At 49.0% G+C, this 57,671-nt stretch carries 55 protein-coding genes and 2 pseudogenes (2 of these 57 running past the window's edge); 34 read left to right on the forward strand and 23 right to left on the reverse strand.

What is annotated here, in order from left to right; translation table 11 throughout:
- Positions 1-492: the 5' portion of a bifunctional 3,4-dihydroxy-2-butanone-4-phosphate synthase/GTP cyclohydrolase II gene (gene ribBA, locus ACTHSN_RS01295; RefSeq protein ID WP_107792507.1), read on the reverse strand. 849 nt of this gene lie to the left of the window's left edge; the window shows 492 of its 1,341 coding nt (coding positions 1-492); its start codon is at positions 490-492; its stop codon lies beyond the left edge, outside the window.
- A 189-nt stretch (positions 493-681) separates the two neighbouring features.
- On the opposite strand from ribBA, the gene ACTHSN_RS01300 reads away from it, so the two are divergent.
- Positions 682-1,293, forward strand: a complete 612-nt coding sequence (locus tag ACTHSN_RS01300; protein ID WP_083290066.1) for a DUF4230 domain-containing protein — start codon at positions 682-684, stop codon at positions 1,291-1,293.
- 65 nt (positions 1,294-1,358) lie between these two features.
- Here the strand turns inward: ACTHSN_RS01300 and ACTHSN_RS01305 are convergent, their stop codons facing one another.
- Together ACTHSN_RS01305 and tsaE are read right to left on the reverse strand one after the other, a co-directional pair.
- A complete protein-coding gene (locus tag ACTHSN_RS01305) occupies positions 1,359-2,606 on the reverse strand; it encodes an N-acetylmuramoyl-L-alanine amidase (RefSeq protein WP_070461460.1) in 1,248 nt (415 codons plus the stop codon).
- A complete protein-coding gene (gene tsaE / locus ACTHSN_RS01310; protein WP_063068225.1) occupies positions 2,594-3,064 on the reverse strand; it encodes a tRNA (adenosine(37)-N6)-threonylcarbamoyltransferase complex ATPase subunit type 1 TsaE in 471 nt (156 codons plus the stop codon). The genes ACTHSN_RS01305 and tsaE overlap by 13 nt, the downstream gene beginning before the upstream one ends.
- 171 nt (positions 3,065-3,235) lie before the next feature.
- Between tsaE and pheA the strand changes: the two genes are divergently transcribed.
- The 3 genes from pheA (at position 3,236) to prfH (ending at position 6,496) form a co-directional block, all read left to right on the forward strand.
- Positions 3,236-4,324, forward strand: a complete 1,089-nt coding sequence (gene pheA, locus ACTHSN_RS01315; protein ID WP_070461461.1) for a prephenate dehydratase — start codon at positions 3,236-3,238, stop codon at positions 4,322-4,324.
- Positions 4,325-4,721: 397 nt separating this feature from the next.
- Complete coding sequence (locus ACTHSN_RS01320; RefSeq protein WP_440365018.1) at positions 4,722-5,855, forward strand: RNA ligase RtcB family protein; 1,134 nt, start codon at positions 4,722-4,724, stop codon at positions 5,853-5,855.
- A 2-nt stretch (positions 5,856-5,857) separates the two neighbouring features.
- A complete protein-coding gene (prfH, locus tag ACTHSN_RS01325; protein WP_070461463.1) occupies positions 5,858-6,496 on the forward strand; it encodes a peptide chain release factor H in 639 nt (212 codons plus the stop codon).
- An 86-nt stretch (positions 6,497-6,582) separates the two neighbouring features.
- On the opposite strand, the gene ACTHSN_RS01330 is transcribed toward prfH, so the two are convergent.
- The 6 genes from ACTHSN_RS01330 to ACTHSN_RS01355 all read right to left on the reverse strand — a co-directional run bounded on the left by ACTHSN_RS01330 (position 6,583) and on the right by ACTHSN_RS01355 (position 14,684).
- Entirely contained in the window at positions 6,583-7,812 is a 1,230-nt protein-coding gene (locus ACTHSN_RS01330) for an HlyD family type I secretion periplasmic adaptor subunit (protein ID WP_070461464.1), read from the reverse strand.
- Between the two features lie 88 nt (positions 7,813-7,900).
- Positions 7,901-10,084: a type I secretion system permease/ATPase gene (locus ACTHSN_RS01335; RefSeq protein ID WP_070461465.1), complete on the reverse strand. Its 2,184-nt coding sequence runs from the start codon at positions 10,082-10,084 to the stop codon at positions 7,901-7,903.
- 43 nt (positions 10,085-10,127) lie between these two features.
- Positions 10,128-11,357, reverse strand: a complete 1,230-nt coding sequence (locus tag ACTHSN_RS01340) for a TolC family protein (protein WP_440365019.1) — start codon at positions 11,355-11,357, stop codon at positions 10,128-10,130.
- 304 nt (positions 11,358-11,661) lie between these two features.
- Entirely contained in the window at positions 11,662-12,924 is a 1,263-nt protein-coding gene (locus ACTHSN_RS01345) for an RsmB/NOP family class I SAM-dependent RNA methyltransferase (protein WP_107810294.1), read from the reverse strand.
- A gap of 35 nt (positions 12,925-12,959) precedes the next feature.
- Positions 12,960-13,829: a DUF1853 family protein gene (locus tag ACTHSN_RS01350; RefSeq protein ID WP_440365020.1), complete on the reverse strand. Its 870-nt coding sequence runs from the start codon at positions 13,827-13,829 to the stop codon at positions 12,960-12,962.
- A gap of 39 nt (positions 13,830-13,868) precedes the next feature.
- Positions 13,869-14,684: an RNA methyltransferase gene (locus ACTHSN_RS01355; RefSeq protein ID WP_188211279.1), complete on the reverse strand. Its 816-nt coding sequence runs from the start codon at positions 14,682-14,684 to the stop codon at positions 13,869-13,871.
- Between the two features lie 175 nt (positions 14,685-14,859).
- Between ACTHSN_RS01355 and ACTHSN_RS01360 the strand changes: the two genes are divergently transcribed.
- The 6 genes from ACTHSN_RS01360 (at position 14,860) to ACTHSN_RS01385 (ending at position 19,562) form a co-directional block, all read left to right on the forward strand.
- Positions 14,860-15,645 carry an inositol monophosphatase family protein gene (locus ACTHSN_RS01360; protein ID WP_188211280.1) on the forward strand — a complete coding sequence of 262 codons (786 nt, stop codon included), beginning with the start codon at positions 14,860-14,862 and terminating at the stop codon, positions 15,643-15,645.
- A 264-nt stretch (positions 15,646-15,909) separates the two neighbouring features.
- Positions 15,910-16,713, forward strand: coding sequence for a glutamate 5-kinase (proB, locus tag ACTHSN_RS01365; protein WP_222570419.1), 804 nt, complete (start codon positions 15,910-15,912; stop codon positions 16,711-16,713).
- A gap of 9 nt (positions 16,714-16,722) precedes the next feature.
- Complete coding sequence (locus ACTHSN_RS01370) at positions 16,723-17,973, forward strand: glutamate-5-semialdehyde dehydrogenase (RefSeq protein WP_188211281.1); 1,251 nt, start codon at positions 16,723-16,725, stop codon at positions 17,971-17,973.
- Between the two features lie 88 nt (positions 17,974-18,061).
- Positions 18,062-18,373, forward strand: a complete 312-nt coding sequence (gene grxD / locus ACTHSN_RS01375; protein WP_003681608.1) for a Grx4 family monothiol glutaredoxin — start codon at positions 18,062-18,064, stop codon at positions 18,371-18,373.
- A 147-nt stretch (positions 18,374-18,520) separates the two neighbouring features.
- Entirely contained in the window at positions 18,521-19,147 is a 627-nt protein-coding gene (upp, locus tag ACTHSN_RS01380; protein ID WP_003746048.1) for a uracil phosphoribosyltransferase, read from the forward strand.
- Between the two features lie 97 nt (positions 19,148-19,244).
- On the forward strand, positions 19,245-19,562 hold the full coding sequence (locus tag ACTHSN_RS01385) for a DUF2322 family protein (RefSeq protein ID WP_049335566.1): 318 nt from the start codon (positions 19,245-19,247) through the stop codon (positions 19,560-19,562).
- Positions 19,563-19,623: 61 nt separating this feature from the next.
- On the opposite strand, the gene trxA is transcribed toward ACTHSN_RS01385, so the two are convergent.
- The 9 genes from trxA to ACTHSN_RS01430 form a co-directional block, all read right to left on the reverse strand.
- Positions 19,624-19,956 (reverse strand): thioredoxin TrxA, encoded by a 333-nt coding sequence (gene trxA, locus ACTHSN_RS01390; protein WP_003681479.1) that lies wholly within the window; start codon positions 19,954-19,956, stop codon positions 19,624-19,626.
- A 126-nt stretch (positions 19,957-20,082) separates the two neighbouring features.
- The gene (locus tag ACTHSN_RS01395; protein WP_188211282.1) at positions 20,083-21,648 is read right to left on the reverse strand and encodes an ABC transporter ATP-binding protein; all 1,566 of its coding nucleotides are present in this window, start codon (positions 21,646-21,648) and stop codon (positions 20,083-20,085) included.
- 85 nt (positions 21,649-21,733) lie between these two features.
- On the reverse strand, positions 21,734-23,287 hold the full coding sequence (locus ACTHSN_RS01400; protein WP_188211283.1) for a fatty acid--CoA ligase: 1,554 nt from the start codon (positions 23,285-23,287) through the stop codon (positions 21,734-21,736).
- A 321-nt stretch (positions 23,288-23,608) separates the two neighbouring features.
- Complete coding sequence (locus ACTHSN_RS01405; protein ID WP_070461475.1) at positions 23,609-24,394, reverse strand: TatD family hydrolase; 786 nt, start codon at positions 24,392-24,394, stop codon at positions 23,609-23,611.
- Between the two features lie 8 nt (positions 24,395-24,402).
- Entirely contained in the window at positions 24,403-24,756 is a 354-nt protein-coding gene (locus tag ACTHSN_RS01410) for a PilZ domain-containing protein (RefSeq protein WP_003682949.1), read from the reverse strand.
- A gap of 10 nt (positions 24,757-24,766) precedes the next feature.
- Positions 24,767-25,747 carry a DNA polymerase III subunit delta' gene (locus tag ACTHSN_RS01415; RefSeq protein WP_070461476.1) on the reverse strand — a complete coding sequence of 327 codons (981 nt, stop codon included), beginning with the start codon at positions 25,745-25,747 and terminating at the stop codon, positions 24,767-24,769.
- 322 nt (positions 25,748-26,069) lie between these two features.
- A complete protein-coding gene (locus ACTHSN_RS01420) occupies positions 26,070-27,386 on the reverse strand; it encodes an MFS transporter (RefSeq protein ID WP_107810827.1) in 1,317 nt (438 codons plus the stop codon).
- Positions 27,386-27,571, reverse strand: a complete 186-nt coding sequence (gene ccoS, locus ACTHSN_RS01425) for a cbb3-type cytochrome oxidase assembly protein CcoS (RefSeq protein WP_070461478.1) — start codon at positions 27,569-27,571, stop codon at positions 27,386-27,388. The genes ACTHSN_RS01420 and ccoS overlap by 1 nt, the downstream gene beginning before the upstream one ends.
- On the reverse strand, positions 27,571-27,876 hold the full coding sequence (locus ACTHSN_RS01430) for an HLGFF motif protein (RefSeq protein WP_070461479.1): 306 nt from the start codon (positions 27,874-27,876) through the stop codon (positions 27,571-27,573). The genes ccoS and ACTHSN_RS01430 overlap by 1 nt, the downstream gene beginning before the upstream one ends.
- Positions 27,877-28,110: 234 nt before the next feature.
- Between ACTHSN_RS01430 and ACTHSN_RS01435 the strand changes: the two genes are divergently transcribed.
- Positions 28,111-29,307, forward strand: a complete 1,197-nt coding sequence (locus ACTHSN_RS01435) for an acetate kinase (RefSeq protein ID WP_070461480.1) — start codon at positions 28,111-28,113, stop codon at positions 29,305-29,307.
- A gap of 151 nt (positions 29,308-29,458) precedes the next feature.
- On the opposite strand, the gene ACTHSN_RS01440 is transcribed toward ACTHSN_RS01435, so the two are convergent.
- Together ACTHSN_RS01440 and ACTHSN_RS01445 are read right to left on the reverse strand one after the other, a co-directional pair.
- Complete coding sequence (locus ACTHSN_RS01440; RefSeq protein WP_070461481.1) at positions 29,459-32,221, reverse strand: TonB-dependent receptor domain-containing protein; 2,763 nt, start codon at positions 32,219-32,221, stop codon at positions 29,459-29,461.
- Positions 32,222-32,606: 385 nt separating this feature from the next.
- Complete coding sequence (locus ACTHSN_RS01445; RefSeq protein WP_070461482.1) at positions 32,607-33,068, reverse strand: c-type cytochrome; 462 nt, start codon at positions 33,066-33,068, stop codon at positions 32,607-32,609.
- Between the two features lie 132 nt (positions 33,069-33,200).
- Between ACTHSN_RS01445 and ACTHSN_RS01450 the strand changes: the two genes are divergently transcribed.
- The 6 genes from ACTHSN_RS01450 to ACTHSN_RS01475 all read left to right on the forward strand — a co-directional run bounded on the left by ACTHSN_RS01450 (position 33,201) and on the right by ACTHSN_RS01475 (position 38,550).
- Positions 33,201-34,025, forward strand: a complete 825-nt coding sequence (locus ACTHSN_RS01450) for an SDR family oxidoreductase (RefSeq protein ID WP_070461483.1) — start codon at positions 33,201-33,203, stop codon at positions 34,023-34,025.
- 113 nt (positions 34,026-34,138) lie between these two features.
- Positions 34,139-34,612 (forward strand): Fur family transcriptional regulator, encoded by a 474-nt coding sequence (locus ACTHSN_RS01455; protein ID WP_049351198.1) that lies wholly within the window; start codon positions 34,139-34,141, stop codon positions 34,610-34,612.
- A complete protein-coding gene (locus tag ACTHSN_RS01460; RefSeq protein ID WP_070461484.1) occupies positions 34,600-35,529 on the forward strand; it encodes a CobW family GTP-binding protein in 930 nt (309 codons plus the stop codon). The genes ACTHSN_RS01455 and ACTHSN_RS01460 overlap by 13 nt, the downstream gene beginning before the upstream one ends.
- Positions 35,530-35,626: 97 nt before the next feature.
- Entirely contained in the window at positions 35,627-36,682 is a 1,056-nt protein-coding gene (locus ACTHSN_RS01465) for an ABC transporter permease subunit (RefSeq protein ID WP_070461485.1), read from the forward strand.
- Positions 36,683-36,718: 36 nt separating this feature from the next.
- Positions 36,719-37,759, forward strand: a complete 1,041-nt coding sequence (locus ACTHSN_RS01470) for an ABC transporter permease (protein WP_070461486.1) — start codon at positions 36,719-36,721, stop codon at positions 37,757-37,759.
- A 110-nt stretch (positions 37,760-37,869) separates the two neighbouring features.
- Positions 37,870-38,550, forward strand: a complete 681-nt coding sequence (locus ACTHSN_RS01475) for a sulfite exporter TauE/SafE family protein (protein WP_003680951.1) — start codon at positions 37,870-37,872, stop codon at positions 38,548-38,550.
- Between the two features lie 85 nt (positions 38,551-38,635).
- Here the strand turns inward: ACTHSN_RS01475 and ACTHSN_RS01480 are convergent, their stop codons facing one another.
- The 3 genes from ACTHSN_RS01480 to xseA form a co-directional block, all read right to left on the reverse strand.
- Positions 38,636-39,445, reverse strand: coding sequence for a sulfite exporter TauE/SafE family protein (locus ACTHSN_RS01480; protein ID WP_070461487.1), 810 nt, complete (start codon positions 39,443-39,445; stop codon positions 38,636-38,638).
- Between the two features lies 1 nt (position 39,446).
- Positions 39,447-40,226, reverse strand: a complete 780-nt coding sequence (gene pssA / locus ACTHSN_RS01485; RefSeq protein ID WP_070461488.1) for a CDP-diacylglycerol--serine O-phosphatidyltransferase — start codon at positions 40,224-40,226, stop codon at positions 39,447-39,449.
- Between the two features lie 123 nt (positions 40,227-40,349).
- Positions 40,350-41,699, reverse strand: a complete 1,350-nt coding sequence (xseA, locus tag ACTHSN_RS01490; protein ID WP_070461489.1) for an exodeoxyribonuclease VII large subunit — start codon at positions 41,697-41,699, stop codon at positions 40,350-40,352.
- A gap of 181 nt (positions 41,700-41,880) precedes the next feature.
- On the opposite strand from xseA, the gene lpxK reads away from it, so the two are divergent.
- From lpxK to ACTHSN_RS01575, 17 genes and pseudogenes are all read left to right on the forward strand, one after another.
- Positions 41,881-42,891, forward strand: coding sequence for a tetraacyldisaccharide 4'-kinase (gene lpxK, locus ACTHSN_RS01495; RefSeq protein ID WP_070461490.1), 1,011 nt, complete (start codon positions 41,881-41,883; stop codon positions 42,889-42,891).
- Between the two features lie 64 nt (positions 42,892-42,955).
- Entirely contained in the window at positions 42,956-43,621 is a 666-nt protein-coding gene (locus ACTHSN_RS01500) for a DUF2059 domain-containing protein (RefSeq protein WP_070461491.1), read from the forward strand.
- Between the two features lie 46 nt (positions 43,622-43,667).
- Positions 43,668-44,216 (forward strand): DUF2059 domain-containing protein, encoded by a 549-nt coding sequence (locus ACTHSN_RS01505; protein WP_070461492.1) that lies wholly within the window; start codon positions 43,668-43,670, stop codon positions 44,214-44,216.
- Between the two features lie 93 nt (positions 44,217-44,309).
- Positions 44,310-44,492, forward strand: a complete 183-nt coding sequence (locus tag ACTHSN_RS01510; protein ID WP_003679524.1) for a Trm112 family protein — start codon at positions 44,310-44,312, stop codon at positions 44,490-44,492.
- A complete protein-coding gene (kdsB, locus tag ACTHSN_RS01515) occupies positions 44,489-45,247 on the forward strand; it encodes a 3-deoxy-manno-octulosonate cytidylyltransferase (protein WP_070461493.1) in 759 nt (252 codons plus the stop codon). Before ACTHSN_RS01510 ends, kdsB begins: the two co-directional genes overlap by 4 nt.
- 21 nt (positions 45,248-45,268) lie before the next feature.
- Positions 45,269-45,787, forward strand: coding sequence for a 3-deoxy-manno-octulosonate cytidylyltransferase (locus ACTHSN_RS01520; protein WP_070461494.1), 519 nt, complete (start codon positions 45,269-45,271; stop codon positions 45,785-45,787).
- A 71-nt stretch (positions 45,788-45,858) separates the two neighbouring features.
- Entirely contained in the window at positions 45,859-46,506 is a 648-nt protein-coding gene (gene adk / locus ACTHSN_RS01525; RefSeq protein ID WP_003746105.1) for an adenylate kinase, read from the forward strand.
- Positions 46,507-46,616: 110 nt separating this feature from the next.
- Positions 46,617-47,348 (forward strand): orotidine-5'-phosphate decarboxylase, encoded by a 732-nt coding sequence (gene pyrF / locus ACTHSN_RS01530; RefSeq protein ID WP_070461495.1) that lies wholly within the window; start codon positions 46,617-46,619, stop codon positions 47,346-47,348.
- Positions 47,349-47,361: 13 nt separating this feature from the next.
- Positions 47,362-48,033 carry an NAD(P)H-binding protein gene (locus ACTHSN_RS01535; protein ID WP_070461496.1) on the forward strand — a complete coding sequence of 224 codons (672 nt, stop codon included), beginning with the start codon at positions 47,362-47,364 and terminating at the stop codon, positions 48,031-48,033.
- A 41-nt stretch (positions 48,034-48,074) separates the two neighbouring features.
- A complete protein-coding gene (gene rfaE1 / locus ACTHSN_RS01540; protein WP_070461497.1) occupies positions 48,075-49,037 on the forward strand; it encodes a D-glycero-beta-D-manno-heptose-7-phosphate kinase in 963 nt (320 codons plus the stop codon).
- Positions 49,038-49,176: 139 nt separating this feature from the next.
- Positions 49,177-50,181, forward strand: a complete 1,005-nt coding sequence (gene rfaD, locus ACTHSN_RS01545) for an ADP-glyceromanno-heptose 6-epimerase (RefSeq protein ID WP_070461498.1) — start codon at positions 49,177-49,179, stop codon at positions 50,179-50,181.
- 467 nt (positions 50,182-50,648) lie between these two features.
- Entirely contained in the window at positions 50,649-50,993 is a 345-nt protein-coding gene (locus ACTHSN_RS01550) for a hypothetical protein (RefSeq protein WP_070461500.1), read from the forward strand.
- Between the two features lie 408 nt (positions 50,994-51,401).
- On the forward strand, positions 51,402-51,689 hold the full coding sequence (locus ACTHSN_RS01555; RefSeq protein ID WP_070644911.1) for a barstar family protein: 288 nt from the start codon (positions 51,402-51,404) through the stop codon (positions 51,687-51,689).
- A 211-nt stretch (positions 51,690-51,900) separates the two neighbouring features.
- Positions 51,901-53,361, forward strand: a pseudogene (locus ACTHSN_RS01560) (hemagglutinin repeat-containing protein); the annotation flags it as partial.
- A gap of 876 nt (positions 53,362-54,237) precedes the next feature.
- The gene (locus tag ACTHSN_RS01565; protein WP_070460937.1) at positions 54,238-54,762 is read left to right on the forward strand and encodes a hypothetical protein; all 525 of its coding nucleotides are present in this window, start codon (positions 54,238-54,240) and stop codon (positions 54,760-54,762) included.
- 58 nt (positions 54,763-54,820) lie between these two features.
- A pseudogene (locus tag ACTHSN_RS01570) lies at positions 54,821-57,200 on the forward strand (hemagglutinin repeat-containing protein); the annotation flags it as partial.
- Positions 57,201-57,280: 80 nt separating this feature from the next.
- On the forward strand, positions 57,281-57,671 hold the 5' portion of the coding sequence (locus tag ACTHSN_RS01575; RefSeq protein WP_070460939.1) for a hypothetical protein. The gene runs 320 nt beyond the window's last position; only the first 391 of its 711 coding nucleotides appear in the window; its start codon is at positions 57,281-57,283; its stop codon lies off the right edge, out of view.

Here is a 57,671-nt window from a genome sequence, read left to right on the forward strand (position 1 = left end):
TTGCGCGCCGTTTTTCTGGGTCATCATGGGCAGGCCGAGTTTTTCGACCATTTCGCCGTCCATCGGCAGGCAGACCAGGCCGCGTGCGTGTTTAATCATGAAGTTGATGGCTTCGGGGGTAACGAATTGGGCGGCCATCAGCAAGTCGCCTTCGTTTTCGCGGTCTTCGGCATCGGTGATGATGACCATTTTGCCGGCTTTGATGTCTGCTAGGATTTCTGGGATGGTGGAGATGTGGGACATGGTATTTCTTTCTTGGCTGATGGTGGGGGCGTGGCGGTCTTGGTGGTCTTGATCCAGCCACATGTCAGGCATATTGGCTGCCTGCTCGATTTTTCGGGCTTTTTTCTCGCCGAAAGATTTGTTTTTCAACAGGGCGGACAGCTCGCCTTGGTTGATGGCGATGGCTTGTGCAAACTTGGTCTGCTGGCCGTTGTGGTGTTGTGTTATCCATTGCCGCAGGTTGTGGCGGCGCAGGTCGGTGGTGTTCATGATGAGATGGAATTGAATTGTGTGTAATGGATTGTAGTCTTGTCTTTACCAAAAGGCAAACTTTGTTTATTGAGTTTTTTTATTACTTTTTAGTAATAAGTTTTAATATTTCAGACGGCCTGGGTATGGCTTGAAATTGACGGTTTTGGGAGAATATGGGGAATGTTTTGATGATTATTTTAACGGGGGATGTTTGAAATGAAAATGCTTGGGCGCGGATTGGTCGTGCTGGTGTTGTGTGCGCTGACGGCTGCAGGCGGCTGGTTTTATGCCCTGCATGGTCAGAACGAAGAACATCAGGTTTTGTCCCGTGAGGGGGTTTTGATGCAGATTAAGCAGATGAACCGCTTGGAAAGTACGGCATTTTATATCGATACGATTATCCGTACGGAGAAAAAAGGGGATTGGCGCAGGCTTTGGCAGGATTCTCAAAGCGGTATTTTTATTGTGCGCGGTAAGGTGTTGGCCGGTTTGGATTTGGACAAGTTAGGCGCGGACAATGTCAATATTGTGGACGACAAGGTCTTAATCAGCCTGCCGGCGGTGGAAATTTTGAGCGTGGATTTGGAAAATATCGAAGTGTACGATATTCAGACCGGCTCGTTTAATTTGCTGCCTATGGATAAGTCGGTATTTAAGACGGTGCAGGAAGAAGCGAAAAGGCAGGTATTGCAAAGCGCGTGTAAGGCTGAGATTTTGGAGCATGCCAACCGTCAGGCGCAAATCCAGTTGGAAAACTTATTTGCATTGACGCAGACGAAGGTGTCCGTCTATCCGGCTGCGGTAGGGAAGTGCGGTTAAATAGATTGCTTGAAAAGATAAGGCCGTCTGAAAAATTTTCAGACGGCCTTTGTTTCATCAAGCCATTATCCGCGTCGTAAAACGGCGGTATTGATGTATTTTTGAATACCGGTGGCAATGGCTTGGGCGCATTGTTGGCGGAAGGATTCGCTGCCGAGTAGCCGCTCTTCGGTAGGGTTGGAGAGGAAGGCGGTTTCCACCAAAATGGACGGAACATCCGGCGCGCGGAGGACAGCGAAGTTGGCTTCGTCAACGCGGCCTTTGTGTAATTGGTTGAGTTTGCCCAATTCGGTCAAGACGGAATGGCCGAGTTTGCGGCTGTCACGCAGGGTCGCGGTTTGGGTCATGTCCAAAATCGTGTTGTCGACATTGGGGTTGCCGCTGGTTTGTACGCCGCCGATGGCGTCGGCGTTGTTTTGGGTTTGGGCAAGGAATTTTGCCGCCGAGCTGGTCGCTCCTTTGGTATTGAGCATATATACGCCGGTACCGCGAGCGGACGGGCTGGTAAAGGCATCGGCGTGGATGGACACGAATACGTCGGCATTGCGTGCACGGCCTTTGGCAACGCGTACGCCCAATGGGATAAAGATGTCTTCGTTGCGCGTCATGAATACGTTGTAACCCAAGGCTTCGAGGCGTTTTTTGGTTTCGCGTGCAATGGAGAGTACAACGTTTTTTTCTTTGAGGCCGCTCGGGCCGATTGCGCCGGGGTCTTCGCCACCGTGACCGGGGTCAATCATAATCACGGGACGGCGGTTGCCGCCGCTGCCGCGATTGTTTTTAGGGGCAGGGGTGTCGTATGCGATATTGGTATTCGGACGTTGTTTGGGGACATTGCCGTTGAGCAAGGCCATCATCGGGTCGTTGGCATCTGCGCCGTGCGGATAGAGGTCGATAACCAAGCGGTTTCTGAAGTTGCCGACGGGGGCGAGCGCAAAGACTTGCGGATGGGAGCTTTGTTTGAGGTCGATGACGATACGCACGGTATTGGGCGTATTTTGACCAGCACGAATGCTGCGGATAAAAGGGTCGTTAGACAGCACTTTGCTGGAAATGCCTTGCAGGACGCTGTTGATTTCCGCTCCTTGAATATCTACAACCAACCGGCTGGGGTTGTCCAACATAAAATGTTGGTATTTCATCGAATGGTTGCTCTCAAGGGTAACGCGTGTGTAGGCGTTCGCCGGCCAAATGCGGACGGCAAGGAATTGCGCAGGAGAGGCCGGTTTGGCCAATGCGGCACCAACGGGCGTGAGGGTGAGAAATAGTCCTGTGCCTTGACGGAGAATGTGTCTTCTAGTTAATTTGACCATGATTCTAAACTTTTTCGGCCTTGGTTTGTGTGGGCGGAAAAGGTGCAGGTTCTGCCCTTATCGGTGTACGTCAATGTAATGGTAATGTCTGCCGGAGGCGTGAATTCCCCACCTTGCTGCGGCCATTCGATGAGGCAGATGCTGTCGGGCGCAAACAATTCGTCCAAACCGGCATCTTCCCATTCCTCGGGCATGGTAAAGCGGTAGAGGTCGAAATGGTGGAGGGTGAATGCATCCAGCGGATAAGATTCGACAATGGTGTAAGTCGGGCTTTTGACTGCGCCCGTATGTCCCAGTCCGCGCAAAATCCCGCGTGTCAGCGTGGTTTTGCCTGCACCCAGCCCGCCTTCAAGATAGATGGTCAGCGGAGCGGAAAGCTGCTTGCTCCATTCTTCACCCAGTTGCAGGGTTGCTTCTTCATCGGGCAGAAAACGGGTGTACAGTCCGTTTGAGTGCATGGAATAGGCCTTGTCGTTCAAAAGGCTTAATTATGATGGAATTGGCGGCGTTTGCAAACCTGATAGACGATAAAGTTAGATAAAGATAGTGTTGAGGCCGTCTGAAAACGGAATTCAGACGGCCTTTAATGTTAAAATGAAAATATCCCTCACAAAATTGCGAGACAGCTTATGCCTTTATCCATAGACGAACAATTATTGCCGCACCGCAATGCCATCGACAGCATTGATGCGGAAATCCTCCGTTTGCTCAACGAGCGCGCCGGTCATGCGCATGCTATCGGCGAATTGAAAGGGACAGGCGCGGTGTACCGTCCTGAACGGGAAGTGGCCGTTTTACGCCGGATTCAGGATTTGAACCGCGGCCCCTTGCCGGATGAATCGGTTACCCGGCTGTTTCGCGAGATTATGAGCGAATGTTTGGCGGTAGAGCGTCCGCTGACGATTGCCTATTTGGGCCCGAAGGGGACATTTACCCAGCAAGCCGCCATCAAACATTTCGGCCACGCCGCACACACCATGGCGTGTACCACCATCGACAACTGCTTCAAACAAGTCGAAACGCGCCAAGCCGATTATTTGGTGGCGCCGGTGGAAAACTCGACCGAAGGCTCGGTGGGCCGTACTTTGGACTTGCTGGCTGTAACCGCGTTGAAAGCCTGCGGCGAAGTGGTTGTCCGCATTCATCACAACCTGCTGCGTAAAGACAACCACGAAATCGGCGGCATTACCAAAGTTTTTGCCCATGCCCAAGCCTTGGCGCAATGCAACGACTGGCTCGGCCGCAACCTGCCCAATGCCGAGCGTATCGCCGTAGCCAGCAATGCCGAAGCGGCGCGTTTGGTTACCGAATCTGACAGCCCGAATGTGGCCGCCATTGCCGGACGTATCGCGGCGGAAATTTATCAGTTGAGCTTTGCCGCTGAGTGTATCGAAGACGAGCCGAACAACACCACGCGCTTCTTGGTGATGGGCCATCAAGACACAGGCCGCAGCGGCAACGACAAAACTTCTTTGGTCGTCTCCGCGCCCAACCGTGCCGGTGCCGTTACTGCTTTGCTGCAACCTTTCACCGAGTTAGGCATTTCCATGACCAAATTTGAAAGCCGCCCAAGCAAATCGGTTTTGTGGGAATACCTGTTCTTCATCGACATCGAAGGCCATCAAAGCGATGAAAATGTCCAAAAAGCCTTGCAGCTTTTGGGCGAACGCGCTTCCTTCGTGAAAGTTGTCGGCTCTTATCCGACCGTTGTTTTGTAAGGATTATTGGGTATCAAAGGCCGTCTGAAAAGTTTTCAGACGGCCTAAATTATGTTCTCAATATTTGCTATTTATGCAACATTATTGGCAGATTGATGTCAGTAAGTTTGCATAATTGGAAATAAACCCTCTATAATCCGAACGTTTTTAATATTTTCATGCAAAGAAAGGAGCAAGCCATGACACGCAATATTTCAATCCGCTCAATCACATTCTTTGCAGCTCAAGCGTCGGTCTGACTTTCGGATAACGCTTTTCGCATTCCATGTCGCCCGTTTCGGGCTGCTTTCCTTACGATTATCGGCTAGAAACCAGGCCGTCTGAACATTTCTCAGACGGTGGCTATTTATTGTCATCTGCTGACGATTTCTATCCGTTTTAAAGAAAGCATAAACACATGGGCAATTATCCCCATCATATTCAAATTATTGCCGATTCAAATACATGGATTGAAGGCAACGCTGTCGCACAGCTCGAAACCACCGCCCGATTACCGCATATGTTGCGCGTTGCCGGAATGCCGGATTTACACGCTGGGCGCGGTTATCCGGTTGACGCGGCATTTTTCAGCGACCGTCATTTTTATCCTGCCCTGATTGGAAACGACATCGGTTGCGGCATGGCGTTTTGGCAGACCGATTTACGCGCGGCCAAACTCAAACCTGCCAAACTCGCCAAACAGCTTGGCAATATCGATACGCCGCTAGATAAAGACGAACAGGTCGATTTATTAGGTGACGCTGTCGATATGCACCAATTTTCAGACGGCCTTGCTGTAGGTACGATTGGCGGCGGCAACCATTTTGCCGAGTTGCAAACCGTTGACACCGTTTATCGCACCGATTTGCTTCCGCCCGATTTTGATGAAAACCATCTGCAACTGTTGGTGCATAGCGGTTCGCGCGGATTGGGCCAGCAGATTTTGCAATACCATATTGCCGCCTTCGGGCATCAAGGTTTGGCGGAAGAGGGCGAAGCGGCGGCGGCCTATCTTGCCGAACACCAAACAGCCCTTGAATTTGCCAGCCTTAACCGCCGTTTGATTGTGGCCAGAATGCTTGACCGTTGGCGCGCAGAAGGAACATGCCTGCTCGATGTCCACCATAATTTTTTGGAACAAACCGAGATTGACGGCACAATCGGTTGGCTGCACCGAAAAGGCGCAACGCCCACCGATAAAGGCTTGGTCATGATACCCGGCTCGCGCGGCGATTACAGCTATCTGGTCCAACCTGCCGAAGATTGTCAAATTTCGTTGAATACCTTGGCTCACGGCGCAGGTCGGAAATGGCAGCGCGGCGAATGCAAAGGCAGGTTGTCGCACAAATACACTGCCGACAGCCTGCGCCAGACCGAATTCGGCAGCGTAGTCGTTTGTCAGGATAAGGCCTTGATTTTTGAAGAAGCGCCGCAGGCTTATAAAAGCATCGACAGCGTTATTGCCGCCATGAAAAACGCAGGTTTGATTGAATTGGTCGCGCGGTTTAAACCTGTTTTGACTTATAAAACCGGCGGCGAGTGTGGAGCGTAAAGATGAAACAGAATACACCAGCGGTTCATCTGCAAATTTCCACCGCGCAAGGGCCGGCAGAGTGCCGAATATTTGCCCGTTTCGTCTTGGGCAAGCTGCTTGCCGAAGCCCAATCAAAAGGCATTGATGCCGAACTCGTTAACGAAACCGCCGATAAGTACGGCATTTTGTCGGCGACGCTCAAATTGGCAGGGCAAAAAGCCGAAAGTTTGGCGCAAACTTGGCAGGGGACGCTCCAATGGATATGCCCCAGCCCCGTCCGCCCGAAACATCCGCGCAAAAATTGGTATATAGGCGTTTTTCGTTTGCCCGATATGCCGCAGACGTATGAAATGCCGTCTGAAAACGGAATCGAGTTTCAAACCTGCCGTTCGGGCGGTAAAGGCGGGCAACACGTCAATAAAATCGAAAGCGCCGTCCGCGCTACCCATAAAGAAAGCGGCATTTCCGTGTGGGTCGAGAGCGAACGCAGCCAGCATGCCAATAAAAAATTGGCGGTAATGTTATTGGCGCAAAAGCTGGCAGAGCATCATGCCGGACAGGCAGGAAATTTTGCGCAGGAGCAGCACACGCAACTCTATCAAGTTGAGCGCGGCAATCCGAAAAGGACGTTTGTCGGAGCGACGTTTAAGGAGAAGTAATTTGCCTGTCGGATAAACAGGCATAGTGAAAACATAAACCAAAGGCCGTCTGAAAACTTTCAGACGGCCTTTTATCAGTTTATCGATTAGCGTTCGCTCAACGCTTGTTTCATACGCGTAATCGGTTTGATCAGGTATTGGAAGATGGTTTTTTCACCGGTTTTGATGTCTACCGTTGCAACCATACCCGGAATAATCGGCATCGGTTTGCCGTTTTTGTCTTTCAGGGAGTTGTTTTCGGTTTGGACGAGAACGCGGTAATAAACTTGGTTCGGGTCAAGTTTTAAGTCGTTGGCACGGTTTTGCATAGAGTTGCTGACGGTATCGGCGCCGACGAGGGTAACTTTGCCTTCTAAACCGCCGTAGATGGAGTAGTCGTATGCGCTGACTTTAACCAATGCAGGTTGGCCTGCGCGGATAAAGGCGATGTCTTGCGGACGGATATAGGCTTCGACCAGCAGTTTGTCATCAACCGGGACGATTTGCATGATGTCTTCGCCTGCGTTCACAACGCCGCCGATGGTGGTGACTTTTATGCCTTTGACGATGCCGCGCATAGGGGCGCGGATTTGCGAGCGTTCAACCGGGTCGGCACGCATGGCAACGTTTTCTTTGGATTGCGCCAGTTCGGATTCGGCTTGCAAGAGTTCGTTGTTGGCATCGGCTTTGTAGCGGTTGCGGCGTTCAGAGATTTGGGTGGCCAAGTCTGCGGAATCGCGGCGCATTCTTAAAAGTTCGACTTCGGAAACATAACCTTCGGAAACAAGAGGAGCAGTAATGGCAATCTCTCGATCAAGTGCGGCCTTGCTTTGGGATAGGCCGTTGATGGCATCCACCATGACTTGGCGGCGTGCTTTGTAGGCGGCGATTTCGCGACGGCGAAGCTCGGGACCCACGCTGTCAGGGAAGGAGAGCTTGGTTCCGTAGGCTTCAGCTTTAAGGCGGGCAATAGTGGCTTCGAGGTTTGCGACTTTGGCTTCGCTTTCGCGCAAAACGGCGGAGCTGCGTGTGTCGTCGAGTTTCATCAGAATCTGATCTTTCTCGACCATATCTCCTTCTTTAACCATGATTTCGGTTACGATGCCGGGATCCAGGCTTTGGATTACTTGCTCACGGCTGCTGGGAATGATATTGCCGTTGCCACGGGTAACTTCTTCGACAGGGCTGTTGTAAGCCCAAATAACGAAGACAATCATCAGAATAAAAAACAGGATGATGACAATAAACTGGCCACTGTGTTTTTCTTTTTGCAGGGCGGCGTTGAGGTCGTTGATAAGGTCGAGATCTTTGGATTTGACGTTGTTTTCGCGGCTCATAATCGTGTGTCTTTATTGTGTTTGGTGGATTTTAACCATTAGGGCAGGCTGTTTGAAAGGGCAAGTAGGTTTCAGACGGCCTTTTGCTTTATCGTGCTGCTGATTGAGAGGCAGCAGCAGCTTGTTGCTGTTGTTTGGCGTTGGCTGCTTTGGCCTGTTCGTTTTGCATGAGTTTTTGCAATACGAGGTCACGCGGGCCGTCCATCACGACTTTACCATTATCCATCACAATGATGCGGTTGACGATTTGCAGCACTTGCGGACGGTGGGTCACCAAAAGCATGGTGCGGTTGCGACCCCATTGGGCAATAGCATTGAGCGCCATGCGTTCGGTAGCCTGGTCCAGGCTGGTGGTCGGCTCGTCCAGCAAGACGACTTTCGGGTTGCGCAAGGTCATGCGTGCCAGGGCGATGATTTGTTTTTGACCGCCGGACAAGCCTAAGCCGTCTTCACCCAGAGGCATATCCAAACCACGTGGATGGTTGCGGATGATTTTGTCGAGGCCGAAGCGGTTGAGCGCAGTCAGTAAGTCTTGGTCGGTAGAGTAGCTGCCGGTACGCGCCAAGTCCATATTTTCACGCAATGTGCCGAGGAACAGGCGTGGCGATTGGCTCAACAGCAGGACTTGATCGCGCAGGAAGTTGGGGTCAAGCTGGCGCATATCGACGCCGTCAAGGGTAACGTTGCCTTTTTCAGTGTCGTACAGACCGCTGGCCAGTTTGAGCATGGTGCTTTTACCGCTGCCGATACGGCCCAAAATACCGACTTTTTCACCCGGTTTGATGGTCAGGCGCAAATCTTCGACGGCGCTGTTGTTGTCGGCTTGATATTTGAACGATACATTTTCAAAGGTAATGTTGCCTTGTACGTTGTCCAAAGTAATGTATTTGCGTTCCGGATTGCGCTCGATAGGGCGGGTAACGATGTCGTTTACACCTTTGAGGGCAAGTTTGGCCTGTTGGAAGCGGGTGGCCAAACCAGCGATTTGTGCCAACGGCGCCAAGGCGCGGCCGGACAGAATCACAGAGGCAATCAATGCACCCATGGTGATACGTTCCGCATGGTTGTCGGCATGAATCAAATAGGTACCGACGACGACCAAGAAGACGGTATTGAGCTGCTGCATGGCAACGGCGAAGTTGACCATGAAGTTGCTGGTGTCTTTGACTTTGATGGAAGAAGCGGAAGTTTTGGCGGTGTATTCGTCCCAACGTTGTTGCGCCCAAGATGTGGCGTTGTTGGTTTTCAGGGTTTCGATGCCTTCGATGGCTTCAACGGCAAGGCCGGAGCGTTGCGAACCTTCTTTCATCGATTCGTTGATGTGGCGAGAGAGCGGGCGTTGTACGACAAAACCGACAATCACGACAATCGGAATGATGGTTAGGGGAACGAGTGCCAGTTTGCCGCCGACCATGGAAATTACGAAGATAAACAGCAACAGGAAAGGCAAGTCGACAATAGTCAACAAGCTGGCACTGGTCATGAACTCTCGCACGGCTTCAAATTCGCGCAGGTTGCTGGCGTATGAACCGGAAGAAGCTGGACGGTCTGCCAGACGTAATGCCATCACGCGGCGGAACAGGGCGGAGCTGATGATCAAGTCGGCTTTTTTGCCGGCAATATCGGTCAAATGACCACGAATCATCTTGGCGGCAAATTCAAACAAAATCGCCAAGACCACGCCGATGCTCAATACCCACAAGGTTTCATAGGCCTGATTGGGAATCACGCGGTCGTACACGTTCATCACATACAGGGAGCTGACGAGCGCAAGGAAGTTGATAATGATGGTGGCCAAAATGACTTGGTAGTAGTAGCTGCGGAAACGCCAAATGACTTTCCAAAACCATGCTTTGGGCAGATGGTATTCAGGCAGCTCCGAGCGCATATCGGTCGCCATTTTGGGTTTGATAAACCAGCAGTAGCCCAAATACAGGCCGGAAAGCTGCTCGTGGCTGAGTTCCTGTTCCAAACCGTCTACTTGGCGGATATGGTATTTGCGCTCTTGGCCGGAGCCTTCGATTTGGGTGATGACCGCTGCCTCTTCGTTGTGCAGGATAATCATGACCGGCACGGCGAGCGAGGGGATGTCTTCCAGATTGCGCTTGGATAAGGTGTTTTCAAAGCCGTGGCTGCGCAGGACTTCGACCAGTGAGTGATAGTTGACCTTGAGCTTTTTGTCGCGCACGACTTCGGCGGACAAAGCGGCTTCGGATACGGGCGCACCCAAAAGGCGGGTCACTAAAACGATGTGTTCAATGATGGCTTTCATATTTTTTCGCGTAATGTTTTTGGTTTAACCGGCGGATATGGCTTTATTTTTGTGCCAAACCGACCCAAGCGGAGATCTTGGCCTGGGTATTTAAATAGTCGAGCGCTGCATCGCGGAAATCGTTGCGGGCGGCAACGTAATCCTGTTCGATGGAGGATAACTCGCTGTATGCGCTCAAAACGTCGGTCAGCGTACGTCTTGCAACTCTAAATTGCATTTCATAGGCTTTGATAACATCTTTTTGAGCAAGAATATGTTGAGCTGTTAATGCGGTGCGCTGTTCACTTTCCTGCATATCGATGGCCGACGTTTGAACGCGTTCGTTCATGTCGCGCAGGATTTGTTCGGACTTGGCCTCTGCGGCAATCAATGATTTGGCATTGCGCTCTACATTGTGTCGTGCGGCAATATCCAGCACATTCCATGCAACGTTTAAATAAAGCTGTCTGGTGTTGCGCGTTGCACTGCCTTCCAAATTGAGGGCAGGCAGGCGTTCGGCTTTGGACGCATCCAAATCTGCACGGACGCTGTCGCGTTCGGCTAATTGTGCCTGATAGGACGGATTATTGTTGCGGTTGGGGTTGTTGTAGCGTTCGCTGATGGATTTTGCCGTGTCGTTTTTAAACGGATCTTCCAAATCGTTGGCAGTCAGCTGGCGTGAGGTATAGCGGGACAGGCGGCTCAGCGCCAAATCCATGGTGCGGCGTTGTTGGGCAATGATGTTTGCCACTTGTAGTTGGCGTGCGCGCGCTTCAATCAGTTCAAAGTTGCGACCGGCATCCTGTTTGACGATTGTGGTCAGGGTTTTTATGAGGGCGTTATGGCGCGCCAAAGTCTGTTCGTTGAGGATCAGGGTTTCTTTTGCACGCAATGCGCTCAGGTAGAGGCGGCCGATATCGCTGCCCAGCTGCTCTTGGCTTTCGGTGTATTTGTGTTGATAGTATTCTTCGCGGCTGCGGTCGCGGCGGACGGCGGCTTCAATTGCACCCCATGAGTAGATGTTTACGCTGCCGCGCACGCCGATACCGTCATCCATGTTGTTGCTGTTGTATTTATTGTGTTGCGCCAGCACTTTCGTGCCGGTCAGGGTAACGACAGGATAATGGCGTGCACGCGTGGCTTTGGTCGTGCTTTGCGCTGCTTCTTGAGTGGCTTTGGCTTCACGCACAATCGGGTCGCTGATTAAAGCGTCCCTTAGGATGTCTTGCAGGCTGTATGCAGAGGCCGTCTGAAACGGCAGCAGACAGCAGGCGACGGCAACGGCCGATGACAATAAACGGGGCTTTGTGGGTGAAGAATAAATATGCGACATGATTTTTAACCAAATGATTTATATATTATCGTTGTCTGTATCGGGTATCGCCTGAGGCATGACCGGGCGAATTTTGAACGAGAACACATACATTTACAAAGCATAAAGCATTTTTTCCAGCTTTTCACAATATTCTGATGAAAGGTCGAGATACAGGCCTCAAAGTATATTATTGCAAAGCGCGACTATCGTATCTAATAATTTTAATGTAAAAAATCTATCAAAAAGGCCATCTGAAAGGATTTCAGACGGCCTTTTTTCAACCTTAATCCTTACGTTGCAATACAGCGGAAAAGAAGCCGTCGGTTTGGTGTTCTCCGGAGTTGAGGCGCAGGTATTTTCCGGTATCCAAATCGACCTTTAGGCTTTGCAGAAGTTCGGCGCAGTTGACGAGTTCAAATTCGGGATGTTCGGACAGGAAACGTTCGACTTGCAGCTCGTTTTCTTCCGGCAACACGCTGCAGGTGGCGTACACCAAGCGGCCTTGCGGTTTGACCAATTTGGAGGCGGCATCGAGGATGCTGTGTTGCTGTTCCAAAAGGTTGGCCACGGTCTCGGCGGATTGGCGGTATTTGAGGTCGGGATTACGACGCAGCGTGCCTAAGCCGGAGCAAGGGGCATCGACCAACACACGGTCGGCTTTGCCTGTCAGTCGGGCGATGCGGGTATCGTGTTCGCTGCTGATGCGTTCGGGGTGGATGTTGGTCAGTCCGGCGCGGGTCATGCGCGGTTTGAGGTTGGCAAGGCGTTTTTCGGCGATGTCGAAGGCGTAGATTCTGCCTTTGTTGGCCATTTGCGCACCGACAGCCAAGGTTTTACCGCCGGCACCGGCACAGAAATCGACAATGATTTCGCCGCGTTTTGCGCCCACCAATAAGGCAAGCAGCTGGCTGCCTTCGTCTTGGACTTCCAACGTGCCGTCTAAAAACAGTTCGTGTTTGTTAAGCGCGATTTTGTTTTTCAGGCGGATGCCCCAGGGCGAATAAGGCGTGGCCTCTGCATCGGCACTTTCGGCTTGCAACAATGGCAGCACTTTATCGCGTTTGCCTTTCAAGGTATTGACGCGGATGTCGAGCGGGGCAGGTTGGTTGATGCTGCGGCCGAAAGCGAGGATTTCTTCTTCGCTCCAATGCTGTTGAAGCTGTTCCACCAGCCATTGCGGCAATTCTGCGGCGGTATTCAGGCCGTCTGAAAACTCGGTTTTACGAGCTTTCAAATTGCCGAGAAACTCTGTTTCTTCTTCTTCATCAAGCAGGTCTTTGATTTGGCTGATGTTGGTACTTCTGCCAAGAACCAGCGCGGCGAGAGCGGCTTTGCGCGGCTGCGCGTGCGGACGGCGCAGGGCGGTACTGATTTTTTGATAGTGGCGCAGCGCGGCAAAGGCAGTTTCGGCGATTTCGTGGCGGTCTTGGCGGCCGAGTTTTTTGTGTTCGCGGAAATAGGCAGAGAGGACGGCATCGGAAGGCTGTTTGAAAGTCAGCATTTCAGCCAAAACTTTGGTGGTATGGTCGAGTTGTGCGGCGTTCATAATGTAATGGGTTCTCTTAAAGTTAGTAAATGGTTTCAGACGGCCTTCATGATGCGTTCGATTTCGTGCCAAAAGCCGTCCGGCCGTAATTCCAAAACGGCAATCAAGCCTTGGTCGATACGGCGGATTTCGGTTTCGTTTAATGTTTCGGTTTCGGCGACACGCGCAGGTGCAAGATAGGCCATGCGGTCGAGCAAGTGATAACGCGCTTCTTGGCGTTCAAACCCGTATTCCGCCCAATCTTGAATATAGATGCCGCGCCAGCCGTATGGATTAAGCGGCGGCTCAAAAGCATGGAAACCTTGTGGAAAAAATCCAATGCCGCGCACGATGGAAGCAGGGAGCGGATTTTCCGGCAGGCCTTGTGCGGTTAAGGCTGCTTTGCCTTGCAGTGTATGTAGCAGCTGGGATTGCTGCACCAATTTGGCGGCCTTGTCCGTCAGCGTGTCTTTAGGGTTGAGACCGCGCAGGTTTTGCACTTGGTCTCCGCCGTAGTATTTACACGCCAGCTCGATATGGTAGGGCTGTTGGTTGAGGGAAACGACAAAATCCGCGGCGCCTAAAGTTTGGCCGTCTGAAAAAACGGGCAGATTGTATGCGTGCAGTTTGGCGTGCAGCGCGTTGGCAAACCAAAATGCCAGCAACTCTTCGGCATAAATGCCGAGACGGTGGCCGAACGGGGCGCGTTGGTCAAGATAATCCGTCAACGGCGCGGGATCGGCGTCCAATGCTAAAAGGTAACGGAAACCGTGTTCCCCCAATAGTTCGCGCACGCTCAATTCGCAACCGCTTTGCCACAAAGGCGGCGCAGTCAGCAGCGAGGCTAGGTCGCGGACGGGTTGGCTGGTGAGTTTCCACCATAATGCGTCTAGGGCGTAATTCATGCTTATCCGAATATCAGTCATGCCGTCTGAAAAGCTGTAAATGTTTTCAGACGGCCTTAATCAGTCTTTTTTATGGATACGGTGGCTGACGGTATTGAAAAAACCGCGCAGGATGTCGATGTCTTCGGTTTGTGTATTGGCGCGGCCGAACAGGCTCTGCATACGGCGCATCAGGCGTTCGCCGTTGCGGCGGTTGAAAAAGCCGATGTCGTTCATCACGCTTTCCATGTGGGCGACCATGCCTTTGATTTGCTCATGGGTCGCGGCGTGGTCTTCCTGTTGAAGATGGGTCATGGGCGAATCGGTTTGGCTGAAGATTTCGTAGCACACGACCTGCACGGCTTGGGCGAGGTTGAGCGAGAAATAGTCGGGGTTGCCGTTGATGGTCATCAGTCGGTTGCAGGCTTGGACTTCTTCGATGCTCAAACCGAACGTTTCGTTGCCGAAGACCAGCGCCACTTTCTCGCCGCGGTTGGCGGCCTGCAGTAATTCGGGTACTAACTCGCGCGGGGTTTGCAGCGGCGCAGTAATTTCGCGGCGGCGGCTGGTCAGGGCGCAGGCGATGGTGGTGTCGGCAAGGGCTTCGTCCAAAGAAGCGGCAATGGTGGCATTTTCCAAAACGTCTGCCGCGCCGGAAGCGAGGATGAAACTTTCCTCCGGTAATTTAAACGATTGCGGATGATCCGGGTCGAACACGGGCGGATTTTCCGTCATCGGCGTTGCCATCAGATTAGGGGCGACGATGGTCAGTTTGTGCAGGCCCATTGTTTTCATGGCGCGCGCGGCGGAGCCGATATTGGAAGGATGGCTGGTGCGCGTGAGGATGATGCGGATGTTGTCCAGATAAGCGGGCAGGGCGGGTTTTTCGGAAGTCATGTTTTGTTTTCTGTTTGTACGGGAATCAGGTATAATGCGCCATCTTTTTGTTTTCAGACGGCCTTTTTCCATGCCGTCTGAAATGTTCTTTAACAGCATCGGAAACGATTAACAGCCTCTTGTGTGCCTTGTTCGGCGCATTAGGGCGTATTTTACCTGAATTAGGAAGAAAACCATGAATCCGTTTTTAAATACCGCTTTCAAAGCCGCCCGTAAAGCAGGGCAAATGATGATTCGCGCCGCCGGCAATCTGGATGCCGTCAAAGTAGACAGTAAAGCATTCAACGACTTCGTTTCCGATGTTGACCGCAGCTCTGAAATGATTTTGGTAGAAGCGCTCAAAGAAGCCTATCCGCATCACAAAATCACTTGCGAAGAAGGCAGCTCCCACGGTAAAGCCACCGCCGAGTACGAATGGATTATCGATCCGCTCGACGGCACAACCAACTTCCTCCACGGCCATCCTCAATACGCTATCTCTATGGCACTCCTGCACAAAGGCGTGTTGCAAGAAGCTTTGGTGTACGCACCTGAGCGCAACGACGTATATATGGCTTCCCGTGGCAAAGGCGCGTTGCTCAACGACCGCCGCATCCGCGTTTCCAACCGCATCGAATTGAACCGCTGCCTGATCGGCACCGGCTTCCCTGTTGTCGATCAAAGCATGATGGACAAGTATCTGGCGATTTTGAAAGACTTCTTGGCAAAAACCGCCGGCGGCCGTCGTGAAGGCGCGGCTTCTTTGGATTTGTGTGCCGTTGCGGCCGGCCGTTTGGACGGTTTCTTTGAGTTTAATCTCAAACCTTGGGATATTGCCGCCGGTGCATTGATTGTCCAAGAAGCAGGCGGTATCGTTACCGATATGTCCGGCGATGAAGGCTGGTTGGAAAGCGGCGACATCGTTGCGGCCAATCCTAAAGTATTGGCGCAAATGCTGAAAATTATTTCCGACCATCAATAAGCGATTGTAGGGAACGGTCTGTATTTATCTTTGCAGACTAGAGTTTCAATAATCGGTAAAAGGCCGTCTGAAACCTGAAATAGGGTTTCAGACGGCCTTTTGTTTTGTTGTTAACGGATTCGTGTAAAAGCTGAAAATATGGCTTTTGAAGGGGGCACTTTTTAATTTTGTCTGTATTTTCTATTGCTTCGCAGTTATGATGTGGATTGGCTTGGCTGAAATAATGCCGCGTGCAATCATAAAAATAGAAAGCAGAGGAGAATAATGAAACGAGATTTTGAAGCAGTAAAACGCATTGTCATTAAGATTGGAACCAGCTCTTTGGTGTTGCCAAACGGTAAAATCAATTTGGCAAAAATCGACCAACTGGCCTTTGTCATTTCCAGCTTGGTTGGAAAGGGCAAAGAAATTGTGCTGGTGTCTTCCGGCGCGATGGGCTTTGGGCTGAATGTCCTTAACATGGAAAAACGTCCGGCGGAAATGGCGCAGCAGCAGGCTGTTTCCAGCGTCGGCCAAGTGGCCATGATGAGCCTTTACTCGCAGATTTTTTCCCATTATCGGATGACGGTATCGCAAATCCTGCTGACGCGCGATGTGGTCGAATATCCGGAAAGTTTGGCAAACGTTACCAATGCTTTTGAATCCCTGCTTTCCATCGGTGTCATCCCTATTGTCAATGAGAATGACGCGGTCAGCGTGGACGAGATGGATCATGCGACCAAATTTGGCGATAACGACCGTTTGTCGGCAGTCGTGGCGAAAATCGTTAAAGCCGATTTGCTGATTATGTTGTCCGATATCGACGGTTTGTTTGATAAAAATCCGGCCGTTCACGCCGATGCCAAGCTGCTCAGCCATGTGGCCGATATTACCGAAGAAATTATTGCTTCTGCCGGCGGCTCGGGCAGTAAGTTTGGTACGGGCGGCATGCTCAGTAAGATTAAGAGCGCGCAGATGATGTTTGAACATCACGGCCAGATGGTGTTGATGAACAGCGCCAATCCGCGCGATATTCTTCAGGTTTTAGATGGCGCGCCTATCGGAACGTGGTTTGCACAAGAGAAATAGGGAGGTTTGATGAGCTATATCGAACAGTTGGGCAAGAATGCCCAAAAAGCCAGCAAAACGTTAATCAGCTTGGGAAGCGTAGAAAAAAACAATCTGCTGCGTCAGGTCGCAACGGCGTTGGTTGAACAGGCTGAGGTGATTTTGGCAGAAAATGCCCGCGATTTGGCCGCTGCAAAAGAAAACGGCATTTCGGACATTATGCTTGACAGGCTGCGTTTGAATCACGAACGCATCAAAGGCATTGCGGAAGGCGTTGGGCAGGTTGCCGATTTGCAGGACCCGATTGGGCAGGTTGTCCGCGGCTATACCAATTTGGACGGTTTGAAGATAGTTCAAAAACGCGTGCCTTTGGGTGTGGTCGCCATGATTTTTGAAAGCCGCCCGAATGTTTCGGTCGATGCGTTTTCTTTGGCCTTTAAAACCGGCAATGCCATTATTTTGCGCGGCGGCCGCGATGCCATTTATTCCAATACCGCATTGATTGCCGTCATCAGGCAGACTTTGGTACAAGCGGGAATGGATGCCGATGTGGTGCAGCTGGTTGAAGATACCAGTCATGCCGCTGCCGAGGAATTGATGCAGGCGGTTGATTATATTGATGTACTGATTCCGCGCGGCGGCGCGCGCTTGATTCAGACGGTGAAAGAGAAATCGAAAGTTCCCGTCATTGAAACTGGAGTCGGCAATTGCCATATTTATGTCGATGACAGCGCCGATTTGGAGATGGCGGTCGATATTGTCGTGAACGCCAAAACGCAGCGTCCGAGCGTGTGTAATGCCGCGGAGTCTTTGGTTGTTCATGAAAAGATAGCGGAAGCGTTTTTGCCCAAATTGGAAGAAGCCGTTTCCAAAGTGCATCCGGTCGAATTTAGAGCCGATCAGGAGGCATTGCGTATGTTTCAAAATGCTGTTTTGGCAACCGAGGAAGATTACAGTACCGAGTTTCTTGACTATATTATGTCGGTCAAAACAGTGAAATCAGTGGAAGAAGCCGTCGATTGGATTAACGACCATACGACGCATCACTCGGAAGCGATTGTGACCCAAAGCATTGCCCATGCCGAGTTTTTCCAAGAAAGCATTGATGCGGCGGCGGTTTATGTCAATGCGTCCACTCGGTTTACCGACGGCTTTGTGTTCGGATTGGGTGCGGAAATCGGGATTTCCACCCAAAAGATGCACGCCCGCGGCCCGATGGGTTTGGAAGCGCTGACTTCGACCAAGTTCTACATTAACGGCAACGGTCAGATCCGACGTTGATAAACGCCCCTCAACTTCATCAATTTGCGTATAATGGCGGGAAATTTGATTTTCCCCGAACAACCGATTTAGTAAAAAGGAACACACCATGTCCTCTATCCACGATCAAATCAAAGAAGTCGTTACCACACACCGCGTCGTATTGTTCATGAAAGGCACGAAGCAATTCCCGCAATGCGGCTTCTCTTCCCGTGCCGTACAAATCCTGAATGCGGCAGGTTGTACCGACTATGTAACCGTCAACGTATTGGAAAACGATGCCGTACGCCAAGGCATTAAAGAATACAGCGACTGGCCGACCATTCCTCAACTGTACGTTAACGGCGAATTTGTCGGCGGCTCTGACATTTTGATGGAAATGTACGAAGCCGGCGAACTGCAAGAATTGTTGAAAGCTTAAGCATTTTAAATATTCCCGCAATGTAAAATTGTTGACAAAGGCCGTCTGAAACCCTGATTCAGACGGCCTTTCGCATGAATACGCACTTTGCGCGCCATGCGAAAAAAAGTATAATCCCCCTCCATCAACGCAATTCGGAAAATCAACATGAACGTTACCGTTATCAACCACCCTTTAGTCCGCCACAAACTCACGCTGATGCGTGAAGCGGATTGCAGCACTTACAAATTCCGCACGCTTACCACCGAGTTGGCACGTCTGATGGCATATGAAGCCAGCCGTGACTTTGAAATTGAAAAATACATTATTGACGGCTGGTGCGGCTCCATCGAAGGCGACCGCATCAAAGGCAAAACGCTGACCGTCGTCCCGATTTTGCGTGCCGGTTTGGGTATGCTCGACGGCGTACTCGACCTGATTCCGACTGCCAAAATCAGCGTTGTCGGCTTGCAGCGCGATGAAGAAACTTTGAAACCGGTTTCTTATTTTGAAAAATTTGTCGACAGCATGGACGAACGTCCCGCGCTGATTATCGATCCAATGTTGGCGACCGGCGGCTCTATGGTTGCCACTATCGACCTTTTGAAAGCCAAAGGTTGCCGCAACATCAAAGCATTGGTATTGGTTGCCGCACCGGAAGGCGTGAAAGCCGTCAACGAGGCGCATCCTGATGTAACCATCTACACTGCCGCGCTCGACAGTCACTTGAACGAACACGGCTACATCATCCCCGGTTTGGGCGATGCCGGCGATAAGATTTTCGGTACACGTTAATTGAAATGTTTAAGGCCGTCTGAAAAGTGTCAAACCTAAACTTTCAGACGGCCTTGTTATATGGTTTGCTTTAAAACCCACATCAGAAAGGACAATCATGAGCTTCCAAGATAATCTTGCCGCCATGCCTGCCATCGATCATTTGAGCGGCTTGGATATTCTCGACAAAGAGGGTAATGTGGTTCATCACATTCCCAATGCACCCGGCAAACAAGGCTCGCTCAAGCTTTACCATGCTTTGGCGCAAGAGTTTGGCGGTAAACTTGACGCAGCGGCGGCAGAACGTGGCCTGGCATGGTTCGCCGAACATGTTGCCGATGCCGAAGCCAATCCGGGCAAACATCCGAATATTGATTTGCTGTTTAAAGTGAAAGCTGAAAATGCCAGCCTGACTTTGAAACCATTGGCTGCTTAATGAATACAAAAAAGGCCGTCTGAAAACAATATTCAGACGGCCTTTTTATATGCTTAAAGCCTTAAGCGATAGAGGCTTCAACGAATGCAGTCAGTTGGCCTTTAGCCAATGCGCCGACTTTAGTGGCAACGTTTTCGCCGTTCTTGAACACCATCAGGGTAGGGATGCCGCGAACGCCGAATTTGGCAGGAGTGGCTTCATTGTCGTCGATGTTGATTTTAACGACTTTCAGACGACCTTGGAACTCGGAGGCGATGTCGTCCAAGATTGGGGCAATCATTTTGCAAGGGCCGCACCATGGTGCCCAAAAGTCCAGCAATACAGGTACATCGGATTTCAAAACGTCTTGTTCGAAGCTGGCATCGCTAGCGTGGATAATCAATTCGCTGCTCATGTTTGTTTCCTTTTGAATCGGGATTAATAAATATGTTGTTCAGGATAGTGGCAGACAGGGAAAATTTCAAGTGCCGCCACTCGGTAATAGTTTTTTTGAAATGCGCCTATCGTAATCCTTAAAGATTCAGACGGCCTCTTGGACCATGTGGCCGGAGTGGGCAATCAAATGGCGCGTGTAGTCGCTGCTTGGATTGGCAAATACGCTTTCGCATTCGCCCTCTTCAACGACTTGACCGTCTTTCAATACCATTACGCGGTGGGAAATGGCGCGGATGACGGCGAGGTCGTGGCTGATGATGATGAAGGCGAGGCCGTATTCTTTTTGCAGGCCGCTGAGCAATTCAAGGATTTGTTGTTGCCATTGGACATCGAGCGCGCTGGTTGGTTCGTCCAATACGAGGATTTTCGGGCGGACAATGATGGCGCGGGCGATGGCGAGGCGTTGGCGTTGGCCGCCGGAGAATGCGTGCGGATAGCGTTCGAGTGCGTCTTCGGGCAGGCCGACTTGTTTGAGGACTTCTTCGACGCGGCGGCGCATTTCTTCGCGCGGCATTTCAGGTTCGTGCACGCGTAAGGCTTCGGAAACGGTATCAAAGACATTCATGCGCGGATTGAATGCGCCGAACGGGTCTTGGAACACCATTTGGATTTCGCGTCTCAATTCGCGTTTCCATGGCTCGCCGTTGACAATCAGGCTGCCTTCGGAATCGATAAGGTGCATAACGGCTTTGGCCAGTGTGGTTTTGCCGCTGCCGCTTTCGCCGATGATGCCTAAGGTTTCGCCGGATTTGAGGTCGAAAGAAATGGGGTTGAGGATGGTTTTGTCGCGTTTTTTAAACCAGCCGTCCGATTCTTTAACGGAAAAGGCGACGTGTTCGGCCTTGAGTACGGTGGCCGGGTTTTCAGGCAAGGGGGCGACGCGGCGCGTTGTGCCGGCGTTGAGCAGCATTTTGGTGTATTCGTGTTGCGGATTGGCGAAGACTTCGGCTGCTTTGCCGGTTTCAAGGATGCGGCCGTTACGCATAACGGCGACATCGTCGGCAAAACGGCGCACGAGGTTTAAGTCGTGCGTAATGTAGAGCATGGTCATGCCGTGGTCTTCCTGCAGGCGCGAGAGCAGGTCGAGAATTTGGGCTTGGACGGCAACGTCTAATGCGGTGGTCGGTTCGTCGGCAATCAGGAGCTTGGGCTGGGCGGATACGGCCATGGCAATCATGGCGCGCTGGCGTTGGCCGCCGGAAAGTTGGAACGGATAAGCCTGGGCTTTTTGCTCGGGCTGGTGGATGCCGGTTTCGTCTAGGAGTTCGATGGCGCGCGCCCATGCCTGTTTTTTATCCAAACCCAAATGCAGGGTCAGGACTTCGGCGATTTGTTCGCCGACGCGCATAACGGGGTTGAGGGCGGTCATGGGTTCTTGAAACACCATGCCGATTTCGCAGCCGCGCAGCTTTTGCAGGGCGCGTTCGGACTGGGTCAGCAGATCGGTTCCGCAATATTTCAGACGGCCTTCAAAGGTAACCATCGGGTTGAGGCGCATAATGCCTTGCGACAATACGGTTTTGCCGCTGCCGCTCTCGCCGACCAATGCCAGCTTGCGGCCGGGTTGCAAGGTCAGGTTGATATTGTGCAGGACTTGCTTGCTCGGAAAGGAGCCGTTTAGGTTTTCGATTTCGAGTATAGGTGTCGTCATGGTCGTGGCCGTCTGAAAAGGTTTGTGGAATACAGGTTGTTTTCAGACGGCCTGCATGAATCAAGAGGCCGTCTGAAACAGCGGTTTAGTCTTGAAACTGTTCTTTGAGTTTGCGTTTTAACACTTTGCCGGTGGCATTGCGCGGCAGCTCGTCTTGGAAGATGATTTGTTTGGGGATTTTAAAGTTTGCCAACAGGCCGCGCAGGTGGCTGCGGACTTCGGCTTCTTCCAGCTTCATGCCTTCTTTGAGTTGGATAAAGGCAATGATTTCTTCATCGGCGTATTGGTCTTTCACACCGATGACAGCGGCGGCTTCCACGGCATCGAGTTTGTAAATGGCTTCTTCGATTTCGCGCGGATAGACGTTTTGGCCTTTGGAAATAATCAGGTCTTTTTTGCGGTCGACGATGAAGATGAAGCCGTCTTCGTCTATGGTGACGAAGTCGCCGGTTTTCAGCCAACCGTTGACGATGGTTTCATCAGTGGCGTCAGGCATATTGAGGTAGCCTTGCATGACCGAGCCGCCTTTGATGATGAGTTCGCCCACTTCGCCGCGCGGCACTTCGACCAATTCGTCATCGACGGCTTTCACGGTCAGGCCGGGCAGGGCGACGCCGACGCTGGCGGTTTTTTGGCGTTCGGGCGTATTGACGGCCACGACGGGCGAGCATTCGCTCAAGCCGTAGCCTTCCAGCAATTTGGCGCGTGGGAATTTGGCTTTGAAGTCGTCAATGGTTTGTCCGGCCAAAGGCGCCCCGCCGCTGATAAACAGACGGACGCGGTTGAACCATCTGAAATACCAAGGAATTTTGGCTTTGCTCATGGCAGTGTAAATAGCCGGTACGCCGAGGAAAATGGTAGCGCGTTTGAGCAAAACCTGTTTCAACACGTTGGAGAACGGGAAGACAGATTTAACCAAAATAATCGAGCAGGCTTGATATATCGGCAGCAAAACCATGGCGGTCAGCGTAAAGCTGTGGAACATGGGCAAGAAGACGACAAAGCGGTCTTTGCTTGAAATTTGGAAAATTTGTTCGATGCCCGAAAGGTTGGAAAACAGGTTGCTGTAACTGATTAATGCGCCTTTGGGGTGGCCGGTTGTACCGGAGGTGTAGATAATGTGTGCCAAATCGTTGACGGACGGCTGACGGCTTAGATTCGGCTTGCCGGGGAATGTACGCGCGGCATCGAAATAGCTGTCTTCGCCACTGGCGGCTTTGGTTTCGCCAATCCAGATGATTTTACGGACTTTGGTTTTGGCTTTGATGTTTTTGAGTTCTTTAGCCAACGGCGCGGAGGCGAACATAAAGCGTGCGTCGCAGTCATTGAGGATGTAAGAGAACTCTTCGCTTTTCAAAAAGACGTTGAGTGGGACGGCTACTGCGCCGATGGAAGTAATGGCGAAATAGGCGGCAATAAATTCGGGAGAGTTGGAAACGACAAGGGCGACCTTGTCGCCATATTGTACACCTTCGTGTTGCAGATAGGCGGCGACGGTTTCTACTTCGTTTTTGAGGGAGGAATAGCTGATTTTTTCTTTGTCGCTGAAAATGACCGTGCCTTTACCGTTTTTTTGGCAGGCGGCTGTCAGCATGGCGTAAAAATTAGAGTGGGTGTGCATTTCGGAGTTTGTGTCCATATTGTGTCGATTGATGTACGGTTTCGATGAGCCGTTTATTTCGAAGGATAGGTTTTACATCCTATCGGTAAAATAAGCAAGAGGCCGTCTGAAAATACTTTCAGACGGCCTTGAGCTTTGCTGGGCTTAGGAAAGCAATATTTTGAATTTAAACTTATTTATTGTGTTGATGGGAATATTCCCATTCTTCAAAAGTTTGCCGTTCTGAAGATAGCGCAAGCCGATTGCGTTTCTGTCTCAAGCCATTTCGAGTTTACCGTTGAGTTTGAGGCAGAATCCTGATGACGGGTTGGCAGAGCCAATGTTTAGAGATTTTGAGACCTAGCCATTGTTCAGACGGCCATCGGGTACTTTCTTAAACAGGCGATAGAAATTGTCGCTGGTGTTTTGTGCCAATGTTTCCAAGCTCTCGCCGCGCAGATTGGCTAAGAACTCGGCCGTATAGCGAACGTAGGAAGGCTCGTTTTGTTTGCCGCGTTTGGGAACTGGTGCGAGGAAGGGCGCATCGGTTTCTACCAAGATTCTATCGGCAGGGACGTATTTGGCGGCTTCCTGTATCAGCGGTGCGTTTTTAAACGTCACAATGCCGGAGAAGGAAATGTATAACCCCAAATCCAAAGCGGCTTTGGCAAAGGCGACGTCTTCAGAGAAGCAGTGAATCACGCCGGAGTTGGTATGGCATTCTTTCAAGATCCGCAATGTGTCTTCGGCCGCATCGCGCGTGTGGACGATAACGGGCAGGCCGCTTTCGTTGGCGGCTTGGATATGGTCGGTAAAGCGTTGATGTTGCCATGACAAATCGCCTTTGCACCAGTAATAGTCCAAACCGGTTTCGCCGATACCGACGATTTTGGGATGTTTGGCCGCTTCTACCATTTCGGCAATGGTAAATTCTTCTGCTTCTTGGCTGTCGGGATGTATGCCGATGGTGCAGTAGATGTGGTCGTTTGCCTGAGCAATGTCGAAGACTTCGGCAAAACTTTGTTTGCTGACGCTGATGGCAAGCGCCTGTTTGACGCTTTGCGCTTCCATGTTGGCAAAGACTTCGGGCAGGCGGTCTTTTAAGCCGTCAAAGTTGAGATGGCAATGTGAATCGATTAAATACATGGTATTTATTACAGGGTAAAAGTAGTGCGGTCGCTGCGCAGACGCGGGCCAAGCTCGGCTTCGATCAGGTTTTTTGCCTGCAGGCAGCTTTCGTGTTCGGAGAATGCAAGTCCTACGCCTTTGGGACGGTGGGCTGAAGTGCGCGCCGGATTGATCCAAACGACTTTGGTGGGCAGGAAGCGTTTGGGATAGTCGGCGATTTCGACGGCCAAGAGGATGTCTTCGCCTAGTGAGAATACGTCATCGGTCGGTACGAACAGGCCGCCGTGTTCTAAAAACGGCATATAGCAGTTGTACAACAAATTGGGGTCTTTGAGTTGCAAAGCCAACATCTTCGCCGGAATGTCTTTTTTATTCATCATTGATTACCTGTTAGGGTTTGTTTTGCCAAAAATCCAAATATTCGATAAGCAGATACTCAAGCTGCATTTTAACACTCAAGGTATGATATCCGTAAGGGTTGAGCGCGTTCAGACGGCCCAATAGGGCAAACAGCTTGCGTGAATCGGTTTTAGAGGCTGTCTGAAGCAGGGCTTGGGCATGGTGCGGATAATAAAGCGGCGCCATGTTTTGTTGTGCCAAGCCGACATCCATCAGCCACTTTTGCAGCCAGTCGATGAAAACGGCCAGCGGTTGTTTTTGTTTGTCGAACGCGGCGGCGTAGTCGAGTATGGCCAACAGGCGCGGGGCAGCCAGCAGCGTCAGCAACTCTTCGCGTAATGCGTCCAATTCTGGAGTCGGCGTGAATAAAGGTGCGCCGCTGTGGAATGCCAACATGGCTTCGGCATTTTCCACGCCCTGTTGGCGCAGGTATGCCGCAGCCTGCTCATGGGTAGGCGAGGGCAGCACCATCTGGCGGCAACGGCTTTTGATGGTGGGCAGGAGTTTGTCGCGTGCATGGGTAACGAGCAGGAAAACGACGTGTTGCGGCGGCTCTTCCAGAGCTTTCAACAAACCGTTTGCCGCCTGTGTGTTCATGCTTTCTGCCGGATGCACCAATACCACGCGCAGGCCGCCACGGACAGCAGTCAGGTAAATGTTTTCCACAATATCGCGCACGGCATCGATTTTGATTTGCAGGAGTTTGCGTCCTGTTGCCTCGTCTTCGGGAATTTCCGGCGTGAGTTCATAAAAGTCGGGATGGGTATTTTGGCTGAATAAATGACACGAAGCACACTCGCCGCAGGGTTCATGACCGGACTTGGGCGATTCGCACAGCAATGCCTGCGCGACAAAGCGGGCAAACTCGGTTTTGCCGGTATTTTCTTTGCCGGTAAACAGCCAGGCGTTGGGACGGTTTTGCCAATGGGCGGCGAGCTGTTGCCATTGGGTTTCATGCCATGGATAAATCATATCGTTTGGGAACTATAAGGTAGGTGGTTATTATACTCTCAGGCCGTCTGAAAAAGGTTTCAGACGGCCTTTAATAAACTGCCTAAAAATTAATCAAGTATCGTCTTTCTTTGAAATATCAATTATTAAGCTTACTTATTCACAGCCTTTGCACACGCTTGTTTGGGGAAAATGTGCATTTTGTTTGGGAGTAAAGTTGTGCTTAAAATTTAGGCAGATGTGTTTTTTAATTTTAAATCAGACAGTAATCTGATTTATGCACAAGCTGTCCACGAGATTGAATAGTGAAAATGTGCATGGTGGGGATACATTTCAGACGGCCTTATTTGCTGATTTTCAATAAAGCAGTCAAATCCCCGATAAATTTCGATTCCCGTTTGATGAGGTAAACAATCAACGGAAGATTACCCACGGCAACAATCAAATACAGCAGCGTGATGCTGTCAAACAACATCAGCAAAACTGCGCTCAAAATGGCGGCTGACACCATAAATACGCCGTTGATGATGTTGTTGGCGGCGACGGCGTGGGCGCGGAAGGTTTCGCTGCTGGCGGTTTGCAACCAAGTGTAGAGCGGTACGGAGAAAAAGCCTCCGAAAAAGCCGATGGCCGACATCACGAGCATAATCGGATACGCTTTAGCTTGCGATAAAAACCAAATAATGCCGTTTAATTCGGTAAAGCGTTGGCCTTGGGTCAGCCACACCAGCAATAATCCACAGACCGTTAGCCCCAGAGTGCCGATGGTAACCAAGCCCAAAATCAGGCGCTCGTGGCTGAGTTTGGCGCATAATACCGAGCCGATGGCGATACCGATGGAGAACAGCGCCAACATCAGGTTGAACACATTATCGTTGCCGCCCAAATGGATTTGCGTGAACGTCGGCAGTTGGGTGGTATAAACCGAGCCGACAAACCAAAACCATGAAATACCGATGATGGAAGTGAATACGGGTCGGTCGGCCGCCGCTTCACGAATCAGTGAATTCGTGCCTTTGATGATGTTCCATTCGATTTTTGTGTCCGGCATTTTAGCGGGTACAGACGGCATAAACAGGCTGGTCATCGTGCCGCCGATAGCGACCAATAACACCAAACCGCCAACAATATACGGCGGAACGCCTGCGACTGCGGTGCCCAAAATCTGGCCGAGCAAAATGGCGATAAACGTACCTGATTCAATCAGACTGTTGCCCATAATCAGCTCTTTGTCGTTGAGGTAATCGGGCAAAATGGCGTATTTCAGCGGGCCGAACAAAGTCGATTGCGTACCCATGCAAAACAGGCAGATTAAAAGCAAAGGCGCGGATTGAATATAGAAGCCATATGCCGCTACTGCCATGATGATGATTTCCAACAGCTTGATCCAACGCGCCAAAACGGCTTTGTCGAATTTGTTGCTCAGCTGCCCTGACAGCGCGGAAAACAGGAAATAGGGCAGGATAAACAGCATCGCGCCCAAGTTCAGCATTTGGCTGGACGGCAGAAAGTCGTTTTTGCCCAAACCGTAAAAACTGATCATCACGAATAATGCGGTTTTAAACACATTATCGTTAAACGCGCCTAAAAACTGCGTCCCAAAGAGCGGCGCAAAACGGCGGGTCGTGTGGAAATTCAGATTGTCTTTTTTAAGGCTCATTATTTGGATTCTTTGTCTTCGTCTTTTTCGATCAGTTTTTCAGTGGAGTCGTCGTCCATCAAAATGCGGTGCGCAGGTCCTTCAAGGTCGTCAAACTGTCCGTTTTTACCCGACCACCAGAAAAACCAACCGATGATAAAGGCCAAAATAATGCTGATGGGGACAAGGATAAACATACTTTCCATTACATCGCTCCGGTCAAATCGCTCAGGATAAAGGTTTTGCCGCTGACTGTCAGGTATTCGTTGCGCAACGCACCGATATTTTTATCGTCAAAAAACAATTCGATACGGTCTTTAACCACGCGCCAGTATTGAGGGATATCGGTTTGCTCGAAAGGCGACAATACCGCTGCTTCGGTTGCATCTTCGCTTTGCAGTTTGACTACAAAGCGTCCGCTTTGCGGCGGATTTTGCGATTCATCGTCTGCTAACATAATAAAAAATCCGGCATGTTCGCCGTCTTGAGTGTGGATACTGAAATAATGCATATCGGGAAATCTTCAAAACCGCCGTCATTTTTTCAGACGGCCTAAAATAAAATTCCGTCCATTTTACATCAAATATTAAGTCAAGCAGCCGATTACATTTTTTGTTAGAATACGGCGTTTACTTTGTTAATCTGTTCAGACCGCTACCCACTACGTCCCACAAGGGGTGCAACATAGCCGGAGCAGCAGTAAGGTCCCGACAAAAATGCCGTCTGAAACCTCAAGGAGCATAAAATGACACAAAAATTAATCTTGGTTTTGAACTGCGGCAGCTCTTCCCTCAAAGGTGCCGTATTGGATAACGACAGCGGCGAAGTATTACTGAGCTGCCTGGCAGAAAAACTCAATCTGCCTGATGCCTACATCACCTTCAAATTCAACGGCGAAAAACATAAAGTTGAATTGGCCGCCAAGCCAGACCATACCGGCGCGGTAGAAGCACTGATGGACGAGCTCAAAGCCCACGGCCTCGACACCCGTATCGGTGCGATCGGCCACCGCGTGGTAAGCGGCGGCGAATTGTACAGCGAATCCATTTTGGTTACCGACGAAGTTATCGACGGTATCGAAAAATGTATTCCACTTGCTCCTCTGCACAACCCGGCACACCTTTTGGGCCTGCGCGCTGCACAAACCATTTTCAAAGGCCTGCCGAACGTTGTCGTATTCGACACTGCATTCCATCAAACCATGCCTGAACATGCTTACAAATACGCTGTTCCACATGAATTGTACGAAAAATACGGCTTGCGCCGTTACGGTGCACACGGTACCAGTTACCGCTTCGTTTCTGACGAAACTGCACGCTTCCTCGGCAAAGACAAAAAAGATTTGCGCATGGTTATTGCCCACTTGGGTAACGGCGCATCTATTGCGGCAGTTGCCAACGGCGAATGTAAAGATACCAGCATGGGCCTGACTCCGCTGGAAGGTTTGGTAATGGGTACACGCAGCGGCGATATCGACCCTTCAGTTTTCAGTTTCTTGGCTGAAAACGCCAACATGACCATTTCCCAAATTACCGAAATGCTGAACAAAAAATCCGGCCTGCTCGGTATCTCCGGTTTGTCCAACGACTGCCGTACCATTGAAGAAGAAGCTGCCAAAGGTCATCCGGGCGCCAAACTGGCTCTGGAAATGTTCATCTACCGCTTGGCTAAATACATCGGCAGCATGACAGTAGCGGCAGGCGGTTTGGACGCATTGGTCTTCACCGGCGGTATCGGTGAAAACTCCGACATCATCCGCGAACGCGTATTGGGCTACTTGGGCTTCCTCGGTCTGTACATCGACCAAGAAGCTAACCTGAAAGCCCGCTTCGGTAATGCTGGTGTGATTACCACTGCCGACAGCAAAGCTGTTGCCGTTGTGATTCCTACTAACGAAGAATTGATGATTGCACACGATACAGCCCGTCTGAGCGGCCTGTAATCTCCGTCATTATTGAAAACCTGCCCGCAAGGGTAGGTTTTTTGTTGTGTATAGATGAAAAAAATTTTGAGAATATATTGAAAAAAGCCGGCAAACATTGCGTTTACCGGCTTTTTAATCAGTGTAATATTAAGAACGCTGATAGATAGGTTTAGAACTTATAACTGATGGTAAACAGCAAAGTCCTGCCTCGTGCGTAGTTGTTTAAGACGGAGCGTGTCGTACCGCCATATTTGCCATTGCATAAACCGTTGGCATCGCATTCGACCTCTTCATCATCCCAACCGCCTTTTCTTTCAAATACGCTGAAATAGCGCTGGGTTGCGGCATCGTTTGCGGCATCCAAAGGATCGACATAGCGTTTATTGAACGCATTTTGAATGTCGAAACGAAGGATAAGGTTTTTCTTCGGTTCATAATTGGCATAGAAATCAAAAATCATCGGCTGTCTGTTGATGCTTTCTGTTTTTTTGATCACCCTTCTGCCCATTTGATGTGAAGAGTAGGTATTAGCACCGGTTGTACCGTCAACAAATTCCTCCTCAGTCGTTGCCCGTGTACTTTTGCCGTAATAGCGCATAATGCCGCCGATGGTCAATTTGTTGCCCAACCATCGGGACCCTAATTCAAACCGACCGTAATCTCGGGGCAAGCGGGAAATTTTGCTTAAGCCGTAGCCTTGTTTGATTTGGTCTTCTTTAGAAGAGTTGCGGGGCGATTCGCTGGCATCGCTATAATTGGTCGGCTGGTTGGTTTTTTGATAGGCGTAAGACAGGGTGGTAAAAAAGCGGCCGAAATCATAGTTCATTTCCACTTCCAAACCGTTTTTATGGACAGGTTTGGCATAGTTTCGATGCTGGATGGAGTATTGCAGGCCGGTACTGGTTACCCAGCTGGGTGCTTTATCCAAATCCCACCATTTGCCATAAACATTGTGGATATAGTTGTTTATTCTGCTGCGGTAGGCGACCAGTTTGAAACCCAATACATCGTCCGGCTTGAAAATCCCTTTTTTGAAGGTATTGAAGCCTATTTGGTAAGTATTGGCCTGTTCCGGCTTAAGGGCTGTATTAACGCCCGAGTCGCCGATTTGTGAAAAATACATTTCTTGAATATTCGGCATTCTATGCGTACGCGAATAGCTGATAAACGGCATAAAGTAGTCGTTGACATTGATGTTTAATGCCACCGAATGGTTTACCGCATGCTTTTTACCGGATTTGGTATAAACTGGTTCGTAAAGGTCGCAGCTTGGCGTGCAATGCTGTTTATAAATTTCAGAATCTTCTCCAAATGCTTTTTTAAAGTCTTCTTGGGTATTGAAGTAGTCGGTATATTCGCCCTTGTAGCGGTAGTTGACCATATTGGCGCTGTAATTCAATTGATAAATGCCTTTTTTCAAGGAAGTATCAAAATAGAACGTATTGAATTTTTGCTGGCCTGAAGGTTGCAATATGGTTGATTTTTGAGGAAATATTCCTTTGTCTCCTTTGAAGCGGCCTAAAAAGCTGTACAGGCCGGCATCTTGATCCGGGCCGTCGTAAAACAGGCTCAGCTCTTCCGGAAAGCGGTTTTTACTGTATTGGTTTTTAAAGAAATTGAAACCGACAGTAGTTTTTAAATCTGTTTTTTGGGGAAGTTTGAAAGAAAAGCTGTTGTTGATATCCAAAAGATTGGCCGTATTTTTGGTTTCCAAATAATCAAGCAGTCCCCATCCTGAAAAACGTGAGTTTTTCGGATATTTTTGTTTTCCCAAATTATGGGCGGCCAACACGTTTAAATCGACATAATCGCCAATGTTTAAGTTGTAATTGGCTTGGTAGTTGCGGTTTTCTACTTTGCGGCTGCCGATACGGTTGTTCATGGTACGAAGCTGAAGGTCGAGCTTGTTGTTGTCGTTTTCGTATTCCACTTTGACCAAATGGCTGTTTGAGCGTTGTTGCAGGCTGGTCGGGTCGATTGGAGTCAGATCCCATTGCGGTGCCAAATTCTCTTTCCAGCCTCTTTCCAAGTCATCGACATAATCTCTTTGTAAAACTTCAGGATCGTTATATTTTTTGGAGAAAGGGTAGTCCCAATAGCTTTTACCGACCGCATTGCGCTTGGAAAAGTCGCGAACCCAACGATTTTGCCCTTGGTCGAATTTTAATAAGTTGCGTTCAAAATATTCTTGTTTTTTACGGTCCAAATATTCTTCGCCAAAATTGCCGATACGCTGACCGCCGCCGCCTACTTTATAGTTTTGCTCGACATTACGGTGGCTGTAGCCATATAAAGCGCCAAGGCGCGCACCGCTGTCAAACCATTTTTGTACTGCTCCGGTTGCCATAAAGTTGCTTTTGGTGCTGTTTGTGCCGGTCAATCCTTTGGTTAAGAGGCCGAAGGTATTGTTTCCGTGTACCACATCGTCTACTCGTAAAGTACGGAAATTGGCTGTACCGGATAAGGTATTGATGCCGTTGGCACCCGAGAAACTGCCTTTGGTTACATCCACGCCGGCAATAAAATTGGGATCCAGTGCCGTACCGAATTGGGAGGAGCTGCCACTGCGTCCGGCATCGGCAGAAGTGGAATAGAAGGTTTGGGTGACGCCGTCAACCATCGTATTGACACGTCCCAAACCGCTATCGCCACGGATATTGACCGCCAATACCCCCGATCCCTTGTCTTGTTGGGTGAAAACGCCGGGCATGCTCCGCACGATGGTATCGATGTTTTCGCTGGATTGATAAACGCGTTCACGCGAACTTTTGGCTTGGCCTTCGGTAAAAACTTTTTTCTCTTTGGCAATGTGTTTGCTTTTGACTTGAATTTCATCAAGCTCTTGAGTTGAAACCTCTTCTTCTGCGTGTGCGATATTTGTTATAGCCAGTAAAGATAATGTTAGTAGATTTAATTTGAAATTCGGATTCATGATAGTTACCTCAGAAACGAAGCCGCTACTTTATAACATATTATTAAACTTTACAAATATTTTAATAATGGTTTTTATTTATTAAAAAATAAAGTAAAATTTTGTTTTAGAAGATAATCCACCCGCATATGATTAATCTGGCTGAAAAGATAAAGCAGGTCTGAATTTGAATTTGGGTGGTTGAGAAGAAGGGAGATTTAATTGAATTTAAACAGCTGGAAGAAGAAAATTTGATTGCGCTATGTGAATTGAGCCGTCGGTTTCAAATGAAACCGGTAAAAAACATGAAATGCAAAATATAAAGTCGATATAGAAAGGTTTGAAGGTAGTTGAAGAAAAGGCCGTCTGAAAATGATATTTCAGACGGCCTTTATTGTTTTAAGCCTTATTCCGGACCGCGGAATGTGTCGTGGCAGGATTTACAGGTTGCACCGGTTTCGCCGTAAGCGGCTTTGATTTCTTCCAATTTGCCGGTTTGGGCGGCGGCGTTGAGTTTTTCAACCGCAGCAACGAATTTTTCTTCTTCGGCTTTGAAGGTTGCCGTGTCTGTCCAGATGGCAGGCAGGGCGCGGCCGTTGCCTTGAGGGTCGGATTCAAACAGGGTAAACGGTTTTTTGCTGTTTTCGGCGAAGGTTACGGCGGCTTGTTTGAATTTTTCTACGTCGTAAGGCTCTTCGTCTTTGACCATTTTGCCCATGCGGGTAAACTCGGGCATCATGGATTTGAACGCGGCCGTACGGTCTTCGGAAATCGGGCCTTTAGGCTGGGAAGGCGCGCCGCTGCCGCCGCAGGCGGAAAGTGTAAGCACCACTGTTGCCAAAGCAACAGGGAGAAAACGGGTTTTCATATGGAGTGTGTCCTATTGTAATGATATGATTATCGTTAAATTTAAAATCAGCCAGCCAAACGCTTAGGCCGTCTGATAAGGCGTTATCATACCTTAAACCCAAGTCTGAAACGAGTACAGAAAGGAAACGATATGGCAATTTTGATTACCGGGGCATCGGCAGGATTCGGCGCGGCAATGTGCCGCACTTTTGTTGCGGCAGGCTATCATGTCATTGGCGCGGCAAGGCGCGAAGACAAATTGCAGCAGTTGGCAGAGGAATTGGGCGAGCAGTTTTACCCTTTGGAAATGGATGTTTCTCGTACGGAGTCGATTCAAAACGCTTTGAACAGTCTGCCCGAGTATTTAGCTGAAATTGATTGCCTGATCAACAATGCCGGTTTGGCTTTAGGTCTGGATTCAGCTGATAAAGCCGATTTTGGCGATTGGGAAACCATGATTCAAACCAATATCATCGGCCTGACTTTTCTGACCCGCCAGATTTTGCCGCAAATGGTAGCGCGCAAACAGGGCTACATCATCAATTTGGGTTCGATTGCCGGCAGTTATGCTTATTCAGGCAGTAATGTCTATGGCGCGACCAAGGCTTTTGTGCGCCAATTCAGTATGAACCTGCGCGCCGAATTGGCAGACAAAAACATCCGCATTACCAATATCGAACCGGGCTTGTGCGGGGATACCGAGTTTTCCAACGTCCGTTTCAAAGGTGACGATCAGCGTGCGGCCGAGGTTTATGAGAATGTCGAGTTTATCCAGCCGCAAGATATTGCCGATACCGCTTTATGGCTCTATCAACGTCCTGCGCGGATGAACGTCAATTCCATCGAAATCATGCCGGTTGCCCAGACCTTTGCAGGCATGAAAGTTTACCGTGACGCGCCTGCTCCAGTGAAGGCAGAAACGTTTGAAAAACAAAGTATGTCTTTGTTTGGAAAAATTAAATCTTGGTTTAAGTAATCGGCATCAGGCCGTCTGAACATTTCAGACGGCCTCTTTGTTATCTGAAATTGAACAAACACGTTATAATGTAATTTTTTATTAACAAGGCCGTCTGAAAGGCTGTTTCAGTTATGAACGCAATCAAACAAAAAATCTTAGAACAAGCGCAGCGCGATGGTGTGCAGGTAACCGCTTTGCGCGAGCAAGTGCTTGATATTGTTTTGAAACAAAGCGGCGTGATTAAAGCCTACAACGTTCTGTCGCAGATGCAGCAGCAAAGCGAGGGCGTGGTTGCGCCGCCGACGGCCTACCGCGCCCTTGATTTTTGGGCGGAGCAGGGCGTTTTGCACAAAGTGGCGGCGGTCAACGGCTATATTCTGTGTAGCCACGCGCAGCACGAATGCGACGACCATTGCCATGACCACGAAGAAGCCGAAGCGCACCACAGCGCGTTTATTTTGGTTTGTACCGAATGCGGTACGGCAGATGAGCAGACCTTGAGCCAAGAATGGGCGGCATTGCGTGCAGGCGTGGCCGAAACCGGTTTCTCATTAAAAGAAGAACATGTTGTTTTAACAGGAATTTGTAAAAAATGTCAGAAGTAAAAAAGACTAAAGTCCACCTGATTTCAGGCTTCCTCGGAACAGGCAAAACCACCGCACTCAAAAGTCTGATGGCGCAAAAAGATCCGAATGAAAAATGGGTCATCATCGTCAACGAATTTGGCGAAATCGGCATTGACGGCGCTGTCTTGAGCGACAACGGCATTCCCGTCGCAGAAATCGCCGGCGGCTGTTTGTGCTGTACTGCCGGCGCACAAATGGGTACGACCGTACAAAAAATGCTGCGCGATGCCCAACCCGACCGCTTGATGATTGAAGCCAGCGGCCTGGCGCACGCCGCCAGTGTTATCGACGAATTGAAAGCCAAGCCGCTCGACAGCATGTTGGAAATCGGCGCTGTTTTTACCGTTGTCGATCCACGCCAATTCATTAATCCCGATTACGCTCAACAAGCCTTGTATAAAGACCAAATTGGCATTTGCGACGTATTGGTCGCCAGCAAAACAGACTTGTGCACGCCCGAGCAGCTGGCCGAGTTTCACGATAAAGCGGCCAAGCTGTTCCCGCCTAAAGCCAAAGTGGTTGAAGTTCAAAATGCGCAACTCGACATCCAATGGCTTGATATTCCCGTGGTCGAAAAATCGCGCTACCGTCTCAAAGCCCTGCCGGACAACACCATGGGCTTCCAGTCCCAAGGTTTCACTTTCCCTTCCGGGCGTGATTTCGACGGCGAAAAGCTGACCGATTTCTTCAACGACCTGCCTAAATTTACAGACGGCCTCGTGCGCGCCAAAGGCGTGTTCCAAGTGCTCGGTACATGGGTATGGCTCAACTGGGTGGACGGTCAATGGGGCGCAAACCAAGTTTCGTGGCGCCGTGACTCGCGCTTTGAGCTGATTGCCAAATCGTTTGACGCGGATTTAATTGAGAAGAAATTGCAGGAGGCCTTAGAGAAGTAAATAATCGGCCAAACGCTTATTAATCCGTTACTATATGCTGTCTGAGGTCAGTGGTTTCAGACGGCCTTCAAATCAAAAAATAGAGGAACACTTTATCATGTGGCGTTATATCTTTCATCGTTTGCTCCTTTTGATTCCCACGTTGTTGGGGATTTTGGCGATTACCTTCGCCGTCATTCAGTTTGTTCCCGGCGGTCCGGTGGAACAGATGGTTCAGCAGCTGACGCAGGGCGCAGTTGGCGGCGAAACAGCAGGACGCAGTATGCCTGGAACTTTGGCTAAAAACGGCAACCGCATCAGTGCGGAAGATTTGGCTGCTCTGAATGCTTTATACGGTTTCGACAAGCCGCCTGTGACGCGTTTTGTCGATATGGTATGGAAATTCGCCCGTTTTGATTTGGGCGAGAGCTTTTTCCACCACCAAACCGTATTTGAGTTGGTAAAAGAGAAAATGCCGGTATCGATGAGTTTGGGTTTGTGGACATTCTTCCTAACTTATTTGATATGTATTCCGTTGGGTATTGCCAAGGCGGTCAGGGATGGCAGCCGGTTTGATACGGTTACGGGTATGATCATTTTGGTCGGCTATACCGTACCGCCGTTTGTCTTGGGCTTGGTGTTGCTGGTGTTGTTTGGCGGTGGCAGCTTTTTTGCCTGGTTCCCACAGGGCGGCTTGGTCGGCGATGATTTCGATACACTCTCTTGGGCAGGTAAAGTCAAAGATTATTTGTGGCATATGGCCTTGCCGATTACCGCTTCGGTAGCAGGCAACTTGGCGGTAATGACCGTATTGACGAAAAACGTATTCCTTGAAGAAATTCGCCGTCAATATGTTTATACCGCGCGAGCCAAGGGCTTGCCTGAGAAACAGATTCTGTGGAAACATATTTTCCGAAATGCCATGATTCCTCTGATTACCGGTTTCCCAGCCGCATTTATCGGCGCATTCTTTACCGGAAGCCTGTTGATTGAAACGTTGTTCTCGCTGGACGGGTTGGGTTTGCTGTCTTACGAGGCAGTGATGAAACGTGATTATCCTGTCGTAATGGGTACGCTGTATGTGTTCACACTGATGGGGTTGTTGGCTAAATTGGTGTCAGATATTTCGTATTCGTGGGTCGATCCGCGCATTCACTTTGGCGGACAGAAATAAGGCCGTCTGAAAATGTCTTCAATCCATTATTAAAGAATGTTTCAAACCATGAAAAAGAAAAAATCTACTTCAAACCCTACTTGGCAAGCCTTTAAACAGCATAAGCGCGGTTGGTTGGCTTTGCGGATTTTGGCCGTTTTGTTTGTCGTCACTTTGCTTGCACCTTTGTGGAGCAACGACAAACCTTTGTGGATACGTTATCAGGGCGAGTATTTCTTCCCCTTGGTAAACGAATACAACGAAGCCACATTTGGCGGCGATTTCGATACGCCGGCGGATTATCTGGATCCGCTTATCCGCCACAACATTACTTCAGACGGCAATTTTGCCTTTTACCTGCCCAATCCTTACGATGCCGATACCTTGAACGATTTTGATACGGTACCCGATCCGGCCAAACCATCCGAACGGCATATCTTGGGAACGGACGACCGCGGCCGCGACCTGTTGGCGCGCTTGGTTTACGGTTTCCGTGATTCGCTGTTGTTTGCCTTGGTGTTGACCGTGGTGACTACCGTGATTGGCGTGATTGCAGGCGCGGTGCAGGGTTATTTCGGCGGTAAAACCGACCTTCTGATGCAGCGTTTTATCGAGGTTTGGGGCGGTATGCCGGAGCTGTACCTCTTGATTATCCTGTCTTCGTTCTTTAATCCGGGACTGTTGATTTTGCTGGTGTTGCTGTCGCTTTTCGGCTGGATGGGCTTGTCCGACTATGTCCGCGCCGAGTTTTTGAAAAACCGTCAGGCCGATTATGTTTTGGCGGCGCGCGCGATGGGTGTGGGCAACCGTGAAATCATGTGGCGCCATATCCTGCCCAACAGCTTGACGCCGGTATTGGCCTTCCTGCCTTTCCGTATTTCTGGCGCCGTACTTGCCCTGACCAGTTTGGACTTCTTGGGCTTGGGCGTACCTGCCTCACAGGCAAGTTTGGGTGAGTTGCTGGCGCAAGGCAAAGACAACTTGGACGCGTGGTGGATCGGCCTGTCTGCCGTTGCCACGTTGACGGTAATGCTGCTTTTGTTGGTCATGATCGGCGAAGGTTTGCGTCAGGCATTTGACGTACGCGCACGCAGTTAATTGCTTTTCTAAAGCGTGAAGAGGGTGGGCGGAAAGGCTTATCCTGCATTCTCAAGGCCGTCTGAAAAGTTTCAGACGGCCTCATCCATTCGTTTGAATCATTAAAAACCATGAATCAAGAAATCACATTTCTTACTCTTTTTCTACTCGGCTTTTTTGGCGGAACGCATTGCGTCGGCATGTGCGGCGGATTAAGCAGCGCATTCGCTTTGCAACTGCCGCCACATTTAAACCGAATCGGGCTGATTGTATTGTTGAACTTGGGGCGCATCAGCAGCTATGTCGTCATTGGCCTATTGGTCGGTTTGGTCGGGCAGGTCGGCATTTCCTTGGACGATACGCGCGCGGTTCAAAACGGTTTGTATATTGCCGCCAATGTTTTGCTGCTTTTACTTGGGCTGTATCTTGCCGGTATTTCGACTGCCGCGACCAAAATCGAAGGCATCGGTAAACCGATATGGAAGCGCCTGAATCCTTTGCTGAACAAATTGCTGCCGATTAAATCGGTGCCTGCCTGTTTCGGCGTGGGCGTGCTTTGGGGCTGGCTGCCTTGCGGTTTGGTGTACAGCGCGTCTTTGTATGCCTTGGGCAGCGGCAATGCTTTGCATGGCGGGCTGTATATGCTGGCGTTTGCATTGGGGACCTTGCCGAACCTGCTTGCGATGGGCATATTTGCAGCGCAGTTGAAAACCTTTCTGCAAAAACGCATGGTTCGTTTGTGCGCTGGATTATTGGTGGCAGGATGGGCGATATGGCGCTTGGCCGTATTTGCAATGGGGCAAATAGGGTAAGGTAAAAAGGTTTTATTTAATTTGTTGCTTTGCAATCAAAAAGGCCGTCTGAAAGATTTTCAGACGGCCTTTTTCACAAGAAAGATTAATGTATTAAATTCCAAGCCATCTTGGCGGCAATCAGCAACAGCATAATGCCGAAGGCGATTTTGAGTTTTCGGGCGGGCAGCTTGTGCGCCGTTTTTACGCCGAGCGGAGCAAAGAGGATGGTGGCAACGCTCAATATGGCCACGGCCGGAAGATAGATAAAGCCTGCCGCGCCTTTAGGCAGGTTGGCAATATGCAAACCGTTGGCAAAATAGCCGATAGTGCCGGCAATTGCAATCGGCCATGCCAGACCTGAAGATGTGCCGATGGCGCGATGCGCCGGAAAGTTGCAATACAGCAGAAATGGAACGGATAGCGAACCGCCGCCGATACCGACCCAGCTCGAAGCCGCCCCAAAAAGCGTGCCGACAGCTGTCAGGCCGGGGAGGGCGGGCAGGGTGCGTGAAGGTGTGGGTTTGGAATCGCGTAGGGTTTTGAGTGCGATAAAGGCAAGAAATGCAATAAAGAAAACCTGCAAAGCCAGCGTCGGCACATATTTTGCCGATACCGCGCCGAGGAGTACGCCAAGTATCATGCCCGGCGTCATTCGGCGGACGGTCGCCCAATCGATGGCGTGTTTTTTATGCTGGGCATACATGCTGGAGAAGGTGGTAAACACCATGACGGCAAAGGAAGTGCCGATGGCAAGATGCTGGGCATAGGGGTGGCCGCCTATGCCTTGCAGTTGCAACGCCCATAAGACAACGGGGACAATCAGCGTGCCACCGCCTACGCCGAATAGTCCGGCAATAAAGCCCGCTGCACTACCGACGGCGAGCAGGGAAAGGATGATGTCCCAAGACCACATTTCAGACGGCCTTGTCGTGTTTGTGTGTTTTATGGCGTTTTTTAAACCAACGGATGACTGCCATCACATAACCGGACAGGCTGTAACCGAGGAAAAACAGGAAGAGGACGAGTGAAGGCTTCCAGTTGATGAGCAGCAATACCAACACGGCCAACACCATGCCCATAAACGGTACTTGGCGGCGGATGTTGATTTCTTTGAAGCTCCAAAACGGAATCTGCACAATCATGGAAATACCGGCAAACAGGGTGATACCCAATGCCCACCAATGCACGTTGGGGAAGCGTTCGACGCTGTGGTTGACCCAAATCAGGCCGACAATCAACGCAGCGGCGGTCGGGCTTGGAACGCCGATAAACCAGCGTTTGTCGACTTTGCCGATAAGCGTATTGAACAGCGCCAAACGCAGGGCGGCGCAGGCGCAGTAGATAAAGGCGACGGAATAGCCGATTTTGCCAAACTGCCAAAGTTGCCATTTGTAGGCAATCAGGGCAGGCGCCACGCCGAAACTGACCATATCGGCAAGGCTGTCGAGCTGTTCGCCGAACGCGCTTTGGCTGTTGGTCAGCCGCGCAACGCGTCCGTCCATGCCGTCGAGCAGCATGGAAAGGAAAACTGCAATCGCCGCCGTTTCATAACGTCCGTGCATGGACTGGGTAATGGCGAAGAAGGCGCAAAACAGTGCGGCGATGGTAAAGGAATTGGGCAGCAGGTAAATGCTGTTTTTGCGGATGGAGTTGCGTGGAGGAATCGGATTTTCTGTATTTTGTGAGTTGTCCATAATGTTTCCGTATATGCTGCGGGTGCAGATAAGGCATTATACCGCATTGGCAGGTTAAGGATTTTTAACAGGCAGACATAGTTTCACTTCAATCGCATAAAGTTTCAGACGGCCTTTATTTTGTCAGTCAAACAACTCGCCCTGCGCCTGCTCTTTGGTCACGCGTACGTCGGTTTCGCCGTCGGCAAAAGTGATGTGCAGTTTCTGTCCTTGTTTCAATATATCGGCATTGCGGATGACTTGTCCGCGTGTGTTTTTGACGACCGAAAAGCCGCGCTCCAGAATATGCTGCGGCGATATGGCTTCGAGCAATGCGGCTTGGGCGGTCAGGCTTTGACGGCGGTGGGCAAGCCGCTGGTGGAAGGAATGCGACAAGGTCGTCTGAAAGCGGTCGATATTGTTTTTGTAAACGGAAACATCAGGACGGCAATGTTTTAGGGTTTGGGTTTGGCGTTCAAAACGGGCGGTATGGGCGCGGAGGTTTTGCGTCATCGAATAAGACAGCGTTTGCGCCAGTTTGTTGATTGAAGCGCGTTGCTCGTCAAGTTTTTGGCGCGGATGACGGATTTGCCGTGCGAGCCAGTCAAGTTTTTGGCTGGCATCGAAATAGCGTTGTTCCAAAACGGTTTTCAGACGGCCTTGCGCTTGGGCTAGACGATGTAGCGATTCTTGGCGGTTGGGGCTGACCAATTCCGCCGCACCGGTCGGTGTCGGTGCGCGTACGTCGGCAACGAAATCGGCGAGTGTGAAATCGGTTTCGTGGCCTACGCCGCTGACGACGGGAATCGCGCAGGTTTCGATGGCGCGCACAACCGGCTCTTCATTAAACGCCCACAAGTCTTCAATGCTGCCGCCGCCACGGCAGACAATCAGCACGTCACATTCGGCGCGTTGCGAAGCGGTTTTAATCGCTTGGGCAATTTGCAACTCGCTGCCTGTGCCTTGTACGGGCGTCGGATAAACGATAACAGGGATTTCGGGCGCGCGGCGGTTTAAGGTGGTCACAACATCGCGCAAAGCCGCCGCCGCCAGACTGGTGACGATGCCGATACATTGCGGACGGGCAGGTAAAGGTTTCTTGCGTTCCGCCGCAAACGCGCCTTCCGCCTGTAACTGCGCCTTCAATCGCTCATAGGCTTCGTAAAGCTGCCCCAAGCCTTTGAGCCGTACTTCGTTTACGGTAATCTGAAATTCGCCCCGCGCTTCGTAAATACTGATTTTCCCTGATACTTCGATATGGTCGCCTTCTTTCAAAGGCTTCGCCAAGCGCATGGCCGCACCCTTAAACATGGCGCAACGCACCTGCGCGCGGCTGTCTTTGAGCGAGAAATAATAATGTCCGCTGGCGGCACGGATCAGGTTGGACACTTCGCCCGCAATCCACAAACCGGCAAGATGGTCTTCCAGCAAGGCTTTGGCGAGGGCGTTAAGTTCGGATACGGAAATGGAGGAGGGCGCGAAGAGTTCGGACATTGCGAAACGGGAAAAATTTGGGAAAGTTGAATTATAAGGGTTTTAGAGCGATTCGTTGTATTCGTTTTTATGAAACTTTCGCCCTTTGTTTTAATATTATCAAAGCCGCATGTTCAGGCAGCCTTGTCTGGGCGGGCTTGTGTTATATTATCGTTTGATTTTCGCTTCAAAAGCCGTGCGTATGCCCAAACTCCACCAAATTATCGAACGCCATTGGCAATCCCCCAATCCGTTTTTGTCTTTTCTGTTAAAACCATTGTCCAAGCTGTTTGCCAAAATTGCTGCGAAACGGCGCGATGATTTTGTTTCAGGCCGTCTGAAAAGCGAAAAATTGCCAGTGCCTGTGGTGATGGTCGGCAATATCCATGCAGGTGGGACAGGGAAAACGCCGATAGTCGCCGCGCTGGTGTCGGGTTTGCAGGAAAAGGGCGTTAAGGTCGGCATCATCAGCCGAGGTTACGGGCGCAAGAGCAAGGCGGTTCATGTATTGAATACAGCCAGCAGTGCGGCAGATGCAGGCGACGAGCCTTTATTGCTGTTTCGCCAAACCAGTGCGCCGACGGCGGTAGGCAGCAGCCGTGCAGAAGCAGGCAGGGCATTGCTTGCGGCGTATCCGGAGCTTGAATTGATTGTGGCCGACGACGGCTTGCAACATTATGCCTTGCAACGCGATATGGAAATTGCCGTCTTCCCGGCGGCAGATACAGGACGCACCAATTTGGATTTACTGCCCAACGGCAGCTTGCGCGAACCTTTGTCTCGATTGGCTTCCGTTGATGCGGTTGTCGTCAGCGGGGGGCAAGCAGATACGGCATTTAGGCCGTCTGAAAATATGTTTGCCAGCCATATTGAAACAGGGCAGATTTACCGTTTGAACAGGCCGTCTGAAAAATTGGATTTGGCGGGTTTGGGAAATCAAACCGTCGCCGCCGTTGCCGGTATTGCCAAGCCGGAGCGTTTTTTCAATACGTTGCAAAGCATGAATATTGCTTTAAAACAAACCGTTGCCTTGCCTGATCATGCAGATATTACGGCGGCGGATTTGCCGGACGCAGATGTGGTGATTATCACGGAAAAGGATGCGGTCAAATTTTCAGACGATCAGGGCCTGAATCATGTGTGGGTCTTGCCTGTTTATGCGATAATTGAGCCGGACTTGGCGGCGTTCGTATCCGCGAATGTTTCAATCTAAATGCTTATAGATGTTTCACAGATGTTTTAAAGATGATCTTCAAACTACGCGATAGGAGTAAATCATGAAGTTAAAATATTTGTTGGTTGCTTGCGCAGCTTTATTTGCATCCACTCAAAGCTTAGCTGCTAAACCAAGTGATGAATCTGCAATAAAATGGTTGGAGATTCAAGGGATAAGCAGTAATTATAGCGAGAAAGTACAACGTTCTTTGGAGATGGTAAATAAAGAGGACAATGAGCGCTTGTTAACGATGACGCCCAAAGCTCAAAAAGCGCAGATGAAGGCGGTCATCAGCCGTTATATGAAAAACATGCAAGACGATTTGAGCCGCCCTGAGTTGAAAAAACAATGGTTGGATGAAGAAAAGCGTGCCGTACAGAAAGTATTTACACAAGAAGAAGTCGATGTACTCAACAGCTTCTTCTCTTCCCCTCGGGGCAAGGGTATTTTGAAAAAAATCAATCATCTCAGACAGCATGGCGGAGATATTGACAATGTGCTGAGCCAAGCAGACGTGGATAGCATAGTAAAAGTATTTGAGCATGGGGCCGGTAAGTCTGCATTTGAAAAGATAGAACGTTTCGACAAATTGAATGATGAGATTGTTGAAAAGACAATGAGCAACAACTATATCAACGCAAGCAGGAAATATACACCTGCTTTTGAGGAGCAAACACATGGTATTTTATGCAAAGGCAACAAACATTTGCCGAATTGTGCCAAATAATTTTCCGACTATCTGAAAATATTTTTTTATTGAAAAGGAGAAAAAAATGAAACTGAAAACCTTATTATTGCCCTTCGCCACGCTGGCCTTGTGTGCCAATGCGTTTGCCGCGCCGCCCAGTGATGCGTCGCTGGAGCGTTGGTTGGATACACAGAATTTTGACCGGGAATTAGAAAAAAATATGATTGACGGTTTCAATGTTGGATTTAAACCGTATGCAGATAAAGCCCTTGCCAAAGTACCGGAAGCGAAAAAAGAGCAAATAGCAAAAGCTATTGATCGTTATCGCGAAAATGTTTTGAGAGATTTAATGACGCCCGAAGTGAAACAGACTATCCGCAATAATTTATTAAAGAATGCCAAATTAACATACACTCAAGAAGAAGTTGACGGCATGATTGCCTTTAATAGTTCACCTGTCGGGCAGGCTGTTGTTGTTAAGACTCCTCTTATGCGCAATCAAGCTATGAACGAACTAATGACTTTTGGATTGGCATTAACAGAGAAAGCTGCACAGCGTCATATGCCTGAATTTGCGAAAGAGGTGCAAGGTATCATGTGCGGCGGCAAAAAACCTGATGCAAGCTGTAATTAAGCCAAATAGGTTGGGAAAAGCATAAGAAATAAATTATAGTCGTCTGAAAAATATTTCAGACGACCTCCAATTTATCAAACCCGAAAGTACCCCATGGAAAAAAAATTCTTAGACATCCTTGTTTGTCCTGTGACCAAAGGCAAACTCGAATACCATCAAGACAAACAGGAATTGTGGAGCCGTCAGGCGAAGTTGGCTTATCCGATTCGTGACGGCATCCCTTATATGTTGGAAAACGAAGCACGAGCGTTGAGCGAAGAGGAACTGAAAGCATGACCGAATTTGTCGTATTGATTCCGGCGCGGTTGGATTCTTCACGTCTGCCGGGTAAGGCTTTGGCCGATATTCACGGTAAACCGATGGTTGTACGCGTCGCCGAACAGGCGGCAAAAAGCGAGGCTGCGCGTGTTGTCGTTGCCACCGACCATCCCGATATTCAGACGGCCTGTCAGGCGCATGGCATCGAAGTGGTCATGACTTCCAATCAACACGAAAGCGGTACAACGCGCCTTGCCGAAGCGGCCAATACGCTGAAACTGCCGCAACATCTGATTGTCGTGAACGTACAAGGCGATGAGCCTTTAATCGACCCAGAGCTCATCAACCGTACGGCTGAAGTTTTGGTTGAAAATAATGTGCAAATGGCAACCGCCGCTCATGAATTGCACGATTTTGACGAGTTTATGAATCCCAATGTCGTCAAAGTCATCCTTGATAAAAACCGCAACGCCATCTATTTCAGCCGCGCCCCGATTCCTTATCCGCGCGACGCCATGCGCGCCGAAAAACGCGAATTACCTTCTGAAACAGCCGTTTTGCGCCATATCGGCATTTATGCCTATCGTGCAGGCTTCCTGCAACGCTATTCGGAAATGGATGTTTCTCCTTTGGAAACCATCGAATCGCTGGAACAGTTGCGCGTCCTGTGGCACGGTTATCCGATTGCTGTTGAAATCACCCAAGAAGCGCCTGCTGCCGGTGTGGATACGCAGGAAGATTTGGACAGAGTGCGTGTTGCGTTTAAATCTTAAGGCCGTCTGAAAGGAAAAGACATGAATGATTTCCGCCATTTGAGCCGTGAAGAACAAAAATTGCTTGCCGACGTGGCGAAGCTGGTAAGAGAAGATGAGCAAGAATTCAACTATGATATGCTGAAAATAGAAGCGCCGGAGCAGGCCAGCGGCGAGTTCTGGTTCCGCATGGCAGAAATGCTCAGCACTTTGCCGCCCAACCAGTCATTGGACTTGCGTATGAACGGCGGGCGCTTGACTGTTGCCGTATCGATTTTGTCGGTATTGCTGCAAGACAATCCCGATATTCCTCAGCTTTGGGCACAAAAAATCATTGCGCTCAACTATTTGGCTCATGGCCATCAAACCCGTGCAATCGGTTTGGCGCAGCAGCCTGACAAAGCGGCCGAAGCCAATGAGGAAGAATATTTGGCGAAAGCCTTATCGCAAAACTTGCTTTCCACTTTGAAAGACGCGATAGAGCGATTCCCTGAAGACGCATGGTTTATCGGAATGCGCGACGATGCATGGAAGCATTTCGGCCCGAAAGAGGCCGTCTGAAGTTTTGAACGATAAACACAAGCCGTGTAAAATTATCTGAACATTAAATCCGTCAACCAAAAGGACTCATCATGAAAGTATTATTGTTGGGCGCACCAGGCGCCGGCAAAGGCACACAGGCTCAATTCATCACTGCTGCATTCGGCATTCCTCAAATCTCTACCGGCGACATGCTCCGCGCAGCCATCAAAGCAGGCACTCCGTTGGGTTTGGAAGCAAAAAAAATCATTGATGAAGGCGGTTTGGTGCGCGACGACATCATTATCGGCATGGTTAAAGAGCGTATTGCCCAAGACGACTGCAAAAACGGTTTCCTGTTTGACGGTTTCCCACGTACATTGGCACAAGCCGAAGCCATGGTTGAAGCTGGTGTGGATTTGGATGCCGTGGTTGAAATCGATGTACCTGACAGCGTGATTGTCGACCGCATGAGCGGCCGCCGCGTGCATTTGGCCTCCGGCCGTACTTACCACGTTACCTACAATCCGCCTAAAGTCGAAGGCAAAGACGACGTAACCGGCGAAGATTTGATTCAACGCGACGACGACAAAGAAGAAACCGTGAAAAAACGCCTTGCCGTTTACCACGAGCAAACCGAAGTTTTGGTTGATTTTTACAGCAAACTGGAAGGCGAACACGCGCCGAAATACATCAAAGTTGACGGCACCCAAGCAGTAGAAGCCGTGAAAGCCGAAGTATTGAAAGGTTTGGGCAAATAAGTTTTGCCAAAGTAAAATCATGAGGCCGTCTGAAAAAATATTTTCAGACGGCCTTTTGTGTACAAAAGCTGTTAAAATCGAAGCTATAACCGTTTATCCGCAGGTATCTTATGAATCCCTTGATCTCCGACTTCCAAACTCAGCAACAACGTACTCCCGTCATCGTCGCCCTCGATTTTGCCAACGAAAAAGATACGCTCGGATTTGTCCGCAATCTTGACCCGACACTGTGTCAAATCAAAATCGGTAAAGAGCTGTTCACCGCAACCGGCCGCAATTTGGCAGAAAGCTTAATCAATCAAGGTTTCAAACTTTTCCTCGATTTGAAATACCACGATATTCCCCACACAGTTGCTCAGGCCTGTAAAGTTGCCGCCGATATGGGCGTGTGGATGGTCGATATGCACGCATCGGGCGGTCGCCGCATGATGGAAGCAGCAGCAGAAGCCGTTGCCGGATATCAAACCAAGCCGCTTTTGATCGGCGTAACCGTGTTGACCAGCATGGAACAAAGCGACTTGGCAGAAATCGGTTTGAACATCGCCCCTGAAGAACAAGTCATCCGCTTGGCGAAACTGGCGCAAAGTTCGGGCTTGGACGGCGTAGTATGTTCCGCTCAAGAAGCCGTACCATTGCGCCGCGAATTGGGACAGGATTTTGTCTTGGTCACACCGGGCATCCGCTTAGATGTTGCAGGCAATAATGATGACCAGCGCCGTATTATGACGCCGGCCGAAGCCTTGGCTGCCGGTTCAACCTATTTGGTAATGGGCCGTCCGGTAACTAAAGCTGCCGATCCGGTAGCTGTATTGCGCGAAGTGAACCGCGTGGCAAACGCTTAAGGCCGTCTGAAGTATGAAGGCGATTGTGATTGGCGCGACAGGCGCAACAGGAAAATCCTTGTTGCCTTTACTTGCAACCAGTTCAGAGGTTGAGTCCATCGACTGTTTTGGTCGCAGACATCCTGATTTTACTCACCAAAAGCTAAATAGCCATCAGATTGATTTTTCTAAGCCTGATGATTGGCGTGAAAAAGTGCAGGGCGATGTATTGTTTGCCTGCTTGGGAACTACCTTGAAAGCGGCTGGCAGTAAAGAAGCGCAATGGGCAATTGATTATGAGGCAAATCTTGAATTTGCCAAAGCCGCACGAGAAAACGGCGTCAATACTTTGGTTTTGATTTCCGCTTCCGGTGCAAATTCTGCTTCGAGCCTGTTTTATCAACGGATGAAGGGCGAATTGGAGCAAGCAATTATCGCTTTGAATTTTCCGCACCTTATTATTTTCCGCCCGCCATTGCTGATTCGTCCGAACAGCGACCGCTTGGGCGAAAAAATAGCAGAACGGATTTCTCGCGTACTCAACCGCATCGGCATGCTGAAAAACCAACGTCCGCTTGCTGTCGAAAAATTGGCGCAAGCCATGCTGAAAGCAGCGTTGTTGTCATCTCATGAACAGGCGTCGTACTCGAAAAACCATATGCAGGTATATGAGCCTCAAGATATTTTTAGGCTGTTAGATCAATAAACTGATAACAAGCCTTACACAGAGATTTTAATGGAGCCAGTATGGTAACCAAGTTCCAACAAGAAACCCTAAAATCACGTTTTGCACAAGCCAAAGTCCTTGTCGTCGGCGATGTGATGCTCGACCGCTATTGGTTTGGCGATGTGTCCCGTATTTCTCCTGAAGCCCCAGTGCCGGTGGCGAAAATCGCCCGTATCGACCAACGAGCGGGTGGGGCGGCGAACGTTGCGCGCAATATCGCCTCATTGGGCGGTAAAGTAGGGCTGTTGTCCGTGACCGGCGATGATGAAGCTGCAGATGCGTTGGACGCATTGATGATGCAAGACGGCGTTTCTTCCTATCTGATGCGCGATAAGCAAATTGCGACTACTGTCAAATTGCGTGTCGTTGCCCGCAACCAGCAGCTTATCCGACTTGACTTTGAAGAATTGCCTCATCGTGAGGTGTTGGAACAAATCAAACATCAATATCGAGAAGTGTTGCCTGAATACGATGCCATTATTTTTTCAGACTACGGCAAGGGCGGTTTGTCGCATATTTCCGATATGATCGATTGGGCGAAGCAGGCCGGTAAACCCGTTTTAATCGACCCGAAAGGCGATGATTACGAGAAATATGCCGGCGCTACGCTGATTACGCCGAATCGTGCAGAATTGAAAGAAGTGGTGGGCAGCTGGAAAAACGAAAATGATTTGACTGAAAAAGCCCAAAACCTGCGCCGTCATCTTGATTTGACCGCGATTTTGCTGACCCGAAGTGAAGAGGGTATGACCCTGTTCAATGAGGGTGAGCCGATTTATCAGCCTACACGGGCCCAAGAAGTCTATGATGTATCGGGTGCAGGCGATACTGTTATTGCCGGAGTGGGTTTGGGTTTGGCCGCTGGTTATACCATGCCTGAAGCGATGCACCTTGCTAATACGGCAGCGGGCGTTGTCGTGGCAAAACTTGGTACGGCGGTTTGCTCGTTTGCCGAATTGACCAAGGCATTGGAAGAGCAATAATTGCTGTTTCAGACGGCCTTAAAATCTAAAGGCCGTCTGAAAATAGAGTTGGAAAATAATCCAGACAGACAAGTTTTTATTTTCAGACGGCATGATTACTTCAAGGCCGTCTGAAAAATCAAAATAAAGGAAACTCATTATGACCATTATCGTAACAGGCGCGGCCGGCTTTATCGGCAGCAACATCGTTAAAGCACTTAACCAGCGCGGTATTACCGACATTGTTGCCGTCGATAATTTGAGCAAAGGCGAAAAATTTAAAAACCTTGCCGAGTGTGAAATTGCCCATTATCTCGATAAACACGAATTTATCCGCCAAGTGCGCGGCCATCTTCTGCCTTACGACGATATCGAAGCCGTTTTTCATCAAGGCGCATGTTCCGATACCATGAATCATGATGGTCTTTACATGATGGACAACAACTACCAGTACACGCTCGATCTCTTGGACTGGTGTCAGGATGAACGCATTCCGTTCCTTTATGCCTCCAGCGCTGCTGTATATGGTAAGGGCGAAATCTTCCGCGAAGAGCGCGAACTGGAAAAACCGCTCAATGTGTATGGCTACTCTAAATTCTTGTTTGACCAAGTATTGCGCCGCCGAATGGAAGAAGGTTTGACCGCCCGAGTCGTCGGCTTCCGCTACTTCAATGTTTACGGACAACAGGAACAACACAAAGGCCGTATGGCATCGGTTGCCTTCCATCATTTCCACCAATACCGCGAGCATGGTTATGTTAATCTGTTTGGCGCTAATGACGGCTACGGTAATGGCGAGCAAACACGCGATTTTGTCAGCGTAGAAGACGTTGCCAAAGTTAACCTTTACTTCTTCGATCATCCCGAGCTTTCAGGCATCTTCAATCTCGGTACAGGTCGTAGCCAACAGTTTAACGATCTTGCCGCTGCCACCGTCAACGCCTGCCGTGCAGCCGAAGGCAAGCCTGAAATGAGTTTGAAAGAGTTGGTTGAAGAAGAACTTATTCGTTATATCCCATTCCCAGATGCGCTTAAAGGCAAATATCAGAGCTTTACTCAAGCGGATATCACCAAGCTGCGCGAAGCCGGGTATAAAGAAGAATTCTTGGATGTAAAACAAGGCGTCAGCCGTTACGTTAAATGGATGCTGGAAAACTTGGTTTAATCCTTCTTGGCTTAAATGAAGAAAGGCCGTCTGAAAAAGGATTTTCAGACGGCCTCATCATTTTGGGAGGCTTTAAAATTATAAATTTGCCTTTATTCGATAAGAATGGAAATAGCGTTTTTTACAACAAAGGTTTCAAAAAGGCTTAGTAGGGTAGCAGTGGATCTGCTGGAGTATTTGTAAAAGCTGTTGAGATATTATAGGTGTGAATAGATGAAATGAGACGATGCTATAACCAGTAAAATAAAAATGACTGGAAGTTTTTTAGTCTATTTATATTTAGGGACTGTACTAGATTATCCATCTGTACTTTTTCTTTAATTTTCAGTGTATTATAATCATATTTCAAGGGTAGCATATCTGCTAATCTAGTAAAGCCCCTAAAATTAATACGAATGGTAAGCAGCAGGGACGCACTCAAGCTGAATATAATGAAATAACACATTTTAAGATAAGGAGTCATTGATATGAAACAGATAGTTGTCCCTTTAAGTGTTGAAGCCATGAAAAAATTAGATTACGATCAAGCTGATGATAATGAACTATATGTATTTAAACTTTCAGAACAAGAGGTTAATTTGTTATTTGAGAAAAATTTCTTCGATAAAATAAATGAGATAATAGATACATATATAGATGATTATGAGGATGAAAAAATAATTGATTTAAGAAAATTAATTATTCTAAAAAATTTTTTACAAGATAATTCCCATCAGGCATTGACAGATATCCCTCTTAGAATATATCAAAATATTTTATTTTTAACTCAGCTGGCTATTTCCAAACAGACAGGTTTATTTTTCTTTTTTTAAATAACAAGCGCATTTGGAAATGCAAACCATAGCCCATATAAAACTTAAACTCAACAAGTAGCATGTGTGCAGAACGCACGCATGCGGTTCTCAAGGTTTGAGCCAAAAGGTCGTCTGAAACAACAAATACCTTTCTTTTAATAAGTTGCCACAGCAATCAGACAAAAGCAGCCTATCTCCACATCCATATAGGCAACATAGGGGAGATATTTTGTAAATTCTACAAATATTTTACCTGCTAAACAGGGTAGGATATGGTATGAAGCGAACATTAGCTTAATAAACACTATGTCAAGATCGAATCAGGCTGGTACTAGATTGTTGTATTCCAATGATGGATTGCTATATAACAACTGATCGTTATATCTCTGCAACACAAATTGGAACTTGTAAATAGGAGTATAACTTATGCAATTAGAGATTATCGGCAGTAAAATTTATACTGAACAAGATTTTCATAATCAAATTTCAAAAATATTTTCTATACATGATTATTATGGGAACAATCTTGATGCTCTGTGGGATTTATTAAGCACAAATTTAGAACGACCGATTACTTTGGTATGGAAAGATGCTATGTTCTCAAAAAATCAATTAGAAAATATATTTATTGAAATAGTAAAGGTTCTAGAAAGAGTTAAGAAACAAGATGAGGATTATGGATTCGAAGAAAAATTTAATTATATTTTAGAGTAAGTAAACCCTAATTACATTACGTACACAGGCTTAAAACTCCCCAAAGCCAATTAAGCAAGCCGTAACCCATATAAAACTTAAACTCAACAAGTAGCATGTGTACGGAACGTACGCATGCAGTTCTCAGGGTTTAAGCCAAGAGGGTCGTCTGAAACAACAAATACAGTTTCAGACGACCTTTCTTTCAACAAGCCACCACAGCAATCAGACAAAAGCAACCCACCGCCACACCCATATCGGTAGCACGGCCGGCAAAACGATTATCCGAAACGGCGGGGATACCACCCTCAAAGGTGCGCAGCTTATCGGCAAAGGCGTACAGGCAGATACGCGCAACCTGCATATAGAAAGTGTTCAAGATACTGAAACCTATCAAAGCAAACAACAAAACGCCAGTGCACAAGTTACCGTAGGTTATGGCTTCAGTGCCAGTGGCGATTACAGCCAAAGCAAAATCCGAGCCGACCATGCTTCGGTAACCGAGCAAAGCGGTATTTATGCCGGAGAAGACGGCTATCAAATCAAGGTCGGAAACCATACAGACCTCAAAGGCGGCATCATCACCAGCAGCCAAAGCGCAGAAGACGAAGGCAAAAACCGCTTTCAGACGGCCACCCTCACCCATAGCGACATTCAAAACCACAGCCGCTACAAAGGCGAAAGTTTTGGATTGGGTGCCAGCGTTGCCGTAAGCGGCAAAACACTGGGACAGGGAGCACAAAATAAGCCTCAAAACAAACACCTGACAAGCGTAGCGGATAAAAACGGCGCAAGTTCATCAGTAGGTTACGGCAGCGACAGCGACAGTCAAAGCAGCATCACAAAAAGCGGCATCAACACCCGAAACATACACATCACCGACGAAGCCACACAAATCAGACTGACAGGCAAAACAGCGGCACAAACCAAAGCCGATATTGATACAAACGTAACCACAGACACCGCCGAACGACATTCGGGCAGCCTGAAAAACGTATTTGACAAAGATAGAGTGCAAAGTGAACTGGATTTACAAAGAACCGTCAGCCAAGATTTTAGTAAAAATGTCCAACAAGCCAATACCGAGATTAACCAACATTTAGACAAACTCAAAGCAGACAAAGAAGCAGCCGAAACAGCAGCAGCCGAGGCATTAGCCAATGGCGATATGGAAACTGCCAAACGCAAAGCTCATGAAGCTCAAGATGCGGCAGCAAAAGCAGATAATTGGCAACAAGGCAAAGTCATTCTCAACATGTTAGCCTCAGGCTTAGCTGCGCCGACCCAAAGCGGAGCAGGCATCGCTGCGGCTACCGCATCGCCGGCCGTATCGTATGCGATTGGACAGCACTTTAAAGATTTAGCCGGTCAAAACGCGAATGGCAAACTAACCGCCAGTCAAGAAACCGCTCACGTTCTTGCTCACGCGGTATTAGGAGCAGCGGTTGCAGCAGCAGGGGACAATAACGCCCTAGCAGGAGCATTGAGTGCAGGTGGAGCGGAAGCAGCTGCGCCTTACATCAGCAAATGGTTATACGGCAAAGAAAAAGGAAGCGACTTAACGGTGGAAGAGAAAGAAACTGTAACAGCGATTACAAACTTATTGAGTACGGCAACGGGTGCGGCAGTGGGCAACAGTGCAACAGATGGAGTGCAAGGCAGCCTGAATGCGAATAGTGCGGTGGAGAATAATTATATTTCTTTCCCAAACAAAAATGACGCAATGCAATTTATTAATATCATCGCACCCTCTACTCCAAATTTAAAATTGAAAGTTGATGGAAACAATAGATTAGTCATTGATGGTTATCATTATGAAAATTTAGATGGTGTATTAACTTTGGTATCTGATAAAACAGGAGCACCAATTGTTTTACAAGGAAAAACTGTATTTGAAAATCTTTTAATTAGTAGCATGAAAAACCCTGATGAAAATAAATTTCCTATTACAGATAATTCGACACTATATGTTGATTCATATGCCAAAATGATTTGGGATCCAAGTGATTTTAATACACCAAACATGAATGATAATGCTCAAACAAATAAAGAATATCAGCATTTAGCAAATCGTTTACTTATTACACAACCTATAGTTGAACGTTTAATTTCTCAAAATTATACCCAAAATAGTGAAGAATTTGATAAGGCGGAAACAGAACTAAATTCAATCTTACATAAATATCGATATAATCGTTTAAAAGCTTTTTTAACATATGCAACACCTATAAAGTTGAAACAACAACAAGGTCGAAATTTGACATCTGAAGAGCATAATTTGCTGCAAGATGCAAATTTAGCAGCCCAATATCATGCTAGACTAAAGATGTTCTCAGATAATATTTATAAAAAAGGGATGAATGTACAGAGTGATATTCTAAAAGAAAAATTCCCACATCTAAAAGATAAAATTATTAGTGCAAATAAACCTGACAATTATACGGAAAATGGAAAAGTTGTAGGTTTAATATCAGATTTTGGAGCAGTAAAATTTATTATGTATACCAACCCAGAACAAAATCAAATATTGAAAACTAGATTTATTATCGAATAAATAGAAAGCCGTCTTATGTATAGTAATAAATTAATAACCCTGTTTTTTCTATTGCCTTTATTGTGCCATGCAGTTGAGTTTGATGAAACTCAATATAACGACTGTAAAGATAGAGCTATGTTATGTGTTGCTAGAATTTATTCTCCCAAAGGCAATAACTATAAATCTATGTGGTATGACGACAATGGCAAGTTAGCATTTATATCCTTTACTAATCAACAAATGGAAAATCAAGGTCACCCATCTCTAGCGATGTTTATTAGTGATGACAAAATATCTGATACCAATATTGATGAATTTTTAGCATCTTTCGATCCTGATAAATATCGAATATCTCATGATCCAAGATATAAATTTTTACCATTAGTATGTCAAACTCATTGTGATCCTTATTCTCTTTTTAATATTGATAACAAATTTAAACCTGATGAGAAAGATAAAATCTTTTTTTCAATCCCGACAGATAACACAGATTTTTATAAGAGTTTTTATTTAAATAAGGATTATATAAAAGGTATATATCCTAAGGCTGTGTTTTAATATAGTGTTGATAGGCGTACTTGGCTTCAATGTATTCAACAGGATAGGTTTATTCCTAACCGCCCAAAGCAGCACCTTTGAAGGCAAGCAAGTTGTATTGCAGGCAAGAAACGATGCCAACATTCTTGGCAGCAATGTTATTTCCGATAATGGCACCCGGATTCAAGCAGGCAATCATGTTCGCATTGGTACAACCCAAACTCAAAGTCAGAGCGAAGGCTATCATCAAACCCAAAAATCAGGCTTGATGAGCGCAGGGATTGGCTTCACGATTGGCAGCAAGACAAACACACAAGAAAACCAATCCCAAAGCAACGAACATACAGGCAGTACCGTAGGCAGCTTGAAAGGCGATACCACCATTGTTGCAGGCAAACACTACGAACAAATCGGCAGTACCGTTTCCAGCCCAGAAGGCAACAATATCATCCATGCCCAAAGCATAGACATTCAAGCGGCACACAACAAATTAAACAGTAATACCACCCAAATCTATGAACAAAAAGGCTTAACGGTGGCATTCAGTTCGCCCGTTACCGATTTGGCACAACAAGCGATTGCCGTCGCACAAAGCAGCAAACAAGTCGGACAAAGCAAAAATGGTCGTGTCAATGCCATGGCAGCTGCCAATGCAGGCTGGTAAGCCTATCAAACAGGTAAGAGTGCACAAAACTTAGCCAATGGTACAACCAATGCCAAACAAGTCAGCATCTCTATAACCTACGGCGAACAGCAAAACTGACAAACCACCCGAGTTCAAGCAAGCCAAGCCCAAGCGAGTCAAATTCAAGCAGGCGGTAAAACCACATTAATCGCCACAGGCGCAGCAGAACAATCCAATATCCACATTACCGGCTCAGATGTTGCCGGCAAAGCAGGAACCGGCCTGATTGCCGATAACGACATCACACTCCAATCCGCCGAACAAAGCAGCAGCGAACGCAGCAACAACAAAAGCAGCGGCTGGAACGCAGGTGCTGCCGTATCATTCGGACAAGGAGGCTGGTCTAGGCTTTACCGCAGGCGGCAATGTCGGCAAAGGCTACGGCAATGGCGATAGCGTAACCCACCGCCATAGCCACATAGGAGAAAAAGGCAGCCAAACCCTTATCCAAAGTGGTGGCGATACCATCATCAAAGGCGCACAAGTATGCGGCACAGGCGTACAAGTTAATGCCAAAAACCTAAGTATTCAAAGCGTACAAGATAGCGAAACCTATCAGAGCAAACAGCAAAACGGCAATGTCCAAGTTACCGTCGGTTACGGATTCAGTGCAAGCGGCAGTTACAGCCAAAGCAAAGTCAAAGCAGACCATGCCTCGGTAACCGAGCAAAGCGGTATTTATGCCGGAGAAGACGGCTATCAAATCAAAGTCAGAGACAACACAGACCTCAAGGGCGGCATCATCACCTCCGGCAAGAGTGCCGAAGACAAAGGAAAAACCCTTTTTCAGACGGCCACCCTTGCTGCCGGCGACATTCAAAACCACAGCCGCTACGAAGGCAAAAGCTTCGGCATCGGCGGCCGTTTGGATCTGAACGGCGGCTGGGACGGCACGGTTACCGACAAACAAGGCAGGCCTGCCGACAGGATCAGCTCGGCAGCCGGCTACGGCAGCGACGGAGACAGCAAAAACAGCACCACCCGCAGCGGCATCAACACCCGCAACATACACATCACCGACGAAGCGGGACAACTTGCCCGAACAGGCAGGACTGCGAAAGAAACCGAAGCGCGTATCCACACCGGCATCGACACCGAAACTGCAGATCAACACTCGGGCCGTCTGAAAAACAGCTTCGACAAAGACGCGGTGGCCAAAAAAATCAACCTGCAAAGGGAAGTAACGCAGGAGTTCGGCGGGACACTGCAAGGCCTCAATACCGAAATCGAACGCAGCCTGGACGGGCTGAAGGAAAAATGGGAAAAAGGCGAAATCAGCCGGAATGAATACGAAGACGGCCTCAAAGTAAGGCAGCGGGGCAAAGTCCTGCTCAACATGATAGGCGCGGGCTTGTCCGCCCCGACCGATAGCGTGGTGGGCATAACGGCCGCCACCGCGAGTCCCGCCCTGTCCTACCAAATCGGACAATACTTCAAAGGGCTGGCGCAGGAAAATCCGGACGGCAGGCTGACGGCGGGTCAGGAAACTGCCCACATCCTCGCCCACGGCGTACTCGGGGCGGCGGTATCCGCAGCGGGCGGCAGCGACGCTTTAACCGGCGCGCTGGCATCGGGAGGCGCGGAAGCGGCCGCATCCGTCATCGGCAGATGGCTGTACGGAAAAGGCGACGGCGGCAGCCTGAGCGCGGAGGAAAAAGAGACCATTTCGGCCATCACGAGGATACTGGGTACGGCCGCCGGGGCGGCTGCGGGAAATTCGTCTGCGGATACCGTGCAGGGCGGGATGGCGGCCGATGGGGCGGTAACAAATAATTTTGTTCACAGATTGCGGACGTTAGCAGCGCGGGCATCAATGTTATATTTGATACAGATCTCCCTGTTTCCAGAAGCATTATGGGACAAAAAGCCAAGCATGGTGCAGGTTCGGGTGAGTTGATCATTGATGCGGGAATCAATGCAGTCAGTGTATATCCGCCGGTTGCAGTAGGACTTGCCTCATGGGGAGTGGGCGACAGCATCGCGAATAACAATCCTGAACAGCTAGGGTCGAGCTTGGCTGGATTGGGCAGTTCATTTGTTCTTGCTAAGACGGTGGGAAACACAGCATATCGGATTGATTGGGGCGGACTGCCGACAACATCTTCCTTGAAGCTGCAGCAAATGGGGAGTATCAACCCTCCTCGGCTAACCAAAATTCGTGCAAACGAATTGGATGTCAAGAGTTATGGCGAAGCGAAAAAAGGAGATGTTAAAGGAGATAATTTAGAACATGACCATATTCCTT

Origin of the sequence: Neisseria sp. P0009.S010, from assembly GCF_051958545.1 — a bacterium.
Lineage (GTDB): Bacteria > Pseudomonadota > Gammaproteobacteria > Burkholderiales > Neisseriaceae > Neisseria > Neisseria subflava_A.

Coding starts and splice junctions, on each gene's coding strand:
- ACTHSN_RS01300 (WP_083290066.1), top strand. CDS start 682: ATGTTTGAAATGAAAATGCTTGGGCGCGGATTGGTCGTGCTGGTGTTG.
- ACTHSN_RS01305 (WP_070461460.1), bottom strand. CDS start 2,606: ATGGTCAAATTAACTAGAAGACACATTCTCCGTCAAGGCACAGGACTA.
- tsaE (WP_063068225.1), bottom strand. CDS start 3,064: ATGCACTCAAACGGACTGTACACCCGTTTTCTGCCCGATGAAGAAGCA.
- pheA (WP_070461461.1), top strand. CDS start 3,236: ATGCCTTTATCCATAGACGAACAATTATTGCCGCACCGCAATGCCATC.
- ACTHSN_RS01320 (WP_440365018.1), top strand. CDS start 4,722: ATGGGCAATTATCCCCATCATATTCAAATTATTGCCGATTCAAATACA.
- prfH (WP_070461463.1), top strand. CDS start 5,858: ATGAAACAGAATACACCAGCGGTTCATCTGCAAATTTCCACCGCGCAA.
- ACTHSN_RS01330 (WP_070461464.1), bottom strand. CDS start 7,812: ATGAGCCGCGAAAACAACGTCAAATCCAAAGATCTCGACCTTATCAAC.
- ACTHSN_RS01335 (WP_070461465.1), bottom strand. CDS start 10,084: ATGAAAGCCATCATTGAACACATCGTTTTAGTGACCCGCCTTTTGGGT.
- ACTHSN_RS01345 (WP_107810294.1), bottom strand. CDS start 12,924: ATGAACGCCGCACAACTCGACCATACCACCAAAGTTTTGGCTGAAATG.
- ACTHSN_RS01350 (WP_440365020.1), bottom strand. CDS start 13,829: ATGACTGATATTCGGATAAGCATGAATTACGCCCTAGACGCATTATGG.
- ACTHSN_RS01355 (WP_188211279.1), bottom strand. CDS start 14,684: ATGACTTCCGAAAAACCCGCCCTGCCCGCTTATCTGGACAACATCCGC.
- ACTHSN_RS01360 (WP_188211280.1), top strand. CDS start 14,860: ATGAATCCGTTTTTAAATACCGCTTTCAAAGCCGCCCGTAAAGCAGGG.
- proB (WP_222570419.1), top strand. CDS start 15,910: ATGAAACGAGATTTTGAAGCAGTAAAACGCATTGTCATTAAGATTGGA.
- ACTHSN_RS01370 (WP_188211281.1), top strand. CDS start 16,723: ATGAGCTATATCGAACAGTTGGGCAAGAATGCCCAAAAAGCCAGCAAA.
- grxD (WP_003681608.1), top strand. CDS start 18,062: ATGTCCTCTATCCACGATCAAATCAAAGAAGTCGTTACCACACACCGC.
- upp (WP_003746048.1), top strand. CDS start 18,521: ATGAACGTTACCGTTATCAACCACCCTTTAGTCCGCCACAAACTCACG.
- ACTHSN_RS01385 (WP_049335566.1), top strand. CDS start 19,245: ATGAGCTTCCAAGATAATCTTGCCGCCATGCCTGCCATCGATCATTTG.
- trxA (WP_003681479.1), bottom strand. CDS start 19,956: ATGAGCAGCGAATTGATTATCCACGCTAGCGATGCCAGCTTCGAACAA.
- ACTHSN_RS01395 (WP_188211282.1), bottom strand. CDS start 21,648: ATGACGACACCTATACTCGAAATCGAAAACCTAAACGGCTCCTTTCCG.
- ACTHSN_RS01400 (WP_188211283.1), bottom strand. CDS start 23,287: ATGGACACAAACTCCGAAATGCACACCCACTCTAATTTTTACGCCATG.
- ACTHSN_RS01405 (WP_070461475.1), bottom strand. CDS start 24,394: ATGTATTTAATCGATTCACATTGCCATCTCAACTTTGACGGCTTAAAA.
- ACTHSN_RS01410 (WP_003682949.1), bottom strand. CDS start 24,756: ATGATGAATAAAAAAGACATTCCGGCGAAGATGTTGGCTTTGCAACTC.
- ACTHSN_RS01415 (WP_070461476.1), bottom strand. CDS start 25,747: ATGATTTATCCATGGCATGAAACCCAATGGCAACAGCTCGCCGCCCAT.
- ACTHSN_RS01420 (WP_107810827.1), bottom strand. CDS start 27,386: ATGAGCCTTAAAAAAGACAATCTGAATTTCCACACGACCCGCCGTTTT.
- ccoS (WP_070461478.1), bottom strand. CDS start 27,571: ATGGAAAGTATGTTTATCCTTGTCCCCATCAGCATTATTTTGGCCTTT.
- ACTHSN_RS01430 (WP_070461479.1), bottom strand. CDS start 27,876: ATGCATTATTTCAGTATCCACACTCAAGACGGCGAACATGCCGGATTT.
- ACTHSN_RS01435 (WP_070461480.1), top strand. CDS start 28,111: ATGACACAAAAATTAATCTTGGTTTTGAACTGCGGCAGCTCTTCCCTC.
- ACTHSN_RS01440 (WP_070461481.1), bottom strand. CDS start 32,221: ATGAATCCGAATTTCAAATTAAATCTACTAACATTATCTTTACTGGCT.
- ACTHSN_RS01445 (WP_070461482.1), bottom strand. CDS start 33,068: ATGAAAACCCGTTTTCTCCCTGTTGCTTTGGCAACAGTGGTGCTTACA.
- ACTHSN_RS01450 (WP_070461483.1), top strand. CDS start 33,201: ATGGCAATTTTGATTACCGGGGCATCGGCAGGATTCGGCGCGGCAATG.
- ACTHSN_RS01455 (WP_049351198.1), top strand. CDS start 34,139: ATGAACGCAATCAAACAAAAAATCTTAGAACAAGCGCAGCGCGATGGT.
- ACTHSN_RS01460 (WP_070461484.1), top strand. CDS start 34,600: ATGTCAGAAGTAAAAAAGACTAAAGTCCACCTGATTTCAGGCTTCCTC.
- ACTHSN_RS01465 (WP_070461485.1), top strand. CDS start 35,627: ATGTGGCGTTATATCTTTCATCGTTTGCTCCTTTTGATTCCCACGTTG.
- ACTHSN_RS01470 (WP_070461486.1), top strand. CDS start 36,719: ATGTTTCAAACCATGAAAAAGAAAAAATCTACTTCAAACCCTACTTGG.
- ACTHSN_RS01475 (WP_003680951.1), top strand. CDS start 37,870: ATGAATCAAGAAATCACATTTCTTACTCTTTTTCTACTCGGCTTTTTT.
- ACTHSN_RS01480 (WP_070461487.1), bottom strand. CDS start 39,445: ATGTGGTCTTGGGACATCATCCTTTCCCTGCTCGCCGTCGGTAGTGCA.
- pssA (WP_070461488.1), bottom strand. CDS start 40,226: ATGGACAACTCACAAAATACAGAAAATCCGATTCCTCCACGCAACTCC.
- xseA (WP_070461489.1), bottom strand. CDS start 41,699: ATGTCCGAACTCTTCGCGCCCTCCTCCATTTCCGTATCCGAACTTAAC.
- lpxK (WP_070461490.1), top strand. CDS start 41,881: ATGCCCAAACTCCACCAAATTATCGAACGCCATTGGCAATCCCCCAAT.
- ACTHSN_RS01500 (WP_070461491.1), top strand. CDS start 42,956: ATGAAGTTAAAATATTTGTTGGTTGCTTGCGCAGCTTTATTTGCATCC.
- ACTHSN_RS01505 (WP_070461492.1), top strand. CDS start 43,668: ATGAAACTGAAAACCTTATTATTGCCCTTCGCCACGCTGGCCTTGTGT.
- ACTHSN_RS01510 (WP_003679524.1), top strand. CDS start 44,310: ATGGAAAAAAAATTCTTAGACATCCTTGTTTGTCCTGTGACCAAAGGC.
- kdsB (WP_070461493.1), top strand. CDS start 44,489: ATGACCGAATTTGTCGTATTGATTCCGGCGCGGTTGGATTCTTCACGT.
- ACTHSN_RS01520 (WP_070461494.1), top strand. CDS start 45,269: ATGAATGATTTCCGCCATTTGAGCCGTGAAGAACAAAAATTGCTTGCC.
- adk (WP_003746105.1), top strand. CDS start 45,859: ATGAAAGTATTATTGTTGGGCGCACCAGGCGCCGGCAAAGGCACACAG.
- pyrF (WP_070461495.1), top strand. CDS start 46,617: ATGAATCCCTTGATCTCCGACTTCCAAACTCAGCAACAACGTACTCCC.
- ACTHSN_RS01535 (WP_070461496.1), top strand. CDS start 47,362: ATGAAGGCGATTGTGATTGGCGCGACAGGCGCAACAGGAAAATCCTTG.
- rfaE1 (WP_070461497.1), top strand. CDS start 48,075: ATGGTAACCAAGTTCCAACAAGAAACCCTAAAATCACGTTTTGCACAA.
- rfaD (WP_070461498.1), top strand. CDS start 49,177: ATGACCATTATCGTAACAGGCGCGGCCGGCTTTATCGGCAGCAACATC.
- ACTHSN_RS01550 (WP_070461500.1), top strand. CDS start 50,649: ATGAAACAGATAGTTGTCCCTTTAAGTGTTGAAGCCATGAAAAAATTA.
- ACTHSN_RS01555 (WP_070644911.1), top strand. CDS start 51,402: ATGCAATTAGAGATTATCGGCAGTAAAATTTATACTGAACAAGATTTT.
- ACTHSN_RS01565 (WP_070460937.1), top strand. CDS start 54,238: ATGTATAGTAATAAATTAATAACCCTGTTTTTTCTATTGCCTTTATTG.